We start from the raw sequence: 47,401 nt of genomic DNA on the forward strand, positions 1-47,401 counted from the left end.
ACCGTTATCCCCATGCGCGATCACGTGCGCGCGAGCCGACTGGCCCTCATGGCGGGCCTCGAAGCGGTCGTCCGCAGTACGGCGTAGCCGAACCGCGCAGGTGACGGCCCGGGGCGCCGAACCAGCCCGGCCCCACGGCGGCCGGGGGGCCGAGCCGACGACCATGCGACCGCCTCAGTCGCCGATCGGCTCGTAGTCGAACCAGTCGAAGTGCACGGAGCCGGTCGCCGCGAACATGCCGATGACGCGGCCGGTGAAGCCGCCGGCCACCTCCGTGGACAGGTACCGGCCGTCGAGCGAGGTCAACTCGACGAAGGTGCCGTCCGGTTCCTCGACGCCGAGCGAGACGGTGTCGGGGCCGGTGCGTGCGTCGTTCACGGTCTGTACGGCGGTCACCTCGATGCGCAGAACGACGGGGCCGGGAGGCACCGGCCGGGACGCCACGACCGTGTTCGACGGACCGATGCGGGCACGCACCCGCACCTCCCCGGGCGAGGCCTCGATGTCGTAGTGGTGCCGCTCGTCGAGGCGGACGGCCAGCCCGCCGGACCCTTCCGCGACATCGATCAGGGCTCGCGCCCGGCAGGACAGGTGCTGCTGCCGCCGGCCGACGAACGTCACGTCGGTGTCGTCGAGTGATCCGCCGCGGGCGCGCAGGGTCAGCCGGCCGGGCCGTTCCTTCGTGGTGCAGTCCTCGGGGGAGCGCCGGCGCGGCGAGACCCAGTACGGGGCCAGGTCGCTGAAGTCGAAGTCGTCCAGGCCCGGTACGGCCGTGTGGGGCTGGAGCGGCCATGGGGGCGCGGGCAGGTCGGTCGACAGTTCGCCGACGACGGGCCAGCCGTCGACCCACTCGACCGGCACCAGGAACGTCTCCCGCCCGAGTACGTGCCAGCCGGGAGTGCCCCCGCCCGGCCGTACGCCGAGCAGCACCATCCACCACGAACCGTCGGGTGCCTGGACCAGGTCCGCGTGGCCGGTGTTCTGGATGGGGTGTTCGGTGCCGCGGTGGGTGAGGACCGGGTTGTCCGGGCACGGCTCGAACGGGCCGCCCGGCGTGCGGCCACGCGCGATCGAGACGCCGTGGCACCGCTCGGTACCGCCCTCGGCGATGAGCAGGTACCAGTAGTCGCCGATCCGGTACAGGTGCGGTGCTTCCGGGGCTTTCGCGCCGGGGCCGCCGGACCAGAGCCGGCGGGGCGGACCGAACGTCTCCCCGGTGTGGGGGTCGATACGGAACTGACTCACGCCGGCGACGGTGCACCAGCAGTTGCCGTCCTCGTCCCAGGCGAGGTCCGGGTCGATGCCGTGGACCCCGGTCAGCCGGATCGGATCGGACCAGGGGCCCGCCGGGTCGGTGGCCGTGAAGAGCAGATTGCCGTCGCCGCTCACGTTCGTGACGATGAGCCAGAACCGGCCGTCGTGGTGGCGGAGTGTGGGCGCGTAGATCCCTCCCGAGGAGGGCGCGCCCAACGGCAGGCGCAGTTGGGCCGGCCGGTCGAGCGCGTTGCCGATCTGGGCCCAGTGCACGAGGTCCCGGCTGTGGAAGAGGGGTACGCCGGGGAAGTACTCGAAACTGGAGCACGCGAGGTAGTAGTCCTCGCCCACCCGGCAGATGCTCGGATCGGGGTGGAAGCCGGGGATCACTGGGTTGCTGATGGTCTTGCCGGTCTGGGGCCTGCTCGACACCCTGATCGAGTCCTTTCGCCGGGCGGATTCCGGGACGCGCACCACGGTCCGTGGGTCCGCGAGAGCTTGGCAAGCACCTGGAGAAGTACGAAACTTTCGTTCCCGCTCTCCAGACCCGTGCCGCCGGAGCGTGATGCGCCCTGGACGGCACGGGAGCGGGTGGCGATGCCTGCCCGCTACACGACACGGATCTCGGCGAGCTGGAGACGGAACTTGGTCGTCTCGTCGGAGGCGGCCGCGCCGAGCCTGGTGGCTCTCAGACGGAGGTAGCGGCCGGTGGCGGAGGTGAGGGTATAGGTCTGGGCGGCTCCGCCCGGGTTTGACTGGCCGGTGACGGTGCGCGCGGTGGTGTACGTACCGCTGCCGTCGGCCCTGGTCTGCAACGTGAAGTCGACGGGGAAGCCCGCAGTGCCGCCACCCGCCGCCTGGGTGTCCGTGCGGGGGTGGAGGGTGACGGAGCCGATGGCCCGGTCGGCGCCGAGGTCGACCTCGATCCAGACGGGTGTGGCGCTGACGTCGGCGGAGGGGAAGTCGATGCTGGTGAAGCCCCTGGCGCCGGTGACACTGGTGGTGGTGCCGTCCAGGACGCGGGTCTTGCCCCAGTCGCCGTTCTCCAGCGAGTAGTTGGCGGCCACCGTGGTCGTGGCGGTGGGGACGGCGAGCTCGGCGAGCTGGAGCCGGTACTTGGTGGTCTCGTCGTTGGCGGGAGCGCCGAGCTTGGTGGCCCGCACCCGGACGTAGCGGGCGGTGGTGGTCCTGAAGCCGTACGTCTGCACCAGCCCGCCCGGGTCGGGCTCGGCGGTGACGGTGCGGACGGTGGTGTAGGTGCCGGCTCCCTCGGGGCGGGTCTGGACCGTGAAGTCGACGGGGAAGCCCGCGGTGCCGCCACCGGCCGCCGGGGTGTCGGTGCGCGGGAAGAGCCGTACGGCGTCGATGTCCGTGTCGGTCCCGAGGTCGACCTCGACCCAGACCGGGTTCGCGCTCACGTCCGGGGAGGAGAACTCGTTGCTGGTGTAGCCCCTCGCCCCGGTCACGCTGGTGAGCCTGCCGTCGGACAGCCGGTCCGTGCCCCAATTGGCGTTCTCCAGACTGTTGTTGCTGGAGACGGGCCTGCCCAGGGCCAGGTTGTCGAGACGCCCGGTGCCGGTGGCGGTGAAGGTCCAGGTGCCCGGCTGCACGGTGAAGTACACGTACGAGGAGTCCTTGCTCTCGAACGCCAGGCCGTTGACGCCGCCGGTGGAGGAACCGTTCGTGTAGACGGTCCTGCCGTTGGCGCTGATGGCCGGCTGGGACCCGCCGTGGACGGGCACGCCCACGCGAGCCGTCGTCCCGCTCGGCGAGGTGAGCGTCAGCGTGGCCTTGGTTCCGTCCCGTGTGATGCCGAAGCGGATGTCGCCCTTGCCGGTCGGAGTGACGGTGTTGATCTTCGTGAGGGTGCCGGTCCGCGGGACGACCTCGTACGTCGTCCAGCCGGGCTTGGTGGGGCGGACTCCGGCGGCGTACGCGGACAGGGCGTACAGCGGGCCGCCGTTCCAGGCGTGGTTGTCGGTGCCGTCGGCCTTGGTCCACAGCTCCCACAGCGTGTGGCAGGCGGGGTCGGCGACCTGGGCGGCGAAGCGGTTGCGCATCCGCTCCTCGGCGACCGTGGCCGCGCCCATGAGATACAGCGCTTCGAGGACGTAGAACTCCATGTAGGGGCTGGCGTTGAGGTGGGTGCGCAGCACCTCGGTGATGGCGCGGTGGCGGGAGGCGGGCGCCAGACCGGCGACGACGGCGAGGCCGTTGGCCCGGTCGTCGGTGTCACGGGTGTAGCCGGGGGAGCGGTACTCGTTCCTGGCCGAGTTCCACAGCACACGGTCGAAGTTGGCCTTGACGCTGTCGCGTCGGGCCTTCCAGCCGGCCACGTCGCCGCTGTTGCCGCTGAGGTCGGCGAGCTTGGCGGCGGTGTCCAGGGCCAGGTAGTACCAGCAGTTGTCGAGAACGCGGGCGTCGATGTCGGTGCCCCAGTCCTCCCAGTCCCAGTCCCCGGCACGGTGGTTGACGAGCCCGTCGCCGTCCAGGCTCCACAGGTTCAAGTACGTCCTCACCGCCGGGTAGGCGTCGGTGACGACGCTCGCGTTGCCGGTGTACAGGTAGTACGTCCAGAACGACCAGACCGAGGCGAGCATCTGGACGGGCAGTTCGGCGGTCCAGATGGTCGTGGGGACCGGGGAGTACAGTGCGCCGCCGGCCTTCTGCCAGGAGGCCAGCTGCGAGATCGCCTTAGCGCCGAGGGCGTGGGAGCGGGTGTCGAACGTGTAGAAGCCCTCCTTGAGCTGATTGACCACGTCCCCCCACCACTGGGCGCGTTCGCGGGTGGGGCAGTCCATGTAGTTGTCCCGCATGTTGACGTACATGGTGCGGGCGGCCTTGCCCCACAGGGTGTCGAGGAAGGCGTCGCTGCTGCTGAACGAGCCGGAGAAATCCGTGTCGTAGCCGCTCTCCCGGTACTTCAGCTCCAGGATCGTCACGCCCGCCGGGATCGTGTAGCGGACGGCCGTACCGCTCATCCAGCCCAGGGACTCGAACTCCTGGACCCCGCCGGCGCAGACGTAGGTGGAGCGTACGTTGAAGCCGGTTCCGGGCTCGATCCCCGTCAGATTGGAGCCGTCGTCGTGATGGTCGGTCTGGATGCCGATCACCGCACCGGCCGGGGCGTCCACCTTCAGATACGGCGTGACCTGGAGGTTGGACGGCCGGGCGGCCGAGATGGCCGTGGAGCCCTGGCCGGTGGACGGCAACGAGGACGCGTTGGTGTAGGACTTGAGGGCGGAGTACCGGAACTGCGGAATCGGTCGTTCGACCAGGGCGTTCCAGGGCGCTCCAGGGCGCGGCGCCCACCGCGCCGTAGTCGGTGGGCGCGCTCCAGGCGCTGTCGTCGAAGCCGGACGACCGCCACCCGGACATGGGGGCGGCGTTGCGGGCGTCGTAGTGGATGTTCGACTCGGGCAGCCGGAAGTTGGCCTGGCTGCCGCTGGTGTTGTTCGAGTAGCCCGGGTGGACGGTGTGCTTCCAGCCGGTGTCGCTGACCAGCCGGGTGGTCGTCGAGCCGACCTGGACGTCGGACTGGAACAGCAGACCGCCCTTGCCGCTAGTGAGGCGACCCTGCGCCTCCCGGCCGTCTCCGCCGACTCCGTCCGCGAGGGGCGGACCCCGCTGTCCCGCCTGGACGGGGTGCGGTTCCTGGGCCACACGGACGGCGTCGCCTCGTACCGGCTGCCGTCGGGCCGCTACCGCCTGACCAGCACGCTGCGTTGACGTCGGTCCACCTGCGCCGGTGAGGCGGTCGCACGAAGCGCCGCCTCACCGGCAAGGCAGGGACGAGGGCGGGATGATGGCCGGTATGCACATCCGCATCGAAGCGATCGACCTGCCGGGCCGCACCTGCCCGGCCCCCGCCGACGGCAACGTCACCGTGTACGACAACGTCCACGTCGCCGTACAACGCCGCGACCGCCCGGCCGAACTCCTGGCGCCACAGCCCGGCCACGCCCCGTCCGCGACCTGGACCCTGGAGTGCACCGCACTCGTCTCGCCGACCGGCACCGATGTCAAAGGGCCCTATGTGCAGGACCGGCTGGGCCGACGGTTCATCTACCTGTCCTGGGGCACGGTCGACGAGTCGGGCACCTTCACCATGTTCCGCCGCGCCAAGCTCATGCTCGACGTCATCCCCGCCGACCTCCTCGCCACCGCCGCACACGACGGTCTGCTGGTCGGACGCCTCGGCTTGACCGACGCCCGGGGCGGCCCCCTGTGCGCACGCGTCGAGCCCCCACACATCACCTGGACGGCCGAGCGCGCCGACTGAGGTACCGGGCGGGAAATCCGTCGAGGGTTCTGGACGGTTCCGGCTACGGCCTGCCCGCCGAGCCGAGTGGGGGAAGGGGGCGGCGGCCAGGCCGGCCCAGATCCTAGGCTCCGGGGCGCAGGCCGAGCCAGCCGGGCGTGGGGTCGCCCTTGACCTCGCCGAAGTACAGGGCGAAGGTCTGCTTCCAGCGCTCGATCTCGGCGCGGTCGGCCATGAAGCGGGGGAAGCCGTCGACGTGCGCGTCGGGGTAGTCCCAGATCGGCTCCAGGCCCGCCGGGGGCGTGATGTCGGTGCGTACGGACCAGCCGTTGAAGGACGCCTGCTGCTGGCCGGTGGACAGCTGCCAGTTGAGGTAGAGCTTGGCCGCGGTGGGGTTCTTGGCCTGCTTCAGGATCGCGGCCCGCTGGCCCCAGGCCATGAACGGGTGCCCGTCGGTGACGACGAACCGGGTGGGAGACGACGCGGGCGCCGCCAACGAGCCGGCACCACCGATGCCGATCGCCTTCTGGCCGCTGCCGACCGCCTCTCCCGGGCTGTTGCTGCCGCGCGCGAACCGCACGTCCTGGGCGGCGAGCTTGGCCACCCACTCCCAGCCGTACTTCTTGGCGTACAGCGAGTAGAGGTAGAGGACCGCGTCGTCGTCGTGCGGGTAGGACGAGGCGATCTTCCCCTTCCACTGCGGGTCGACCAGGTCGAGCGGACTCTTCGGCGCCCGCGAACCGACCGCGTCGACGCCGTACATGAAGCCGAAGGCGATCGCCGCGACCGCGACCCAGGCACCCTGCGGGTCCTTGAACGCGTCGTGGACCCTGGAGAATCCGGCGGGCTTGTAGCGGAGCAGGCGGCCCTGCTCCTTCCAGCGCGTGAAGTCCTGCAAAGTCTGCAGCTGCACGACGTCGGGGACGACGCTGCCCGTGGCGAACTGGTTGTCGACGCGGACGTCGTGGTACTTGCTGTAGTCGACGATCAGCGTCAGGTCGATGTCCGGGAAGCGGGCCTTGAAGCCGGCCTTGGTGCCGTCCTGCTGGGTCGGGGTGTCGCCGCCGGCGTAGACGACGAGCTTCCCGCCCTCCGCGAGGGCTGCCTGGTACAGCTCGTCGAGCGTCCGGCTCTCCTCGGACCCGGTCCGGCGCCGGGACGCGGCGGGAGAGGCCGAGGCCGGAACAGCGGAGGCACCGAACGCGCCGGCGCCGAGAGCGGCACCGGCGCCGACGGTGAGAAGGCGTCGCCTGCTGGGGGAGGTGGACATGCCGAGGAGACCTCGTTTCATGGGGGGTGTGACGTACTGGGCCCGGCACGATGGGGGCGGTGGTCATTCTGATGCGTCCGAGCCCGGCTTCGCGTCGTCCGTCCGGAGCGATTCTGTCTTCGGGGGATGGAAACTCCGTTCAACCGTTCGGTTGAACGGATGTGCGCCACCGGGCTCGGCCGGGACTACTCCGGCAGGCGAGCCGTGGTCCGGCGCGGCACCAGCGGGGGGGACAGCTTGACCTGGGCCGACGGCTTGCGGCGGTCGCCGATGCGCTCGAGGAGGAGGCGGGCGGCGTTCCCGCCGATCTCGTGTCCGGCCTGGTCGACGCTGGTCAGCGAGATCGGGCCGAACGCGGCGAACGTCGTGTTGTCGTATCCGACCACCGAGATGTCGCCCGGCACGGCGAGCCCGGCTTCGGCGACCGCGTCCAGGACGCCCATGGCGACGATGTCCGCACCGGCGAAGACGGCGGTGGCCGCTGGGGGCGTGCGAGCAGTTCCTCGGCACCCTGGAATCCGCCCTGCTGGGTGTAGCTGGTGGAGACCACGTCGATCTCCTCGGCGAGGCCGAGTGACCGCATGGCCCGCCGATAACCTTCGGCACGCTGGGCGTTGGGCATCTCCGCGAGGCGCGTCGGATCGGTTTCATGGTGCTCGATGTGGGCGATCCTGCGGTGCCCGAGGCCGACGAGATGACCGACGACCAGGGCCGCTCCCGCCATGTCGTCGTCCGTGACGGTGTCGTACGCCTGGGACTGCCCGTGCCGGCCCACGACGACGGTCGGTACGAGGGAGGCGACCTGTTCGAGACGGTCGCGCGGTGACACGGGCGCGATGAGGACGATGCCGTCCATCCCCTGGTCGATCATGGCTTCGGTGACGCGTGCCTCTTCCCTCTCCCCGTTGCATCCCGGCCCCAGGAAGACCTGGTAGTCGGTGTCCTTGAGGCGCCCGGTGATCCCGGCGAGGATCTCGGGGAAGAAGGGATTGCGGATGTCGGGCAGCATCACGCCGATGGTGTACGTCTGGCCGCGCAGGCCCCGTGCGGCCGCGTACGGCCGGTATCCCAGTTCGTCGATCGCCCGGCGCACCTTCGCACGCATCTCGGGGCTGGCCCCGTAGGCGTTGCGCAGCACTTTGGAGACCGCGGTGGTCGACACCTTGGCGTGCCGCGCGACATCGACGATCGTGACGCGGCGAGGCGGCGCCGGCTCCATCCGGTCTCCTCCCGCGTGGTGGAAAACGTTCCCGCAGAGTCTACGGACGAAGGAGCCGCTCAGTGAGCGCGGGCCATCCGGTCCCGCGGTCAGGTCCGGCCGCGAGGAGCCGGTCGCCCCGGCGCCCCCGGCGTGCCTGCCCTACCGCCCTACCTCTCCCCGGCGAGACGGCGTTCGAGATAGATGCCGGTGAACACCGCCACCTTGGCGCGCAGGGCCCAGGGGTCGAAGGGCTTGCCGATGTAGTCGACGGCGCCGGCGGCGTAGCCGCGGGCGGAGTGTTCGGGGTCGGCGCCGATCGCGGTGAGGAAGATGATGGGGACGTCGCGGTTGCGGGGGCGGCGTTTGATGTGGGCGGCGGTCTCGTAGCCGTCCATGTCGGGCATCTGCACATCCATGATGATCACGGCGAAGTCGTCGTTGTCGAGGAGCGCCTTGAGCGCCTCCTGGCCGGAGGAGACGGCGACGAGTTCCTGGTCGAGGGTGGAGAGCACGGCGGTCATGGCCAGCAGGTTGTCCGGCTGGTCGTCGACGATGAGGATCTTGGGCATGGTCTGCGGGGCCGCGGGGAGGGTCGCGGCGGTCTGCTGGACCTGTTCGACGGCCTCCAGCTGGCGTTCGAGGAGGTCGCAGCGTTCCTCGGCGCCGTCGCGTTGCTTGCGGGCGTCGTCGAGGTCGGCGGACAGCCGAACCACTTCGCCCTGCAACCGGTCCCGCTCGCGCAGCAGTTCGGTGAAGTCGGGGTTGGCGGCGGCCAGGCGGTCGGCCCGCTCCCGTTCGGCGTTCCAGGCCGCTTCCAGCTGGCTGAGCCGCACTTCGAGGTCGGCGATGCGATGCTTGCGGTCCAGCAGCGCGTCGCCGAGGGCGTCACCGCGCGCGGTGGAACGGCGCGATGTCCGGTCCGCCTCGGCGAGTTGCTGTTCCAGCTCCTCCATCGCGAGCCTCGACGTCGGGCCGCTCTCGACGGCGGCGCCGTGCAACCGCCGTACGAGTTCGATGGCTTCCGGTGTGGCCGCCACGCCGCGGTGTTCGGCGACATCGGTGAACAGGTCCGTCACCACGTCCCACGGCGGGATACGGGTGCCGTTCAGGTACCGGGAGAAGGTGCCGGCGTCCCGGGTGCGCCGGGCCGCGTAACGGCGTATCGAAACCGGCAGTCCTTCGAACAGTTCGCGGAGCGCCTGGGCCAGGGCGCGGGACTCCGGGGTCAGATCGCGGGCCAGCGGCCGGAGTTCACCCACGGCGGTCATCAGCCTTCGTGCGCGGCCGGCGCCGGGTGCCCGCGTCGTCGAAGACGCTGTGCGCGAGCACCAGGTGGAGGACCTGAACGGTGCCTCCGAGGGCGGCCAGTCCGCACAGGACGCTGCGCGCCGCCCCGTCGCCGGCCAGTGTCGACAGCACACCGGCGCCCGCTCCGACCGACAAGGCGGTGACCAGCAACCACACCAACTTCTTCGGCAGCCGTAAACGATCCATCGCTCCTCTTTCGGCCCTCAGCCGGACACCGGCTGCAACGGCGCGCTCCGGATGAGGCGCCGTAAGGGGAATCACAGGATGTAGGGGGATGCGGGCGTTGCGCCGGGAAAACGGCGAAGCGGCAACGATCGACACCGTTGCGGCCTTTCGTATCCGCTTCCGCAACACGCCCGTCCGCAGGTCAACGGAGCGCGGGCGGTCGGGCGTTGCGGCAACACGCATCAGCCGCGACCCCAGCGGTCCATGCCGGCGAGGACCGGGACCGGCTCAGTGCGTCCCGTTCACCGGAAGCTCCAGACGGAGTTCGTAGCCGCCGTTCCCCAGGTGCCCGGACGTGACCGTTCCGCCGAGGAGTTCGGCTCGCTGGCGCAGGCCGATGAGGCCGTGGTGGGCACCGGGGAGGGAGAGGGCGGGGCGGCCGGGGGCGGTGTTGGTGACGGTGGCGCGGACGGTGCCGTCCTGGTGCCGGATGCGGATGGTGGCCGTGGCACCCGGGGCGTGCTTGCGGATGTTGGTGAGGGCTTCCTGCACGGTGCGGTAGACGGCGCGCTGCACCGGCGGCGGGAGGTCGGCCGGCAGCTCCGTGCGCAGGTCGGTCTCGATGCCGCTGCCGGTGACGAGCCGGTCGAGGTCGGCGAGCGAGGGCTGCGGGGTCAGCTCGGTGGGACGGCTGCCGGAGGCGCGCAGTATGCCGACCATGTGCCGCAGCTCGTCCAGGGTCTGCACACTGAGCAGCCGGATCGTGGCCGCGGCCTCCTTCGCCTCCGGGTCCCGGCTGCCGACCTGGAGGGCCCCGGCCCGCACGGCGATCAGGCTGACCTGGTGGGAGACGGCGTCGTGCATCTCCCGGGCGAGCTGGGCGCGTTCCCTCGCGAGGACGCCCTGCGCGAGCAGCAGCCGCTCGTGTTCACGTGCCTCCGACACCTCGACGAGCCGCAGCGACAACTCCCGGCGGGCCTGCACGAGCTGCCCCAGGAAGAGGGGCGCGGTCGCCTGCGCCAGGCTGTACGAGACCGGGATCAGCGCCTGGCGGTCGGACAGGTCGGCGAACTCCGGTGACGGCCACGACCACCAGGTGAGGTCGCAGACCGCGAACCCCACCGCGCAGACGGCCAGCAGGACCCGGTGGTGGGTGCGCGAGGCGAGGGTGTAGAGCGCCACCAGCGTGGCGAACACGGCGTCCGTGAACAAGGCGGTCGGCAGCGTGAGCAGGAACGTCGGCAGCGGCAGCCGGCGGCGCAGGACGAGCGCGGACGTCGCGAGCAGGGCGCAGGCCAGCTCCCGGGGGTGATGGGTGCCCACGTCATGGATCCACACGTCCAGCAGCGACACCGTGACCAGGACGGTGTCCATCACGGGCGCGGGCGGCGCGGGGGACGCCATCAGCCGTTCCGCCGCACCGGACGTCGGCCGTGCAACCCCCGTACGGGAGTTCATCCGCCGACCCGTCCCACGGGACGTCACGCGCCCTCTCCTTCTGGGCCGGGCGCGCGCTGTGGCCTGAGCAGGCCGGCGCGCTCGGCCAGCAGGGCCGCCTGGACGCGGCTGCCCACCTCCAGCTTGGTGAGCAGGGCGCTCACATGGTCCTTGACCGTCCCGGTGCTCAGATGCATCCGCTCGCCGATGTCGGTGTTGGACAGCCCCTCGGTGATGAGGACGAGTACGGCACGCTCGCGCTCGGTCAGCCGGTCGACGAGCCGGCCGGCGGCCTCCCGGGGCCCGTTGTCCAGGTAGCCGTCGACGACGGTGCGGGTCACCCGGGACGACAGGACGATGCCCCCGGCCGCCAAAGTGCGTACGAGGTACGGCAGTTGCTCGGGATCGGTGTCCTTGAGGAGGAAGCCGGCCGCCCCCGACTGCAGGGCCGCCGCCACGTACTCGTCCATGTCGAAGGTGGTGAGCATGGCCACCACGGGAGGGCGCGGCAGTCTGCGGAGTTCGGCGAGGACGGTCAGCCCGTCCACGTCCGGCATCCGGATGTCCAGCAGGACGACCTCGGGGCGCAGCTCCCGTACGGCGTGCACGGCCCGGCCGCCGGGGACCGCCGCCACGACGTCGATGCCGTCCGCGGAGTTGAGGATGTGCTCGAAGCCCGTGCGGATCAGGGCCTCGTCGTCGACCACCAGTACCCGGATCACCCGTGCTCCGCTCGCCGCCGGACCACCGCCGGACCGGTACGACGTCCAGGGCCGCCCGCAGGTTCCTTTTCGTACCGGTTTCCCGTCACCTGGCGGGGGTGGCTCCGGCTGATCGGCGGGAAATACCCGGCCACTCGCCGGATGGGCACGCGCCCGACACGCCCCCGACGCTGAAGTCCATGACACCAGAGACGTCATCGGGCTTGTCGTCGAAGCCGACCACCGTGCCCACCACCGCCCCTGCCCCCGCCTCCGCTCCCGCCCCTGCCCCCGCCTCCGCTCCCGCCGCGGGGCTCACCTCCGTACCCGCCGCGGGGCCCACTTCCGTACCTCCCGCCGCGCCCGGCGTCGAAGAGGGCGGCCGCCCGGCTGTCGTCTCCCGGGCGCCGTCGGCCGGACGGCTCGTCGGCATCGATCTCGCCCGTGGCCTCGCCGTCTTCGGCATGTACGCCGCCCATGTCGGCCCGGACCCCGAGACCGGCGGCCCGCTGGGGTTCGTCCTGGAGCTGGCACGGGGGCGTTCCTCCGCCCTGTTCGCGCTGCTCGCCGGCTTCACCCTCGTGCTGATCACCGGCCGCCCGGAACCCCGCACCGGGCGCGCCGGACGGCAGGCGGTGGCCCGGATGGTCATCCGTTCCGTCGTCCTGATCGTCCTGGGGTTCGCCCTGACCGCCCTCGACACCGACGTCGACGTGATCCTCGCCTTCTACGGCCTGACCTTCCTCGCCGTACTCCCGCTGTACCGGCTGCGGGCCGGAACGCTCGCGGCCGTCGCCGCCGTCGGCGCGCTCGTGATGCCCCAAGTCCTGTACCTGATACGGCTGTCGATCGAGGAGGGGAGCTGGGCGGACACGGTCATCGCCTGGGATCCACTGGCCCGGATCAGCGACACGGACGGCTTCATGGAACTGCTGTTCACGGGCGAGTACCCCGTGCTCACCTGGCTGTCGTTCATGCTCGCGGGCATGGCGGTGGCCCGGCTCGACCTCAGCCGGAGCACCGTCCGCACCCAACTGGCCGTCACCGGGGCGGCGTTGACCGGGCTCGGCTACGGCGGCTCCTGGCTGGCGCTCCGCCTCGTCCCGCACGCGCGCGCCACCGTCGCCGCAGCGACGGACGGCGATTCGGCCGCCTCGGCCTGGTGGTCCGACACGGTCGGCCACCTCAACGACGACACCCCGGCGGCCTGGCTCCTGGTGGGCGCGCCGCACAGCCAGACGACGTTCTCCATCCTCGGCAACACCGGCGTCGCACTGCTCCTCGTGGTGCTGTGTGTCACCGCCATGGACCGGCTGCCACGCTTGCGACGCCTCGCCACCCCCGTCCGCGCCGTCGGAATGACGGCCCTGACCGCGTACGTCCTGCACATCCTCGCCATCCGGGTGTTCGGCATGGCGGAGGAGACCGGCCCGGCCCTCGTCGACCTGCTCGTCCACAGCGTGACCGCGCTGCTGCTCGCGACCGCCTGGACCCGACGCTTCCGCCGCGGCCCCCTGGAGTACGGCCTCCACGTCACCACCCGGCCGGCCCGCTACGTCAGGTGACGTCGGACAGGTCCGCGTCGGCCCCCTGGCGGGGGCCGTCGACCGCCGCGCAACCGTCGGATCGGGCGACGGCCGGGCGAACTTCGGCCAAACCGGAGCCGATTGACCATGACGTCATGGACAGGCCGCGTCCTCCTGCGCGCAAGCTTCTCTCCGCACCATCTGCATGTCCCCGACATTCGATGGCGATCATGACGGTCATTCATCGGTCATGGCCGTGATGAAGTCATGACGGTCATTCACGACGGTAAGGAAGCGAAAGCCTGTGAGAACGCCCCGCACCGCTCGAAGAGTCGCCCTTCTCGCCTCGGCCACCGCGCTGACCACCCTCCTCGCGGCGGCCCCGGCGGGAGCGGGCACGTCCGGCCTGCCGACCGTGACCGCCACCGGTGAGTCGGCGGCGCTCTACGACGACGAGGCCGGCGGCAACTCCGACGCCGACGACCCGGCGATCTGGCGGAACCCCGCAGACCCCGGCCGCAGCCTCGTCGTCGCCACCGCCAAGGAGGGCGGCCTGCGCGTCTACGACCTGGACGCCCGCCTCGTGCAGTCGCTGCCCGCGCCAAAGCCGCCGACGGCGGACGGAGCCCCCGGCCGCTTCAACAACGTCGACCTCGTCACCGGCCTGCGCACCTCCACCGGCCGGGCCGACGTGGCGGTGGTCAGCGACCGGGGCAACGACCGGCTGCGGTTCTACCGCATCGACCCCTCCCGCCCGAACGGCCCCCTGACCGACGTCACCGACCCGGCCGCCGCCCCCGTGTTCTCCGTCGACCAGGCCGAGATCAACGACCAGCGCACCGCGTACGGCCTCGCCACCTGGACGGACAGGGCCACCGGCCGTACGTATGCCCTCGTCAGCCGGCGTGAGCGCACCCGTCTCGCTCTGCTCGAACTCCTGCCGGCGGCGAACGGCAAGGTCGGCTACCGCAAGGTCCGCACCCTCGACCTGCCCGCCTCCTTCCGCCTCCCCGACGGCACGACCTGGCACCCCTGCGGCGAACCCGATGAACTCCCGCAGGTCGAGGGCATGGTCGTCGACCCGGCCACCGGCACCCTTTACGCCGGACAGGAGGACATCGGCATCTGGCGCCTGCGCGCCGACCTCACCGGCAAGCCCGTCCTGGTGGACAAGGTGAAGGAGTACGGCGTCCCCGGAACGTACGACGAGGAGACCGAGGAGTGCGCGCCGGGCACCGACCCCGGCTACGGCGGAAGGCGGCTGTCGGCCGACGTCGAGGGCCTGACCCTCTATCAGGAGCGGGACGGGGACGGCTACTTGCTCGCCTCTGGCCAGGGCGACGACACCTTCGCCCTGTACGACCGTGAGGTGAGCGAGGGCAACGAGTACGAGGGCGGTTTCCGGATCGGCGCCGCGTCGGATTCGCTCGACAGTGTGGAGGAGTGCGATGGCGCCGCCGTCCTCAACGTCCCGCTGGGCAGCCGCTACCCGCGCGGCCTCCTCGTCGTCCAGGACGGCCAGGAGACCCCCGGCGTACCGGACGGCGAGGGCGGCACCCGCACAGCCACCGGCTTCAAGTTCGTCGACCTCGGCAAGCTGGTGGACGCCACCGGTATGTGACAGTCCGTCAGCCGTCCAAGGCCAAGGTACGGCAGGGGTCCTCGTCGAGGTCGGCCGCCAGCCACTGTTCCACCTCGGCGACATGGACCGCCGCGGCGGAGACCGCCAGCGCGGCGTCGCGGGTCCGCAGGGCGCGGAGGATCGCTTCGTGCTCCCGGTGGGCGTGTTCCACGGCCCGCCCGGTCCGGGTGCCGCGGACGATGCGGACGCGCTGCGTGCGGGTGGAGAGGACCCGCAGCAGCATGGACAGGACGGGGTTGCCGACCGCCGCCACGATGCGCAGATGGAAGGCGATGTCGTGGCCGACGAACTCCTCGACCGTGGCGGCGGACCGCGACCGCTCCAGGATGGTGCCGAGCTCCTGGAGGTCCGCGTCGGTGAGGAGGGCGGCGGCCACGCCGGTGGCCTGGGGTTCCAGCAGCCGTCGTACCTGGAGGAGTTGCAGGGCCGTGTGTCCCTGGGAGACGTCCGAGGCGAAGGAGAGCGACTCCAGCAGGAGATGGGGTTCGAGGCTGGACACGTACGTGCCGTCGCCCTGTCGGGTGACCAGGATGCGCATGGCGGTCAGCGCCCGGACCGCCTCCCGCAGCGAACTGCGGGAGAGGCCGAGCTGTGCGGCGAGGATCTCCTCCTTGGGGAGGCGGGAGCCCGGGGCCAGCTCGCCGGCCACGATCATCGCCTTGATCTTGTCCATCGCCTCGTCCGTCAGTGCCACGAGGGTGCCTTCCTGTACAGCGCCTACTCCTGCTTCTCGCCGGAGGCGAAGCGGGAGATGATCAGCGCGACGATGATGATCGCGCCGTTGAGGAACTGGTTCCACAGCGGCGGCACACCCGCGAGCGTCATCACGTTCACGACGAGCTGCAGCGTCAGCACACCGGTGAGGGCGCCGAACACCGTGCCCTTGCCGCCGTTGAGGCTCACGCCGCCGATGACGGTCGCGGCGAAGACCTGGAAGATCCAGCCGCTGCCCTGGGTGGCGGAGATGGACCCGTAGTGCCCGCTGTAGAGGATGCCGGCGAACGCGGCCAGCACACTGCCGAGGATCAGTACCCCCCACACGATCCGGTCCACCCGGATACCGGCGGTGCGAGCCGCCTCGGCGTTGCCACCGATCGCGTACAGCGCCCGGCCGTGCCGCAGCCAGGCCAGCGCGCTGCCGCCGAGCGCGAACAGCATCACGCAGATCCAGATCGCGGCCGGTACACCCAGCCAGGACGCCTTGCCGAGGTAGGTGAAGGAGGACGGCAGTTCCACGATGGACTGGCCCTCCGAGAGGGCGACCTGGAGTCCGCGCAGCATGGTCAGCATGCCGAGGGTGACGATGAACCCGTTGAGGCGCAGCTTGAGGATCAGGAACCCGTTGACGGCCCCGATCACCACGCCCACCAGCAGACAGAGCGGGACGGCCGTCCACTCGGGCAGCAGTCCGAGGCCCGTGAACCGGGCGCCGCTGGTGGGCAGGACCAGCCATACGGCGATGACGGGAGCCACGCCGATGGTGGACTCCAGGGACAGGTCCATCCGGCCGCAGACCAGGATCAGTGCGGTGGCCAGCACCAGCAGGCTCAGCTCGGTGGACTGCTGGGCCACACCGATGAGGTTGTCGGCGGTGAGGAAGGCCGGCGAGACGATGAAGCCGATCAGCCCCAGGACGAGGATGGCCGGGACCAGGGACAGCTCGCGGAAGCGACCGATGCCGAGTCCGCGGCGGGTGTCCCCGGCGGTCTTCGGCGTCACGTCCGCTGTGGGTTCGGTGACATCAGTGGTGGCGGACATGCCTACCTTCCGTGCTCTTCGGTGGTGTCGGATGTTTCGGCCCGGTCGGTGTCGGACGCGTCGGCTCGGCCGCCCACGCCCTCCATGGCGGCGACCACCTGCTCGTCCGTCCAGCCGCTCGCGAACTCGGCGACGGCCCGCCCGTGGAACATGACCACGAGCCGGTCGCACACCTTCAGGTCGTCCAGTTCGTCGGAGACGATCAGCGCGGCCTTCCCGCCGTCCGTGATCTGCCGGATCCGGCGCAGCAGGAACTCCTTGGACTTGACGTCCACCCCGTTGGTGGGGCGGATGGCCACCAGCACCTTCGGGTCGGTGGCCAGCGCCCGGGCGACGACGACCTTCTGCTGGTTGCCGCCCGAGAGCGCCGACACGGGGGTGGCCTCGCCGGGTGTCTTGATGTCGAGGTCCCGGATCATGCGCTGGGCGAAGGCCCTGGTCCTGGAGGGCAGTACGGTGCCGAACGGGCCGAGCTGGTCGGTGACGGTGAGCGTCGCGTTCTCCGCCACGCTGCGGTTGTTGACCAGCCCCTGGAGGTGGCGGTCCTCGGGGACGAAACCGACGCCGGCGGCGAGGGCGGACGGCACACTGCCGGTGCGCACGCTCCTGCCGGCGACCGAGATCCTGCCGTCCTCGGCGCGGTGGAGTCCGGCGACCGCCTCGCCCACCTGCACATTGCCGCTGGCCGTCGCGCCGGCGAGCCCGACCACCTCGCCGGCGCGCACCGACAGGGACAGGTCGCGGCAGCCGCCGGACAGCGTCAGGCCCTCGACCCTCAGCAGCTCGGCGGAGTCGGTCCGCACGGCGCTACGGCCGCCTTCCGTGGTCGGCGCGGTGCTGGTGGACTCCCCGGTCATGGCCTCCACCAGCGCCTGGTGGCCGAGTTCGGCCACGGGCGCGGTGAGGATGTGCGCCGCGTCGCGGTAGACCGTGACAGTGGTGCAGAGGTCGTAGACCTCTTGGAGGTGGTGGGAGATGAAGAGGAAGGCGACGCCCTGCCGGCGGAGGTCGCGGAGCTTGTCGAAGAGCCGGGTGATGCCGCGGGCGTCGAACTTCGCGGTCGGCTCGTCCAGGATGATGAAGCGCGCGCCGAACGACAGCGCCCGCGCGATCTCCACGAACTGCCGCTGCTCGACGGTGAGCTCCCTCGCCCGCGCGCCGGCGTCGACGTCCACGCCGTACTCACCGAGCAACTCCTCGGCGCGCCCCCGCAGTTGCTTCCAGCGGATTGGCTGCATCGGGCCGCCGCTCTGCCGGTTGAGGAAGAGGTTCTCGGCGACGGTCAGGTCCGGGATGATCGTGGACTTCTGGTAGACGCAGGCGACCTTGGAACGCCAGGCGTCGATGTCCCCGACGGGGGGTGCCGGTTCGCCCGCGTAGCGCAGGGTGCCGGTGTCGGCCGGCTGGAGTCCGGTCAAAATGGACACCAGTGTCGACTTTCCGGCGCCGTTGCGGCCGACGAGCGCGTGCGCCTCGCCCGGCGCGATGGTGATCCGGGCGTCGCGCAGCGCGACGGTGGCGCCGAACCTCTTGCTGATTCCGGTGGCCTCGGCCACCGGGGCGTGGCTCCCGGCGGCCGGGTTTCCGCCGCCGCCCGCCGGGGCGGTCGCGGTGTCCGCCATGGTGGATACCGTCCTTCGTGGAAGTCGATTGCGAGGGTGCGGGCCGAGCGCCGCGACCCGGGGCGGGAGGGACAGCCCGATCCGGCTGTCCCTCCGGCCGGCCGTCAGCCGACGTTGTTGCCCCACAGGGACTTGTCGTCCACGTTGTCCTTGGTCACCAGCGGGGCCGGCAGCTGGTCCTCCAGGCCGTTCGGGATCTCGACGATCGTGGAGCCGTGGTCGGTCTTGCCCGCCTTGAAGGTCTTGCCCTCGGCCGCGGCCTGGGCGTAGTACAGCGCGTACTTGGCGTACAGGTCGGCGGGCTGGGAGATCGTGGCGTCTATCTGGCCCTTGCGGATGGCGTCGAACTCCTGCGGGATGCCGTCGTTGGAGATGATCGAGATGTGGCCCTTCTGGCCCGCCGGCTTGAGCAGGCCCTTCTGCTCCAGCAGGGCGAGGGTGGGCTGCAGGAAGACACCGCCGGCCTGCATGTAGATGCCGTTCAGGTCCGGGTGCTGGGCGAGCGTCGACTGCAGCTTGGCGGAGGCCACGTCACCCTTCCAGTCGGTGGGCAGCTCGAAGACCTGGATCTTCGGGAACTTCTCCTTCATGCACTCGGCGAACGCCTCGGACCGGTCGCGTCCGTTGATCGAGTCCAGCGCGCCCTGAAGCTCGGCGACCTTGCCCTTGCCGCCGAGCTGCTCGCCGAGGAACTCGCAGGCCTTGGTGCCGTAGGCCCGGTTGTCGGCGCGCACGACCATGTAGACGTCGCCCTTGTCGGGCCGGGTGTCGACGCTGACCACGGGGATCTTCTTCGAGGCGAGGGTGTCCAGGGTGGAGGCGATCGCGCCGGTGTCCTGGGGGGCCATGACGACGGCCTTGGCACCCGTGTTCTGGAACACCTGCACGTTGGCGACCAGCTTGGTCACGTCGTTCTGGGAGTTGCTGAGCGGCAGCGCGTTGATGTCCTCGGACTTGACGTCCTTCTTCAGGTACTCCGCGTAGGAGTTCCAGAAGTCCGAGTCGGAGCGCGGCAGGTCGATCCCGATGGCGGGCTTGTCGTCGCCCGAGGCGGCGGATCCGGAGCTGTCGCGGTTGCACGCGGTGAGCAGGCTGAGGGCCGCGACGGCACAGGCCGCTACGGCGGTGGAGCGGGTGCGAGCGAGCTTCATGGCCGGGTTCTCTCCTTGACCAGGACGGGGGAGCCCCACGGGGCGACCGGGGGAGGGGTGCTCTCGCCCGAGGGGCGGGGAGAGTGGGAGTGCGGAGAACGAGCACCGGAGTGTGGAGGCCCCGAATCAGATGGGGCGATTCCTCCGATGTATCTCGGACGTCCAGGACGTTACGACGGCATTGCCGGGATCGACAAGGGGGTATCGGCAACGAATTGCCCGTCTGGATCTTGAGGCGCACGGGACATGTCATCAGGTGATTTCGGACACATCGGACTCATTGGTAGGGAGGTGCTCCCTGTCGGTCAAATACATCCGAGGAATGCGTTGTCAGTCCGCCGAACTGGCCTTACAGTCACCGGTGCGCCATTCCTCCGATGAATGGCCGACTGAACGACCGACTGAATGAAGGACCTCCATGGCAAGGGAGCTACCCCGGTGAAACTGCTACGAGTCGGCGCCCCGGGCGAGGAGCGGCCCGCCGTCCGCACCGACGACGGCCGGCTGCTGGATCTGTCCTCCGTGACTTCCGACATAGACGGCGCCTTCCTCGCGTCGGACGGTGTCGACCGGGCCCGCGCGGCGATCGCGGAGGACGCGCTCCCCGGACTCGACCCGGCGGGTCTGCGGATCGGCGCCCCTGTCGCCCGCCCCGGGAAGATCGTCTGCGTCGGGCTGAACTACCGCGACCACGCCGCCGAGACCGGGGCCGCGATCCCGCCCCGCCCCGTGGTGTTCATGAAGGACCCGGGCACGGTCGTCGGCCCGTACGACGAGGTGCTGATCCCGCGCGGCTCGGTGAAGACCGACTGGGAAGTGGAACTGGCGGTCGTCGTCGGACGACAGGCCCGCTATCTGGAGGGCCCCGGGGAGGCGGCGGGGGTGATCGCGGGGTACGCGGTCAGCCATGACGTCTCCGAGCGCGAGTTCCAGCTGGAGTACTCCTCGCAGTGGGACCTGGGCAAGTCCTGCGAGACGTTCAACCCGCTCGGCCCCTGGCTGGTGACCGCCGACGAGGTCGGCGACCCCCAGAACCTCGGACTGCACCTGAGCGTCAACGGCGTCAAGCGCCAGGACGGCCACACCAGCGACATGATCTTCCCGGTCCACCACCTCGTGGCCTACCTCAGCCAGTACATGGTGCTGGAGCCGGGCGACGTGATCAACACCGGTACGCCGGCGGGCGTGGCCCTCGGCCTGCCCGGCACCCCCTATCTCCGCCCCGGCGACACGGTCGAACTCTCTGTCGACGGGCTCGGTGGCCAGCGCCAGACCTTCGGCCAAGCGTGACAAGCGTGAAAGGCACTCCCTTGACTGAAACCCCCACCCGGATCGCCCGGATCACCGGGGTCGACACCTTCGACGTCCGGTTCCCCACCTCGCGGGAGCTGGACGGGTCCGACGCGATGAACCCGGACCCCGACTACTCGGCCGCCTACGTCGTGCTGAGCACCGACGCCGGTGACGGCCTCGAAGGCCACGGCTTCACCTTCACCATCGGCCGCGGCAACGATGTCCAGGTCGCCGCGATCGGCGCCCTGCGGGACCACCTCGTGGGCCGCTCGGTGGAAGAGCTGTGCGCCGACCCGGGCTCGGTCAGCCGCGACCTGATCGGGGACAGCCAGCTGCGCTGGCTGGGCCCCGAGAAGGGCGTGATGCACATGGCCATCGGCGCCGTCGTCAACGCTGTGTGGGACCTGGCCGCCAAGCGCGCCGGGCAGCCCCTGTGGCGGCTGCTCGCCCACGCCGACCCCGAATGGCTCATCTCCCAGGTCGACTTCCGCTACATCGCCGACGCCCTCACCCCCGAGGACGCCCTCACCCTCCTGCGCGAGGGCCGGACCGGTCTCGCCGAGCGCGAGGCGACCCTGCTGGAGCGCGGTTACCCCGGCTACACCACCTCCCCCGGCTGGCTCGGCTACTCGGACGAGAAGCTCACCCGGTTGGCCAAGCAGGCCGTCGCCGACGGCTTCACCCAGATCAAGCTCAAGGTCGGCGCCGACCTCGCCGACGACCTGCGCCGCATGCGCACCGCACGGGCCGCCGTCGGCGACGGCATCCGCATCGCCATCGACGCCAACCAGCGCTGGAACATCGGCGAGGCGATCGAGTGGACCAGCGCCCTCGCCGAGTTCGACCCGTACTGGATCGAGGAGCCCACCAGCCCCGACGACATCCTCGGGCACGCCGCCGTCCGCCAGGCGGTCACCCCGGTGAAGGTCGCCACCGGCGAACACGTCCAGAACCGCATCATCTTCAAGCAGCTCCTCCAGGCCGGCGCCATCGACGTCCTCCAGATCGACGCCGCCCGCGTCGGCGGAGTCAACGAGAACCTCGCGATCCTGCTGCTCGCCGCCAAGTTCGGCGTGCCGGTATGCCCGCACGCCGGCGGCGTCGGACTGTGCGAACTGGTCCAGCACCTGTCGATGTTCGACTACCTGACCCTCTCCGGCACCACCGAGAACCGGGTCATCGAGTACGTCGACCACCTCCACGAGCACTTCACCGCACCCGTGGTGATGCGGGAGGGCCACTACGTCGCCCCCTCGGCCCCGGGCTTCTCCGCCACCATGCACCCCGAGTCGCTCGCGGAATACCGTTACCCGGACGGCACGTTCTGGGCCGCCGATCTCGCTGGACGGGAGGAAGTCGCATGACCGAGCAGACAGGCGCTCCGACAGGTGACCCGACGGGTGAGCCGACAGGCCATCAGTCAGGTGAGCCGGCAGGTCTCAAGGCGATCGTCACCGGTGGCGCGTCCGGTATCGGGCTCGCCACGGCCCGGCTGCTGGCCGCCCGGGGCGCCGCGGTGGCCGTGCTCGACCTCGAACCCGCCGGCGTGCGCGAACCGTTGCTCGGCCTCAAGGCCGATGTCACCGACGACGCCTCGGTACGGGCCGCCGTGGCGGAGGCCGCCGAACGGCTCGGCGGACTGGACATCGTCGTGAACAACGCGGGCATCGGCGCGCAGGGCACCGTCGAGGACAACCCCGACCTCCAGTGGCACCGCGTCCTGGACGTCAACGTCCTCGGCATGGTCCGTACCAGCCGAGCCGCCCTGCCTTACCTGCGGCGCTCCTCCCACGCGGCGATCGTCAACACCTGCTCCATCGCCGCCACCGCCGGCCTGCCGCAGCGCGCGCTGTACTCCGCCAGCAAAGGCGCCGTCCTCTCGCTGACCCTCGCGATGGCCGCCGACCACGTCCGCGAGGGCATCCGCGTCAACTGCGTCAACCCCGGCACCGCCGACACCCCCTGGATCGGCCGGCTCCTCGACTCCGCCGACGACCCCGAGGCCGAGCGCGCCGCCCTCAACGCCCGCCAGCCCATGGGCCGCCTGGTCACCGCGGACGAGGTCGCCGCCGCCGTCGTCTATCTGGCGAGCCCCGCGGCTGCCTCCGTCACCGGCACCGCCCTCGCCGTCGACGGCGGCATGCAGGGACTCCGGGTCCGCCCGGCGGGTTCATGAGGACCAGGACCCTCGGCGGCACCGGCGTCCGCGTCACCGAACTGGCGTACGGCGCCGCGAGCATCGGCAACCTCTTCCGGTCGGTGACCGACGAGGACGCCGCCGCGGCGATCGACGCCGCCTGGGACGCCGGCATCCGCACCTTCGACACCGCCCCCCACTACGGGCTCGGCCTGTCCGAACGCCGCCTGGGCGCCGCCCTCCAGGACCGCCCCCGGGACGCGTACACCGTCTCCACCAAGGTCGGGCGCCTGCTGGTGCCCAACGACGGAAGCCGAGACGGAAGCGGAGACGTGGGCGGAGAGAGGGGCGGCGACGACCTGGCCAACGGCTTCGCCGTCCCGGCCACCCACCGCCGCGTCTGGGACTTCAGCGCCGACGGCGTCCGCCGCTCCCTCGAAGCCAGCCTGGACCGGCTCGGTCTGGACCGGGTGGACATCGTCCTGCTCCACGACCCCGACGACCACGCCGAACAGGCCCTCCGTGAGGCCTACCCGGCACTGGAACGGCTGCGCGGCGAAGGCGTCGTCGGCGCGATCGGCGTCGGCATGAACCAGACCGCGCTCCCGGCCCGCTTCCTGCGCGAGACCGACATCGACGTCGTCCTCCTCGCCGGCCGCTACACCCTCCTGGAACAGGAAGGCCTCGCCGAACTGCTCCCCGAGGCCACCACCCGGGGCCGCAGCGTACTCATCGGCGGCGTCTTCAACTCCGGTCTGCTCACCGACCCGAAGCCGGGAGCCACCTACGACTACGCGCCCGCCCCGGCCTCCGTACTCGACCGGGCCCGGCGCCTGAAGACGGTCACCGAACGCCACGGTGTGCCCCTGCGAGCCGCCGCACTTCGCTTCCCCCTCGGCCACCCGGCCGTCGCGGGCGTCCTCACCGGCGCCCGCTCACCGGACGAGGTACGCGACACCGTGGAGCAACTGCGCGGCCCCGTACCGGCCGCCCTCTGGGACGACCTGCGTGCGGAAGGTCTGCTCGCCGCGGACGTCCCCGTCCCCGTCCCCGTTCCCGCCCCGTCGCCCAAGGAGCCGTCGTGAGGGTCGCCCTGCACACCAAGGTCCGCGCCGACCGCGTCGAGGAGTACGAGGCGGCGCACCGCGAGGTCCCCGAGGAGCTGACCGCCGCCATCCGTGCGGCGGGGGTGAACGAGTGGACGATCTGGCGCAGCGGCACCGACCTCTTCCACCTGCTGGAGGTGAAGGACTACCCGGCGATGATCGCCGAGCTGGAGAAACTGCCGGTCAACATCGCCTGGCAGGCCCGCATGGCCGACCTGCTCGACGTCGTCCACGACTACTCGGCCGAGGGCTCAGAGGCAGGGCTGCCCGTGGTGTGGGCACTATGACCGACACGGACACCGGCCCGAGGACCGTCGACGCGCACCACCATGTGTGGGACCTGTCCGTCCGTGACCAGGACTGGATCACCGGGCCCGAACTCGCCCCGCTGCGCCGCGACTTCACCCTCTCCGAGCTGGAATCGGCGGCGCGCTCGACCGATGTCGCCGCCACGGTGCTGGTACAGACGATCACCGTGCCCGAGGAGACCCCCGAGTTCCTGGCCCTGGCCGCCGGCAGCGCCCTGGTGGCCGGGGTCGTCGGCTGGACCGACCTCGCCTCTCCCGCTGTCGCCGACGCACTCACCGAACTGCGGGAATGCCCCGGCGGAGAGTTCCTGGTGGGCATCCGCCACCAGGTGCAGGGCGAACCCGACCCGCGCTGGCTGACGCGCCCGGACGTACTGCGCGGCCTGGCCGCCGTCGCCGACGCGGGACTCGCCTACGACCTGCTGGTCAAGCCCCACCAGCTCCCCGCGGCAGCGGAGGCGGCGGCCCGGCTCCCCGAACTCACCTTCGTCCTGGACCACTTGGCCAAGCCGCCCGTCGCCACCGGCGAACTGGAGCCGTGGGCGGGGGAGATACGGCGGCTGGCCGCCCTGCCGAACACCGTGTGCAAGCTCTCCGGCCTGGTCACGGAGGCCGACTGGGACTCCTGGCGCGTGGCGGACCTCGTCCCGTATGCCGACACCGTGCTGGACGCCTTCGGCCCCGACCGGCTGATGTTCGGATCCGACTGGCCCGTCTGCCAACTCGCCTCCGACTATGTCGAAGTCCTCGACGTGGCCGGTGTGCTGATGTCCGCACTGAACGACACCGAATACCGGGAGGTCTTCGCGGGCACCGCCGTCCGCACCTACGGCCTGCGGATCTGAGGCAGGCGCGGCGCGGGTTCGGTGCCCGCCGCCGCCATCGCGGCCAGCTCGTCCGGGGTGCGCGGACCGGGCGTATCGTCCCTCAACCTCCCCTGGCTACGCAGGAGTTGACCGACCGCGATACCCCAGGGGAGTCGAAGTCCCGCCTGCTGGAGGAGATCCGTGCGGGCGAGCATCGCGGCCACCGGGCCCGTGCGCGCTCCGGACGGGGTGAGCAGCGCCGCGTCGTCGGCCCACCGCAGGGCGAGGTCCACGTCATGCGTGGCCATCACGACCGTGGTGCCGGACCCGCGCAGCTCGTCCAGCGTGGCAAGCAGCCGTTCCTGGCCGTCGGGGTCGAGCCCCGCGGTCGGCTCGTCGAGGATCAGCACCCGGGGCCGCATCGCGACCGCGCCGGCGATGGCCGTCCGCTTGCGCTGGCCGTAGGAGAGCAGATGGGTGGGCCGGTCGGCGAGCGCGGTGATGCCGAGGGCGCCGAGCGCCTCGTCCACCCGCACCCGCACCTGCGCGTCGGACAGACCGAGGTTCAGCGGCCCGAACGACACGTCCTGCGCGACGGACGCCGCGAACAGCTGGTCGTCCGGGTCCTGGACGACCAGCTGCACGGTCGTACGCAGCCGCGTCAGCCCCTTGCGGTCGTACGTGACGGGCCGCCCCTCGACCGCCAACCCGCCCGTACGCGGCCGCAGTCCACCGCTGAGCAGCCGCATCAGCGTCGTCTTGCCGCTGCCGTTGCGGCCCAGCAGCGCGAGCGCCCGCCCCTCGGGCACCTCGAAGTCGAGGTCACTGAGCACGGCCGGGCCGTCCTCGTAGGCGAAGGACGCGCCCCGCAGGGCGACCAGCACGGGCTCGCTCATGTCAGCGGCCTTTCCAGTACGAGGGTGAGCGCGGCCAGGGCCGCGAGGAGCACGACACTGGCCGTGGTGAAGCGGACGGAGACCCGGGCCTCGGGCACCAGGACGCGTAGGGTGCCGTCGTAACCCCGTCCGGCGAGCCCGGTCTGGAGCCGCGCCGCCCGGTCGAAGGCCCGCACGAACGCGGTGGCGCCGAGCCCGGCGAGGGAACGCCAGGTGGCGGCCCGCGTGATGTGCCCCAGCCGGGCCGCCTGCGCCTCCCGGATCCGGCGCACGGAGTCCAGCAGCAGAAAGCTCATGCGGTACGTGACCAGCGCGACGTCCACGACCGGCGCGGGCACCCCGGCGTTCACCAGCCGCGGCAGCAGGTCCGACATGGGTGTCGTGAAGGCGAACAGGAGGACGCCGAGGGAGGCGGCCGAGGTGCGCAGCAGCAGTTCCCCGGCGCGGACCGGGCCGCCCCCGGCCAGGGTCACGAACCCGTCGGGCCCGCCGACCTGGACGAGCAGAGGCAGCGCCCCGGTGACACAGAAACCCAGCGGCACGCGGTAGGCGCGCCACAGCCGGCGGCCGGGTACGCCCGCCGGGCCCAGCAGCACGGCGAGCGCGGTCAGCAGCACCAGGGCCGCGCCGGGCCAGGGCGGCAGGGAGATCGCGAGCACCGTGAGCCCCAGTCCGAGCACCGCCTTGTCCACGGGATGGCGGTGGCGCCAGCGACTGCTGTGCGCCGCCGCGTCGATCGGCAGCACGGGGGCTCAGACCCGGCCGGTGGTGGACTGCCCGGCGTCCTCGGGTGAGCCTTCGCCACCGGCGGAAGCCGCCCTGGTCACAGTGTCCGGCGCGGTCTTCCCGGCCGCGTCCAACTGCGCGCGCGCCCGCTCCTCACCCTGGCGCCGACCCCGGTGGATACCGAAGTAGTAGGCGAGGACACCCGCGCCGAGCGCGGCCTGGAGGGAGAACAGCGCCGACTCGATCTCGCCGGACGGCGGCTCGTACAGGGGCGAGAACCACGGCTTGTAGTCCGGTTCGATCTCGGTGATCGCGGTCTCCGCCTCGCCGTCGGCGCCCGTGAAGGGCTCCTCCTTGTGGTCGCCGAGGCCGAGGGCCAGCGGCAGTACGGCGAGCGCGGCCACGACGAGCAGCAGCAGGGCGTTGATCTTCGTGTTCCGGTTCATCGGGCCACCACCTCGGTCTCGGTCTCGGTCCGGTTCTGCTTGCCGCTCAGGAGCACACCGAGCCGGGTCAGTTCGCCCTTGCTCGACTGCACCAGCAGACGCATGACCAGGACCGTGAGGAGCCCCTCGCTCACTGCGAGCGGGAGCTGGGTGACGGCGAAGATGGAGCCGAACTTGCCGAGCGCGCCCAGGAAGCCGCTGCTCGGGTCGGGGAACGCGAGCGCCAGCTGCACGCTGGTGACGCAGTAGGTGGACAGGTCGGCGACGAACGCGCCGAAGAACACCGTGACCATCAGTGGCACACCGAAACGCCGGAGCAGGCGGTAGACGGCGTATCCCGCCCACGGTCCGACGATCGCCATCGAGAAGACGTTGGCGCCGAGCGTGGTCAGGCCGCCATGCGCGAGCAACAGGGCCTGGAAGAGCAGGGTGATGGTGCCCAGCACCGCCATGATCGGCGGCCGGAACAGGATGGCGCCCAGCCCTGTGCCGGTGGGGTGGGAACAACTCCCGGTCACCGACGGCAGCTTCAGCGCGGACAGAACGAAGGTGAAGGCCCCCGAGGCACCGAGCAGCAGCGTGCTCTCGGGGTGCTCCCTGACCTCACGGGTGAGTGAACGTACTCCGTGGACGACGAATGGCGCGGACGCGACGCTCCAGGCGATCGCGTGCGCCGGAGGAAGGAAACCCTCGGCTATGTGCATGGCTCCGCAGACCCTCTCCAGCACCTCGTGGATGGTTGACGCGCCCTGGCCGGTCTCCTGGCTGACGGGTGACACCGCCCGTGCTCCGCCTTCCCGGGTCCGAGGACCCAGTGGCTGTCCGTGAGGACTGGAGCCGGACTTCCCGATCACAGTGGCGAGGGCCGCACCGGCATCACACCGGATTTCCCGTTCACCAAGGCGTGGTGACAGTAGTGCCCGCGCAAGGGCGCTGACAAGCGGAGACGGGGGCGCGAAAGCGGTGGTGAACAGCACACCCCGGCGCACGCCCCCGCAGTCACACGCGGCACGCACCACCAGGGAGAACGGACGGCCTTGCCCCGGTCACGACGGCAGCTCCGCCGCGCAGCACGTCGCTCTGCCGGTGTGACGGTCCTTCCGGCGGGGCCCGACTGCCCTTTCGGCAGGGCCCGGCCGCCCTTGGCCCGGCCTCCGTCCTGCGCTTGAATGCACTCTTCACACCATCGGTAAAAGGGAGTCAGCTGTGCACCGCCCGACCTTGGCACCCTGCACCCGCCGTCTCGGCATCCTCACCACCGTCGCGTTGGCGCTCACCGTCGCCACCGCGGCACCCGCCGCGGCCCACACGGAGGTCGAGGCGGAAGGCGCCCGGGCCCTCGACCAGAACGTGGAGCTGACCTTCTCCGCGGAGTCGGAGTCCGCCTCCGCCGGCATCACCGAGCTGGAGGTGATCCTGCCCAAGGGCATCACCCCGGCCGACATCACCTACGAAAAGGGCCCCGACGGCTGGAAGTTCGCCCCTACCGACCGGGGCTACACCGTCTCCGGGGAGAAGCTTCCGGTGGGGGAGGACGCCGAGTACGTCGTCACCGTACGGCAGTTGCCCGACGTGAAGTCGCTGGTCTTCAAGACGCTGCAGTCCTACAGCGACGGCAACGTGGACCGCTGGATCGAGCTGGCAGAGGAGGAGGGCGGTGACGGTCACGGCCACGGTCACCCCGCGCCCAGCCTCGACCTGTTGGCCGCCGCTCCCGGCGCGGAACTGGTGAGCCCCACCCCCAGCCCTTCGTCGGAGCCCACGACGGCCGCCCCGTCGGCAGACCCGACCACCGAATCACCGGCTCCCTCCGCGGAGGCCGCGGCCGACAGTACGGACGGCGACGACGGCCTGCCCCTCGCCGTACCCCTCGGCATCGGCGCGGCCGTCCTCGTCCTCGGTGCCGGAGCGTGGTGGCTCAGGAGCCGCAGGGGCGGGACCGCCTGACACGCCCTGAGGAGGGTCAGGCGGCGAGTGCGGCGGGCTCGCCGAGGTGGGCGGCGGCCGTCCGCCAGGCTGCCGTCACCGCGACGTGCGCCTGCGACGTGCGTGCCGCACTGTCGCCGGTCAGGGTGAGCGGTGCTCCCACGTGGACGTGCAGGACCGGCCGGCGCAGCGGCGCGGTCGCCAGCCCGGCGAGCTGCTTGGCCGCGTTCCCCGAGGTCACCCGGCGCGCCCCGGCCTGGCCGACCGGGACGACAGGGGCGCCGGTGCGCTCGGCGAGCCGGGCCAGACCGCTGCGGAAGACATCGGGCGCGGCCTCGGCGGCATCCCTGCGGAGCGGGATGCCGCCTTCGGCGTAGATGAGGACCAGCCGGCCCTCCTCCAGGGCGGCCGCGGCGAGATCGAGCGCCTGGGCGGCGCGCCGGTCCCCGCGATACACGGGGATGTGCCCTTCGCGGACGAGCGCGCGCCCGAGCAGCGGCACGCGCCACAGTCCGGCCGCCGCCATGGCGACCGGCCGCACACCGAAGTGGCGCAGCGCAGCGGCGACGACGAGGGGGTCGGCGAGCGAGGTGTGGTTCGCGGCGATGATGCTGCCCGGTGCCAGCTCGGTGTCGGCCTCGGCGGTCACCGTGAGCCGTCCGACGAGGGGCACCAGGACATCGGCGATTCGGCTGAGCATGTGGATCCCCCGGTCTCCATGGTGTGATCTTCATCATCGGCGGGTGCGTAGCAGCCGGCTTGAGCACGCGTACTCAGTTCGCGGGCGCCCGGTACCCAGTCCTGCCCAGGGACCCACAGCTGACCGAAACGTGGCACGAGCTTTACTGCGACGTAGTTGCAGCTACACACCCACCGCACAAGGCTGAAGGGGACCGGAACGCACGCGCCATGCGCGGCACGCACCCCGCACGAGAAGAAGGCACCCGACCCATGGCCACCGTTCCCGACACCGCCCGCTCGGCCACCACCGACCAGGGCGGTTTCTCATGGCGTCGGATCCGCGCCTCGATGACGCGCAAGGAGTGGGGGAACCTGGGAGGGATGGCCGCGTTCATCCTGGCGCTGCACGTCATCGGCTGGTTCACCCTGGTCGTGATCGTCGCCCCCGAGCACTACAGCCTGGGCAGCAAGACCTTCGGCATCGGCATGGGCGTCACCGCCTACACCCTGGGCATGCGGCACGCCTTCGACGCCGACCACATCGCGGCCATCGACAACACCACCCGCAAGCTGATGGGCGAGGGACAGCGCCCGCTGTCGGTCGGCTTCTGGTTCTCCCTCGGCCACTCGTCGATCGTCTTCGCCCTCACCTTCCTGCTCACCCTCGGCGTCAAGGCACTCGCCGGGCCGGTGCGCGACGACGGCTCCCGGCTGCACGACATCACCGGCTGGATCGGCACCACGGTCTCCGGGACGTTCCTGTACGCCATCGCGATCGTCAACCTGGTGATCATGGTGGGGATCTGGAAGGTGTTCCGCGCGATGCGCTCGGGCTCCTTCGACGAGGCGGCCCTGGAGGAGCAGCTGAACAAGCGGGGCCTCATGAACCGGCTCCTCGGCCGGCTGATGAAGTCGATCAGCCGGCCGTGGCAGATGTACCCGGTCGGCCTGCTCTTCGGCCTCGGCTTCGACACGGCGACGGAGGTCGCGCTCCTGGTGCTGGCCGGCTCGGGCGCGGCCTCCGGACTGCCCTGGTACGCGATCCTGTGCCTGCCCGTCCTCTTCGCGGCCGGGATGTCACTGCTCGACACGATCGACGGCTCGTTCATGAACTTCGCATACGGCTGGGCGTTCTCCGAGCCGGTCCGCAAGGTCTACTACAACCTCACCATCACCGGTCTGTCCGTCGCCGTCGCACTGATCATCGGCACGGTCGAACTCCTCGGCCTCGTCGCCGAGCAGGCGGATCTGCACGGCCCGTTCTGGGACTGGATCTCCGGCCTGGACCTCAACACGGTCGGCTACGTCGTCGTCGGGCTGTTCTTCGTCACCTGGGCGGTCGCCCTGCTGGTGTGGCGGTTCGGACGTATCGAGGAGAAGTGGACGACCGGCTGAACGAATCGGTCTCGATCCGGGACCGCGCATGGGGCGCCGATGACGATCACGCCATCATGGGGCCATGAACCGGCCACCGCTCCGCCTCCACACACCCGAGTGGTTCACGGCCGACGACTCGACCCTGAACGTGGCGCTCGTCTACCCGATGCAGGGCCCCGCCGGGATCTTCGGCCCCACCTGCGGGGCGTGCGCGCGGCTGGCGGCCGAGGAGGTCAACAAGGCCGGGGGAGTGCTGGGCAAGGAGCTGCGGCTGATCGAGGTCGACGGCGGGGCCGAGCCGCGGCGGGTCGCGGAGGACGTGGAGGCCCTGGTCGCGTCGGGCGCCGTACAGGGCGTCACCGGCTGGCACATCTCCTCGGTCCGGCAGGCGGTGGCCCCGCGGATCGCCCACCGGGTGCCGTACGTCTACACCGCGCTCTACGAGGGCGGGGAGCGCACCGAGGGCGTCTTCATGGCCGGTGAGACGCCTTCGTGGCAGCTGCTGCCCGCGATGCGGCTGCTCGCCGAGTCGCGCGGCGTGCGCCGCTGGTTCGTCGTCGGCAACAACTACGTGTGGCCCCGGCACACCGCCCGGGCCGCCCGCGGCTACGCGCGCGAGTGCCGGGGGCGGGTCTGCGGCGAGGCGTATCTGCCGCTCGGCACCGACGGCATCGACGGCACGGACGGCTTCGAGGACGTGCTGCGGCGCATCGAGCGGGCGGACGCCGACGGCGTCCTGATGCTCCTGGTCGGCAGCGACGCGGTCCGCTTCAACCGGGCCTTCGCCGCCTCCGGACTCGACCGGCGATGCCTGCGGCTGAGCACGCTGATGGACGAGAACATGCTGATGGGCAGCGGCCCCGAGGCCACCCTCGACCTCTACAGCACAGCCGGCTTCTTCGCCTCGCTCGCCGACCAGAGCACCCTGGACTTCCACGGCCAGTACGCCGGCCGCTTCGGCCTCGAAGCACCCACGCCCGGCAGTCTCGGCGAGTCCTGCTACGAGGGCGTCCTGCTCCTCGCGGCACTCATCGAACGGGCCCGCGCCCTGGATGTGGCCGCGATAGGGGCGGCAGCCGACAGGGTCTGGTACGAGGGGCCGCGCGGCCTGCTGAGTCTGGACGGGCGGCATGTGCGCCAGCGCATCTACCTGGCGCGGGCGGACGGCTACGACTTCAACGTGATCGCCCAGCTGCGCGCTCCGCACGACCTGCGCTGACCCCGGCCCGGCCGTCGACGGCTCCGCCCTCCAGGGTCCGGGCCAGCCGGTCCAGCAGGAGGGCCAGCCGCTGCCCGTCCTCCCCGGCCGTCACCGGCTCCAACTCGGCCCAGTCGGCCCGCACTTCGCGGGCGAGCAGCCGGTGGCGCTCCACGCCGCGCGGGGTGAGATGAGCCAGGACGCGGCGCCGGTCGGCGGGATCGACGCGGCGGAACACGAGGTTCTGGTCGACGAGTTGGTCGATCAGCTTGGTCAGGCTCGGCGCCGGCAGGAAGGCGTGGTCGGCGAGAGCCGTCATGTTGTGCCCTTCCCCGTCGGAGAGCAGATCGAGGACCCGCCATGCCTCGACCGAGCAGTCGAACTCGTCGAGCACCAACTGGACTCGGCGCACGGAAAGGCGCTCGGCACGGGTCAGCAGGTGCAGCAGTTCCTCGGGCCGCCTCGCCATGGCTCTCCCTCACCTCGCGTTCGCACGTCCCCGCGACGGGGATGCCCGGAGCCTACCTTCGATCACCGCGCTGCTGACAGAGAAGCAGAAACACATCCTTTCTGCAGGAAGTAATAAATGCCCTCGCTGAGTGGCTGTCAAACGGGAGTCGCCAGCGGCCCCTTCCATTTTATTGACCATGGAAAATACTTCCCCTGGAAACTGTTCTTCAATTGCGCCGAAACACAGGGGAAACAGTTTCCTCGCAGGCTGTGGACGCACTTCAGTGGCCACCCCAAGTCTTTCGCTCCTCTTCACAACGCCCCTTGTGGGCAAGGAGGTATTGCATGTCCGGGCTCAGCATCAGCAGACGCGGTCTCCTCGCGGGCGCCTCGGCGGTCGGCGCGACCGCCGCCCTCAGCGCGTGCGGCGCCAAGACGGGCAGCGACACGACGTCCACCGGTGCCCAGGCGGACACCTCCGGCGACACCGTCAAGGTGGGTCTGCTGAACTCGCTCTCGGGCACCATGGCCATCAGCGAGGTCACCGTCCACAACGCGCTACTGCTCGCGGTCAAGGAGATCAACGCCGCCGGCGGCGTCCTCGGCAAGAAGCTGAAGCCCGTCAGCCAGGACGGTGCCTCCGACTGGCCGACCTTCGCCGAGAAGGCGGAGGCCCTGATCACCGACGACAAGGTGATCGCCACCTTCGGCTGCTGGACCTCCGCCAGCCGCAAGGCCGTCAAGCCGGTCTTCGAGCGCTACAAGTCGCTCCTCTTCTACCCCGTGCAGTACGAGGGCCTGGAGCAGTCCCCGTACATCTTCTACATCGGCGCCACCACCAACCAGCAGATCGTCCCCGCCCTCGACTACCTCAAGAAGCAGGGCCTGACCCGGTTGTACCTGGTCGGCAGCGACTACGTCTTCCCGCGCACCGCCAACAAGATAATCAAGGCGTACGCCGAGGCCCAGGGCATGAAGGTGGTCGGTGAGGACTACGCGCCGCTCGGCTCCACCGAGTTCAGCACCATCGTCAACAAGGTGAAGGACGCCGGCGCGGACGCCGTGTTCAACACCCTCAACGGCGACAGCAACGTGGCCTTCTTCAAGGAGTACAAGTCCGCGGGACTCACCGCGAAGAGCCTGCCCGTGCTGTCCGTGTCGATCGCCGAGGAAGAGGTCAAGAGCATCGGCACGCAGTACCTGGAGGGCCAGTTGACGGCCTGGAACTACTACGAGACCACTCCGGGTGCGGCGAACGAGAAGTTCGTGAAGGCGTATCAGGCCGCGTACGGCGCGGACAAGCCGACGAGTGACCCGATGGAGGCCGCCTACATCTCCGTCCACCTCTGGAAGGAGATGGTCGAGAAGGCCGGGTCCTTCGAGGCGGCGAAGGTGAAGAAGGCGGCCGACGGCATCGAGCTCGACGCGCCCGAGGGGAAGGTCACCGTCGACGGCGCGACCCAGCACGTCTACAAGACCGCGCGTATCGGAAAGGTCGGCTCGGACGGTCTGATCACCGAGGTCTGGAACTCCGGCAAGCCGATTCAGCCCGACCCGTACCTGAAGGGCTACGACTGGGCTGCCGGCCTCTCCTGAGGTCTCCTCGCCCCCGCCGCCCCTACCCGTCCCACCCCCGGGGCTCCGCCCCGGACCCCGCTCCTCAAACGCCGGAGGGGCTGATTTTTCAGCGGGGGTCTGGGGGCGCGGCCCCCAGGAACGGGATGGGACGGGTAGGGGCGGCGGGGGCGAGAAAAGAAGGCCCCGCCCACGCAGACCATCGCACCCGAACGCCCCGTCCCCCCGACCCGGAGCCGCTCAATGACGGTCATCCTCAACCAGTCCTTCACCGGCATCAGCATCGGTGCCGTACTCCTGCTGATCGCGCTCGGCCTGACCCTGACCTTCGGTCAGATGGGCGTGATCAACATGGCGCACGGCGAGTTCATCATGGCCGGCGCCTACACGACGTACGTGCTGCAGAAGTCCATCAGCAGCGCCGGCGCCTCCCTGCTCGTGGCGCTCCCCCTGGCCTTCCTGGTCGCGGGAGCGATGGGCGCACTGCTCGAATTGCTGCTCATCCGGCGCCTCTACACGAGACCTCTGGACACCCTGCTGGTGACCTGGGGCGTCTCCCTGATGCTCCAGCAGCTGGCCCGCGACGTCTTCGGCGCCCCGAACGTCCAGGCCCGCGCCCCCGACCTGCTGACCGGCAACATCTCGGTCGGCGGCGGCATGACCTTCGCGAACAGCCGGCTGTTCATCCTCGGCCTCGCCCTGCTGTGCGTCCTGGGTCTCACCCTGATCCTGCGCCTGACGCCGCTCGGCCGCCGTATCCGGGCGGTCGTCCAGAACCGCGACCTCGCGGAGGTGTCGGGCATCGCGACCGAACGGGTGGACCGTACGACGTTCTTCATCGGCTCGGGCCTCGCGGGCGTGGCCGGTGTGGCGCTGACGCTGGTCGGCCCGATCGGCCCGACGATGGGCACCAACTACATCGTCGACGCCTTCCTGGTCGTGGTCGTCGGCGGGATCGGCCAGCTCAAGGGCAGCGTCATCACGGCCTTCGCACTCGGCGTCCTGCAGTCCGTGCTGGAGTACTCGACGACGGTCAGCGTCGCCAAGGTCGTCGTGCTGGTGGCGATCGTCGCCTTCCTGCAATGGCGGCCCCAGGGCCTGTACACACTGCGCACCAGGAGCCTGGCATGACGACGACAACGCCCTCTCCCGAGAAGACTGCTCCCGCGGCAGAGCCGTCGGCATCCGTCCTGGACCGCTTCCGTGTGCCCGGCGCCTTCCTCCTCGGCGCCGTCCTGCTCATCGGCGTCGCCCCGCTCGCCCTCTCCGACTTCCGGCTCAACCTCCTCGCCAAATACCTGTGTTACGCGATCGTGGCGGTCGGCGTGAGTCTCGCCTGGGGCCGCGGCGGGCTGCTCGTCCTCGGCCAGGGCGTCTTCTTCGGCCTCGGCGGCTACGCCATGGCCATGCACCTCAAGCTCACCGACGCCGCGGCGACCGGCCAGCCGCTGCCCGACTTCATGCAGCTGTACGGCACCGGCGACACGCTGCCCTGGTGGTGGGAGCCGTTCGCCAACCCGGTCTTCGCGCTCGCCATGACCGTCCTGCTGCCCATGGCGGTCGCCGGGCTGCTCGGCTTCCTCGTCTTCCGCCGCCGGGTGAAGGGCGCGTACTTCGCGATCCTCAGCCAGGCGCTGGCCGCCGCCCTCGCCATCTGGCTCGTCGGCCAGCAGGCCACCACCGGAGGCACCAACGGCCTCACCGACATGCAGGGCTTCTTCGGCTACGACCTCGACGACCCGGTCAACCAGCGGATGGTGTACTTCATCATCGCCGCCGTGCTCCTGCTGCTGATGGCCGCGGCCCGTCAGCTGTTCGTCAGCCGCTACGGCGAACTCCTCGTCGCCGTACGGGACTCCGAGGAGCGCGTCCGTTTCCTCGGCTACAACCCGGCCGACGTCAAGCTCGTCGCGTACGTCGTCGCCGCCGGCATGGCGGGCCTCGCGGGTGCCCTCTTCGTCCCGGCGGTCGGGATCATCTCCCCGGCCCTGATCGGCGTCGTCCCGTCCATCGGCTTCGTCATCGGCGCGGCGGTGGGCGGCCGGGCCTCCCTGGTGGGTGCCGTACTCGGCGCGATCGCGGTGGCCTGGGCGCAGAGCACGCTCTCCGACGCCTTCCCGGCCGCGTGGACATACCTCCAGGGCATGCTGTTCGTGCTGGCGGTCGGCTTCCTGCCCGGCGGCCTGGCCTCCCTGGCGAGCGTGGTGCGCAAGCGCCGTACCCCGACGACCCCGACCCCGACCTCGATCCCCACCCCCACCCCGACCCCGGCACCGGCACCGGCCTCGGCCCGGACAGGAGGAACGGCATGAGCGGCGAGGGACTGACGGTCCGCGATCTGCGGGTCACGTTCGACGGCTTCAAGGCCGTCGACGGCGTGGACCTCGACATCCGCCCCGGCGACCTGCGCTTCCTCATCGGCCCGAACGGCGCCGGCAAGACGACGCTCGTCGACGCGGTCACCGGACTGGTGAAGTCCACCGGGTCGGTGCGCTTCGGCGGCGAGGAGCTCATCGGCAGGCCCGTCCACCGGATCGCCCGCATGGGCATCGGCCGTACGTTCCAGACGGCCACGGTCTTCGAGGAGCTGACCGTCCTGCAGAACCTGGACATCGCGGCGGGCGCCGGACGCGGCCCGCTGACGATGCTCCGGCGCCGCAAGGGCATACCCGAGCCGGTGAACAGGGCCCTGGAGACCACCGGGCTGACCGACCTGCGGGACCGCCCGGCGGGCGTCCTCGCGCACGGTCAGAAGCAGTGGCTGGAGATCGGCATGCTGCTCGTCCAGGACGTGAGGCTGCTGCTGCTCGACGAGCCCGTCGCCGGTATGAGCCATGACGAACGCGAGTCCACCGGCGAGCTGCTGCGACGCGTCAGCGAGGACCACACGGTCGTCGTCATCGAGCACGACATGGACTTCATGCGCTCCTTCGCCCGCAGCGTCACCGTCCTGCACGCAGGCAAGGTCCTCAGCGAGGGCTCGGTCAGCGAGGTCCAGGCCGACGCCAAGGTCCAGGAGGTGTACCTGGGCCGGGCCGCCGAACCGGAGCCAGAGCCCATCCGCGCCGCCGAACCGGCCGCCGCTGCCGTACCCGTCGGCGAGGAGGCGTGACACCCATGCTGGAGATCAACTCCGTCCAGGCCGGCTACGACCGGACGACCGTGCTGCACGGCGTGACCGTCGCCGTACCGAAGGACGGCGTCGGAGCCGTCCTCGGCCACAACGGCGCCGGCAAGAGCACCCTCCTGCGCGCGGCGATGGGCCTGCTCAAGCCGCGGAGCGGGAGCGTCCTGCTGAACGGCGAGGACATCACGAACCTCGCCCCGCACCAGCGGGTGGCCAGGGGCATGGCGTACGTCCCCCAGGGCCAGCAGTCCTTTCCGCACCTCACCACCGCCGAGAACCTGCGACTCGTCGCCGACGGCCGGCCCGACGGCAAGGAGGCCGTCGCCGAGGCCCTGGACCTGTTCCCCGCCCTTCGGGAGCTGTCCGGTCGACGGGCAGGGCTCCTCTCCGGCGGCCAGCGTCAGCAACTCGCCATCGCCCGCGCCCTGATCACCCGTCCGAAGCTCCTGCTGCTCGACGAGCCCACCGAGGGCATCCAGCCCTCCGTCGTCGCCGAGATCGAGGAGACCGTCCTCGCCCTGACCCGCCGCGGCGGTCTCTCCGTCCTCCTCGTCGAACAGCACGTGGGCTTCGCGATGCGGGCGGCTCAGCGGTACTACGTACTGGAAGCGGGCCGGGTCACCTCCTCGGGTGAGGGAGGGACGGGGGCCGAGCGGACCGTGCGGGCGGCGCTCAGCGTCTGACGGTTCACCGCCGACGTCACTGCGACGGGTGCGGTGACCGTGGTGTGGGCGGTGGGGTGAGACTGGGCACGTCACACTGCCCTGGCCGCCGACCGAGCCCACCGAGAGGACGTCCGATCGTGATCGAGCTTGTGAAGGAATTCCGCGTGGCCCTGCCGGCGTGGATCGACGACGAGCTGGCCGACGTGCCCGCCGTCGTCCCCGACCGCGAGGACCGTATGCGGCTCGTGCACCGGCTCGCGGACCGCAACTGGCGGGAGGGCGACGGCGGCCCGTTCGCGGCCGTCGTCGCCGAGCAGGACACCGGCCGGATCGTCTCCGTCGGTGTGAACGTCGTCCTCACCACCGGCGTCTCCAGCGCCCACGCCGAGGTCGTCGCCCTCGGCCTCGCCCAGCGGGCGGCCGGCGGCTGGGACCTGGGCGGCGACGGCCTGCCCACTCACGAACTGGTCGTCAACTGGCGTCCGTGCGTGCAGTGTTACGGCGCCGCGATGTGGTCCGGAGTACGCGGTCTCGTCGTCGCCGGTGAGGGCCCCGAGCTGGAGGAGATCACGACGTTCGACGAGGGCCCGCTCGGCGACGACTGGGCCGAGCAGTTCGAGGCCCGCGGCATCAAGGTCGTGAGCGACGTCCTCCGCGACGAGGCACTGGCCGTGTTCCGCGCCTACCGCGAGGCCGTCGACGCCGACGACATCGTCGTCTACATCGCCCGAGGCGGCATCGACTGATACCGAGCCGGTCCTCGCCGCGCCAGGACCGCGCGCACATCGGCCGTCGGCCGAGCCGGCCACAGCCGTACGGCCGACAGCGCGGCGCCCAGCGCGATCGCCCCCAGCGCGAGGACCGCCCAGCCGAGCCCGGCCGCCGCCCCGAGCCACCCGGCCAGCGGATACGTCAGCAGCCAGCAGCCGTGCGAGAGGGAGAACTGCGCGGCGAACACGGCCGTACGCTCCCCGGGCGGCACCGAACGGCGGATGAGCCGCCCGGTCGGAGTGAGCACCGCCGAGCACGCGGCACCGAACGCGGCCCAGACGACGAGCAGCGCGGGCAGCCGCCAACTCCCGCCCTGCGCGCCCGTGATCACCCCGAGCGCGCCGAAGACGACGGCCAGCGACAGCGCGCCCGGCAGCATCACCGCCCGGTCCGGCACCCGGTCCAGCAGACGCGGCAGAGCCAGCGCCACGACCATCGACCCGGCCCCGTACGCCCCGAGCGCCAGCGGCAGGGCGCCCGCCGACAGCCCCAGCACCTCGCGGACGTAGACGACGGAATTGACGGTCACCATCGCACCGGCCGCCGCGACCGCGAGGTCGAGCGCGAGCAGGGACCGCAGTCGGGGGACGCCGAGCAGGAGGCGGGTGCCGGCGGTCGCCTTGGCGTACGCGCCACCCCCGCACGGGGTGGTGGGGGCGGCCCGCTCGGGCAGGGCGGTGGTGACCACGAGCGCGGCCGAGGCGAGGAAACCGAGGACGGTGCCGGTGAACAGCCAGTTGTAGGTGATGACGGACAGCAGCGCGGCCGCCAGCACGGGGGAGAACAGGCTCTCCAGGTCGTACGCCAGCCGCGACATCGACAACGCCCGCGTGTAGTCGCGCTCCTCGGGCAGCACATCGGGGATGACGGCCTGGAACGTGGGTGTGAACGCGGCCGAGGCGGACTGGAGGAGGAAGACCAGGACGTACACCTGCCAGACCTCGCCCACGAACGGCAGGAACACGGCGACCCCGGCCCGGATCAGGTCTGCCGTCACCATGAGCGCCCGGCGCGGCAGCCGGCCGGCGATCGCGCCGACGGCCGGGGCGATCAGCACGTACGCCGCCATCTTGATCGCGAGCGCGGTGCCGAGCACGGAACCCGCGTCGGCACCCGCGATGTCGTACGCGAGCAGACCGAGGGCGACGGTCGCGAGCCCTGTTCCGGCCAGGGCGATGACCTGGGCGGCGAAGAGACGCCGGTAGGTGCGGTGGCGCAGGACGGCGAGCATCCGGGTGGCTCCCCTCGGCTCGACGGTGTGGCCCTGCGGGCCGGTGCCCACAAGTCTAACCATCATGTGCGCAGATGCGCACATGATGGTTAGAGGTGAGGCCGCGACGGGTTCCCGCACCCCCGGCCGGTGCCTCTAGGCTGGGCTCATGTCTGAACGCCACGCCGTGTCACCTGCGTCCGGTGCGCATCTGCGCGCCCCCGACAGCGCACGGCTCGCCGAGGCGACCGGAGTGTTCGCGATGCTCTCCGACGTCACCCGGTTGCATCTGCTGTGGCTCCTCGCCCAGGGCGAGTCGGACGTCGGCACGCTGGCCGAACGCTGCGAGGCGTCCCGCACCGCGGTCAGCCAGCACCTGGCGAAGCTGCGGCTCGCCGGGCTCGTGGACACCCGCCGAGAAGGACGCCACATCCACTACAGCCTCAGCGACGGCCATCTGCGGCGCCTGGTCGTGGAGGCGCTCAGCCACGCGGACCACCGGGTGAGCGGGCAGGCGCCGCACGACTGACGCGTGGCAGCCGTACAAGGTGAGAGGCCGAACGTGACCGCTGATTTCTCGCTCCGGCAACTGGAGTACTTCGTGGCCGTGGCCAACACGGGCTCCATGAGCGCGGCCGCCGTCCAGTGCCACGCCTCCCAGGCGGGCATCTCCACCGCGATCACCGACCTGGAGCGGCGGCTCGGCGTGCAACTGCTGGTGCGGCGGCGGGCCAAGGGCGTCTTCCTCACCGAGGCCGGCACCCGCGTCCTGGCGCACGCGCAGGCCGTACTCGCCCGGGCCGAGGATCTCCGGGCGGGCGCCAAGGCGGAGAAGGGGCAGCTGGCCGGCCGGCTCACCATCGGGTGCTACGCCACTCTCTCCCCGTTCCTCGTCCCGCCGCTCGTCGACGGTTTCACCCGGCTCCACCCCGCCGTCGACCTCCATTTCGTCGACGGCTCCCAGGAGGAGATCCGCCAGTCCCTCCTCGACGGCACCTGCGACCTCGCCCTCCTCTACGAGACCGGCGCGGAGGCGGGCCTGACCTGCACGACCGTGCGGACGCGCAAGCCGTACGTGATCCTGCCGCCCGGCCACCCCCTGGCCGGGCGCGACGCCGTCTCCCTGACCGAACTCGCCGACGAGCCCCTGATCGTCTACGCGTCCCCGCCCGCCCCGGCCAACGCCGACCGCTGGCTGCACGCCGCCGGTGTCAAAGCCGCCGTCCGCTACCGCACTTCCAGCATCGAGGCCGTACGCGGCCTGGTCGCCCGGGGCCTCGGCTATTCCATGCTGATCCAGCGCTGGCCGACCGACGCGAGCTTCGAGGGCCTGCCCCTCGCCTCGGTGCCGATCAGCGACCCACTGGAGGAGGTCCGGGTCGTCGTCGCCCACGCCGCGAACGTCGTCCCCACCCACCGGGCGCGTGCCTTCGCCGAGTACGCGCGCGAGACCTTGGCGACCCCGGAGGGGAAGGACTGACCGGCTCGGAGACTGCGGTCGCCTGCGACGAGTGGCGTCAGCCGCCCCGGGCGAGCAGCAGCCCACCGAGGCACGCCACGGCGGCCGAGGCGACCATGGTCGCGGCCATCGGCAGCGCCGTGCCCTCCCCGCCCAGTCCGGCCGGCGGCGCCACGACGGCGGCCAGTGCGAACTGCGTGGCGCCCAGCAGCGCCGAGGCGCCGCCGGCCGCGTGCGGGGCGCGGGCGGTGGCGAGTGCCGTCGCGTTGGCGGCCACCAGTGGGCTGGGGGTGGGGGACCGGCTGGTCCGGGCGGTGCACGAGTGGGCCGTGCGGGAGCGGGCGGTGGCCTTGGAACTCGCGGTGAGACCGGACAACGAGCATGCGATCGCGCTCTACCGCCGGCACGGATTCGAAGCCACCGAGCGGCTCGGCGATGTGCTGCCCGACGGGCTGCGCAGGGAACACATCATGGTGAAGACGCTCGGTCCTGGCCGGGCCGCATGACGCCCCCGCCGCCGTGGTCGCGGGGGGCCGCTGATCGCGTGCGGTGGGCGACGCGCAGTCAGTTCTCCAAGCGGAGCAACCGCTCCGCGTCACATGTGCGCGGGCAGGTGGAGCAGGCCTCGGCCGGGCGGATCGTGTAGTAGAGGCAGCAGCCGAGGCGGGTTCGGGTGGGGTGTTCGAGGCCGTCGCTCGTGCGGAGGGAGCGGAAGTCGGCGCCGCCGGGGAAGGGGGCGTGGGCGGTGGGCAGGACCTCCGAGGCCGCCCGTACGCCGGCCTGCTCCTCGCCGAGGATGCGGCCGAGGTACCAGAGGCCGGAGACCAGGTCGTCGGAGACCAGACCCCACAGGGCGCGCGAGCCCCGGCGGACGTAGGGGCCGATCGCGTCCAGTACGGGGCCCATGTGGTCGGCGACCGCACTCCTCAACTCGGCCCGCAGGCCCTCCTGGTGGGGTACGGACCGTGCACCCGGCAGTGCCGCCGCCGCGTCGTCCGGCAGACAGGCCAGGTCGGTGCCGGGGCTGATCTCGTACGTGCCGGACGCGAGGTCGACCCGTATGTCGTCGGGGGCGATGCGGGGGACGCGGCGCTCCAGGTACCAGACGCCGCTCATCAGCAGGCCGACCGACCACGCGTAGTCATGGAGGGCGCGGGAGGCGGCGACATGGCGGGGCGCGGTGTGGTCGTGGAAGTCCCGGATGCGGGCGGCCTCGGCCTCGACGAAAGCCTCGATGGACTCCTGACTTTCCGTCAATATCACTGTGCGGTTGGCCAGTTGGATTGACGATGTCGACGCGCGGCCGGGTTCCACGACGCGTACGGCCAGTGCCTCGCACACCGTGTCCAGGCGGCGGTAGGCGGCGGCGAGGAGGGCGGGGACAGGCGTGGCGGTGTCGGCCCGGGGGGTCTCCAGGGGGGCCACGGCCATCGGTAACTCCAGAGAGTGAGGGGGTTTGGCGAGAGAAGGAGGTAAGGCTTACCTTAGCTGCAAGATCGCGTGCCGACGACCAGGCGGGGTGTCGAGTGGTGAGTCGCGTTGTTGACCAGCCAAGTTACTTACCGGTTGATCCAGGGCGGTGTGGGTCACAGTGGACACACAGCCGTTGAAAACTAAAGCATGCCTAACCTAAGCTCACTTTTCGTGACTGCGACCGAACGGGCCGCGCCGTTTGGCGAACCCCCGCGTGCCCTGAGGCACTTGCCCCTCTTCCTCGGCGGCATCGGCGCCCTGGCGCTCTGCGCCGCGCTGAGCCTCGCCCTCGGAGCCCGCTCCGTGCCCCTGTCCACGGTCCTCGACGCGCTGTCGGGTCACGCGGAGGGCCGGGACGCACTGGTGGTGACGGGGCTTCGGCTGCCGCGCACGGTCATCGGCCTCGCCGTCGGTGCCGCGCTCGGCGTGGCCGGCGCCGTGGCGCAGGGGATCACCCGCAATCCGCTCGCGTCCCCAACCACCCTGGGAATCAACGCCGGAGCGGGCTTCGCGGTCGTCGTCGCCATCTTCGCGCTGAAACTCACGGACCCCGTCGAGTACGTGTGGTTCGCCTTCGCGGGTGCCGCCGGCGCCGCCGTCTTCGCCCAGGCACTGGCGCGCCGGGCCGGCGACATCGACCCGGTGCGACTCGCGCTCGGCGGCACCGTCCTCCAACTCGTGCTGCTCTCCTGGACATCCGCGGTGATGCTGGCCAGCCGGCGCACCCTCGACGAGGCGCGTTTCTGGCTGGCCGGCTCCATCGCCGGACGCCAACTCGACACCCTGTGGCCGGTGCTGCCGACCCTCGTGGTCGGCCTGCTGCTCGCCCTGGCCGTATCGCCCGCCCTCAACGCCCTCGCGCTCGGCGACGATTCGGCCCAGGCGCTCGGCGTACCCGTCACCCGCATCCGGCTCGCCGGCGGCATCGCGGTCGTCCTGCTCGCCGGATCCGCGGTGGCGGTGGCCGGCCCCGTCGCCTTCATCGGACTCGCCGCACCCCACCTCGTCCGCCCGCTCCTCGGCGGCGACCACCGCCTCCTGGTCCCCGGCTGCCTCATCCCCGGCCCCCTCCTCCTGCTCACCGCCGACGTCGCGGGCCGCCTCGTCATCCGCCCGGCGGAACTGGAAGTCGGCATCGTCACCGCCTTCCTGGGCGCACCCCTGCTGGCCCTGCTCGCCCGGAAGGTCGCCCGATGACGCTGACGTACAAGGCGGTCGCAGGACGGGACACCCGCCGTACGACCGGCCGCGGCAGCCTCCTCGCGTACGGCACGACCGGCCTCCTCGTACTGCTCGGCCTGCTCACGGTCGCCGTCTCCACGGGGGAGATGGGCATGCCCGCGTCCGTCGCGCTCCGCGCGCTGGCCGGGTTCGGAGATCCGGGCGATGTGCTGGTGGTGCAGGAGCTCCGCGCGCCGCGCGCCGTCGCCGCCATCGTGGCCGGGGCCGGTCTCGGCGCGGCCGGCTGCGTCCTGCAACGGCTCTTCCGCAACCCCCTCGCCTCCCCGGACGTGATGGGCGTGACGGGCGGCGCCTCGCTCGGCGCCGTCGCCCTGCTGGCCGCCGGAGCCTCCCAACTGCTGATCCCCATCGGTGCGTTGGCCGGCGGGCTGCTGTCCGCCCTGCTGCTCGGCGTGTTCGCCTGGCGCTCCGGGCTCGCCGTCACCCGCCTCGTCCTCACCGGTCTCGCCGTCCAGGCGGGCCTCGCCGCCGCGGTGAACCTGATGATCGTGCGCTTCCCGGCCGAACTCGCGGGCTCGGCCCTCCAGTGGACGACCGGATCGGTGTACGGCCGCACCTGGACGGAGGTCTGGGGCGGGGCCGCCGCCGTGCTGCTCGCCCTCGCCGCCGCCCTGATCACCAACCGCCGGCTGGCCGTGCTCGACCTGGGCGACGACTCGGCCGGCGCCCTCGGCCTCAACACCTCCGCCGCCCGCCTCCAACTCCTCCTCATCGCCGTCACCCTGGCCTCGCTGGCCGCCGCGCTCGCCGGCCCCGTCACCTTCGTCGCCCTCGCCGTGCCGCACATCGTGCGCTTCCTCACCGGCCCGCCCACCGCCGCGACCCTCGCCCTGGCCGCCCTCACCGGAGCCGTCCTCCTCCTCGCCTCCGACCTGGTCGTCCAGCACCTCCTCCCGATCGAGGGCCTGCCGGTCGGCGCTGTCACCGCCACCCTCGGCGCGCCCTGGCTGCTGGTGCTGATGTTCCGGCAGAGCACGCCGGTGCGGGGGAGCGGCGCGTGAGCGGGTGGGTGGGGCTGGTCGCGCAGTTCCCCGCGCCCCTGAGAAGCAGGGGCTTCGCCCCGTGCTTTTCGGCCCGCAGAGCCGTCCTCCTCAGCCCCGTGAGGCCTGGTCTTTGAGGGGCGCGGGGAACTGCGCGACCAGCCCCCACTCACCCGCGCCCGAAGACCACACCCGACCGTCAGCCGTCCCCCTCGTACCGCCACCCCACGCCCGCCCCCAGGAGCCCGCATGACCACCACCAACCAGCTCTCCACGCAGGGCCTCGACCTGCGCTACGGCGACCGGCTCGTGGTCGGCGGGCTCGACCTGACCCTCCCCGGCGGCGCCGTGACGGCCATCGTGGGCCCCAACGCCTGCGGTAAGTCAACGCTGTTGAGAGGGCTCAGCCGACTGCTCGCGCCCGCCGCCGGTACGGTCACGCTCGACGGCGCCGACATCCACGGCATGTCCGCCCGGTCGCTGGCCCTCCGGATGGGTCTGCTGCCGCAGCAGCCGGTCACCCCGGAGGCGATCACCGTCGAGGCGCTCGTACGACTGGGCCGGTACCCGCACCAGCGGCTGCTGAGCCCCTGGTCGGCGGCCGACCAGAAAGCCGTGGACGAGGCGCTGGAGCGGACCGGTACAACGGGGCTGCGGGACCAGCCCGTCGACCAGCTCTCCGGCGGACAGCGCCAACGCGCCTGGATCGCACTGGCGTTGGCGCAGGACACCGAACTGCTCCTGCTCGACGAACCGACCACCTTCCTCGACCTGCGGCACCAACTCGACGTCCTCGACCTCGTCGCCGCCCTGCACGCCGAGGCCGGCCGCACCGTGGTGATGGTGCTGCACGACCTCGGACAGGCCGCCCGTTACGCCGACCACATGGTCGTGCTCAAGGACGGGCGCCTCGCCGCCGCCGGCCCACCGGCCGAGGTGCTCGACGCGGACCTGGTCAGATCCGTTTTCGACGTGGACTGCCGGGTCATCCCCGACCCGGAGACCGGCACACCGCTGGTCGTCCCGAAAGGCAGTGCGGCACGGCACACCGCCGCGCCCGCCACCGCCTGACCGTTCAACCCCCATATCCGGTCGTCTCCCTGGGACCCAGGCACAACCGGTTCACCCGGACACCCGTACGTCGACAGAAAGACCACCCTCATGCTCAAGCGATCCCCCCTGCGCGGATTCGGCCGGCCCGTCGCCGCGCTGCTCGCCGTCGTCCTCAGCACGGGCGCCCTCGCCGCCTGCGGCAACGACGACTCGACGAAGGAGAGCGACACCGCTCAGGCCGGCGCCGACAGCGCCGCGTTCCCGCGCACCCTCAAGACCGTGATGGGCGACGTCAAGATCCCGTCGCAGCCCAAGAAGGTCGTCGTCCTCGACACCGGTGAGCTGGACGACGTCACCCTGCTCGGCATCGACCCGGTCGGCGCCGTCGCCCCGCACTTCAAGACCGAGGGAGGCTTCCCGACCTACCTGGAGGGCGACCTCAAGAACACCACGGACGTCGGCCCGCTCCTGGAGCCGAACCTGGAGAAGATCGCCTCCCTCAAGCCCGACCTGATTCTCTCCTCCAAGGTCCGCCACGAGAAGGTCTACGACAAGCTCAGCGCCATCGCCCCGACCGTGTTCACCGAGACCACCGGCGGTGTGTGGAAGGAGAACCTCGAGGTCCACGCCGAGGCGCTGGGCCTGGAGGACGAGGCCGTGGCCCAGCTGAAGGAGTACGAGACGCAGGCCGAGGCGCTCGGCACGGCCATCGAGAAGAAGGACGGCGCCATGCCGACCGTCTCCGTGGTCCGCTTCGTCGCCGGCCCGACCCGTCTCTACGCCTCCAACTCCTACAGCGGTGTCGTCCTCGACGACATCGGCTTCCAGCGCCCGAAGTCGCAGATCTCCGACGACCCGGCCGTGACCATGAAGGACGTCAGCCCGGAGGAGATCGACCAGGCCGACGCCGACCTGATCTTCGTCACCACCGCCGACACCCCGGACAAGACCCAGCAGAAGCAGGTCACCGCCAACCCCGTGTGGAAGGACCTGCCCGCCGTCAAGGACGGCAAGGTCTTCGAGGTCCCGGACGAGACCTGGATGTCCGGCATCGGCGTCCAGGCGGCCGAGGAGATGCTCGCCGACGTCGCGAAGGCCACCGGCGTCGAGCTGCCCAAGCAGTAACTCCCGCTGTTCTCGGGGCGGGCCCCAGCCGGGGGCCGGGGGGCCCGCCCCCCCCCCCCCCCCCCCCGGGGGGGG

At 71.3% G+C, this 47,401-nt stretch carries 47 protein-coding genes, 1 pseudogene and 1 riboswitch; of the genes and pseudogenes, 26 read left to right on the forward strand and 22 right to left on the reverse strand.

What is annotated here, in order from left to right:
• Positions 1-174: 174 nt before the first annotated feature.
• The gene (locus tag I8N67_RS30790) at positions 175-1,686 is read right to left on the reverse strand and encodes a glycoside hydrolase family 43 protein (RefSeq protein ID WP_200307520.1); all 1,512 of its coding nucleotides are present in this window, start codon (positions 1,684-1,686) and stop codon (positions 175-177) included.
• 176 nt (positions 1,687-1,862) lie between these two features.
• A complete protein-coding gene (locus I8N67_RS30795; RefSeq protein WP_234046567.1) occupies positions 1,863-4,466 on the reverse strand; it encodes an alpha-L-rhamnosidase-related protein in 2,604 nt (867 codons plus the stop codon).
• Between the two features lie 265 nt (positions 4,467-4,731).
• Here I8N67_RS30795 and I8N67_RS30800 point away from each other — a divergent pair, with 265 nt between their 5' ends.
• Together I8N67_RS30800 and I8N67_RS30805 are read left to right on the forward strand one after the other, a co-directional pair.
• On the forward strand, positions 4,732-4,983 hold the full coding sequence (locus I8N67_RS30800; protein ID WP_200307561.1) for a hypothetical protein: 252 nt from the start codon (positions 4,732-4,734) through the stop codon (positions 4,981-4,983).
• 85 nt (positions 4,984-5,068) lie between these two features.
• Complete coding sequence (locus tag I8N67_RS30805; RefSeq protein ID WP_234046568.1) at positions 5,069-5,536, forward strand: DUF5990 family protein; 468 nt, start codon at positions 5,069-5,071, stop codon at positions 5,534-5,536.
• A gap of 103 nt (positions 5,537-5,639) precedes the next feature.
• On the opposite strand, the gene I8N67_RS30810 is transcribed toward I8N67_RS30805, so the two are convergent.
• From I8N67_RS30810 to I8N67_RS30835, 7 genes and pseudogenes are all read right to left on the reverse strand, one after another.
• Positions 5,640-6,785 carry an ABC transporter substrate-binding protein gene (locus I8N67_RS30810; RefSeq protein WP_200307522.1) on the reverse strand — a complete coding sequence of 382 codons (1,146 nt, stop codon included), beginning with the start codon at positions 6,783-6,785 and terminating at the stop codon, positions 5,640-5,642.
• A gap of 185 nt (positions 6,786-6,970) precedes the next feature.
• Positions 6,971-7,303 (reverse strand): substrate-binding domain-containing protein, encoded by a 333-nt coding sequence (locus tag I8N67_RS43140; protein ID WP_372443834.1) that lies wholly within the window; start codon positions 7,301-7,303, stop codon positions 6,971-6,973.
• Between the two features lie 17 nt (positions 7,304-7,320).
• Positions 7,321-8,004 (reverse strand): annotated as a pseudogene (locus I8N67_RS30815) (LacI family DNA-binding transcriptional regulator); the annotation flags it as partial.
• 149 nt (positions 8,005-8,153) lie between these two features.
• On the reverse strand, positions 8,154-9,245 hold the full coding sequence (locus I8N67_RS30820; RefSeq protein ID WP_200307556.1) for a response regulator: 1,092 nt from the start codon (positions 9,243-9,245) through the stop codon (positions 8,154-8,156).
• Complete coding sequence (locus I8N67_RS30825; protein WP_200307523.1) at positions 9,238-9,480, reverse strand: hypothetical protein; 243 nt, start codon at positions 9,478-9,480, stop codon at positions 9,238-9,240. Before I8N67_RS30825 ends, I8N67_RS30820 begins: the two co-directional genes overlap by 8 nt.
• Before the next feature lie 267 nt (positions 9,481-9,747).
• Positions 9,748-10,863, reverse strand: coding sequence for a sensor histidine kinase (locus I8N67_RS30830; protein WP_200307557.1), 1,116 nt, complete (start codon positions 10,861-10,863; stop codon positions 9,748-9,750).
• Between the two features lie 77 nt (positions 10,864-10,940).
• Positions 10,941-11,618 carry a response regulator gene (locus I8N67_RS30835; RefSeq protein ID WP_200307524.1) on the reverse strand — a complete coding sequence of 226 codons (678 nt, stop codon included), beginning with the start codon at positions 11,616-11,618 and terminating at the stop codon, positions 10,941-10,943.
• 179 nt (positions 11,619-11,797) lie between these two features.
• Between I8N67_RS30835 and I8N67_RS30840 the strand changes: the two genes are divergently transcribed.
• Both I8N67_RS30840 and I8N67_RS30845 read left to right on the forward strand, forming a co-directional pair.
• Complete coding sequence (locus I8N67_RS30840) at positions 11,798-13,162, forward strand: DUF418 domain-containing protein (protein WP_234046570.1); 1,365 nt, start codon at positions 11,798-11,800, stop codon at positions 13,160-13,162.
• A gap of 265 nt (positions 13,163-13,427) precedes the next feature.
• The gene (locus tag I8N67_RS30845; protein ID WP_200307525.1) at positions 13,428-14,744 is read left to right on the forward strand and encodes a phytase; all 1,317 of its coding nucleotides are present in this window, start codon (positions 13,428-13,430) and stop codon (positions 14,742-14,744) included.
• A gap of 7 nt (positions 14,745-14,751) precedes the next feature.
• Here I8N67_RS30845 and I8N67_RS30850 read toward each other — a convergent pair whose 3' ends face one another.
• The 4 genes from I8N67_RS30850 to I8N67_RS30865 all read right to left on the reverse strand — a co-directional run bounded on the left by I8N67_RS30850 (position 14,752) and on the right by I8N67_RS30865 (position 19,296).
• A complete protein-coding gene (locus tag I8N67_RS30850; RefSeq protein WP_200307526.1) occupies positions 14,752-15,459 on the reverse strand; it encodes a FadR/GntR family transcriptional regulator in 708 nt (235 codons plus the stop codon).
• 23 nt (positions 15,460-15,482) lie between these two features.
• A complete protein-coding gene (locus I8N67_RS30855; protein ID WP_200307527.1) occupies positions 15,483-16,523 on the reverse strand; it encodes an ABC transporter permease in 1,041 nt (346 codons plus the stop codon).
• Between the two features lie 2 nt (positions 16,524-16,525).
• Complete coding sequence (locus I8N67_RS30860; RefSeq protein ID WP_200307528.1) at positions 16,526-18,145, reverse strand: sugar ABC transporter ATP-binding protein; 1,620 nt, start codon at positions 18,143-18,145, stop codon at positions 16,526-16,528.
• Positions 18,146-18,249: 104 nt separating this feature from the next.
• On the reverse strand, positions 18,250-19,296 hold the full coding sequence (locus I8N67_RS30865) for a sugar ABC transporter substrate-binding protein (protein ID WP_200307529.1): 1,047 nt from the start codon (positions 19,294-19,296) through the stop codon (positions 18,250-18,252).
• 438 nt (positions 19,297-19,734) lie between these two features.
• Here I8N67_RS30865 and I8N67_RS30870 point away from each other — a divergent pair, with 438 nt between their 5' ends.
• The 6 genes from I8N67_RS30870 to I8N67_RS30895 are packed head-to-tail and all read left to right on the forward strand — an operon-like array spanning position 19,735 to position 24,985.
• Positions 19,735-20,586: a fumarylacetoacetate hydrolase family protein gene (locus tag I8N67_RS30870; protein ID WP_200307530.1), complete on the forward strand. Its 852-nt coding sequence runs from the start codon at positions 19,735-19,737 to the stop codon at positions 20,584-20,586.
• Between the two features lie 20 nt (positions 20,587-20,606).
• Positions 20,607-21,953 (forward strand): L-fuconate dehydratase, encoded by a 1,347-nt coding sequence (locus I8N67_RS30875; protein ID WP_200307531.1) that lies wholly within the window; start codon positions 20,607-20,609, stop codon positions 21,951-21,953.
• The gene (locus I8N67_RS30880) at positions 21,950-22,765 is read left to right on the forward strand and encodes an SDR family NAD(P)-dependent oxidoreductase (protein WP_200307532.1); all 816 of its coding nucleotides are present in this window, start codon (positions 21,950-21,952) and stop codon (positions 22,763-22,765) included. The genes I8N67_RS30875 and I8N67_RS30880 overlap by 4 nt, the downstream gene beginning before the upstream one ends.
• On the forward strand, positions 22,762-23,811 hold the full coding sequence (locus I8N67_RS30885; RefSeq protein WP_200307533.1) for an aldo/keto reductase: 1,050 nt from the start codon (positions 22,762-22,764) through the stop codon (positions 23,809-23,811). Before I8N67_RS30880 ends, I8N67_RS30885 begins: the two co-directional genes overlap by 4 nt.
• A complete protein-coding gene (locus tag I8N67_RS30890) occupies positions 23,808-24,119 on the forward strand; it encodes an L-rhamnose mutarotase (RefSeq protein WP_200307534.1) in 312 nt (103 codons plus the stop codon). The genes I8N67_RS30885 and I8N67_RS30890 overlap by 4 nt, the downstream gene beginning before the upstream one ends.
• Positions 24,116-24,985: an amidohydrolase family protein gene (locus I8N67_RS30895; RefSeq protein WP_200307535.1), complete on the forward strand. Its 870-nt coding sequence runs from the start codon at positions 24,116-24,118 to the stop codon at positions 24,983-24,985. Before I8N67_RS30890 ends, I8N67_RS30895 begins: the two co-directional genes overlap by 4 nt.
• Here the strand turns inward: I8N67_RS30895 and I8N67_RS30900 are convergent.
• From I8N67_RS30900 to I8N67_RS30915, 4 genes are read right to left on the reverse strand one after another with little or no spacing between them, the layout of a single operon-like run.
• Positions 24,967-25,842 carry an energy-coupling factor ABC transporter ATP-binding protein gene (locus I8N67_RS30900; protein WP_200307536.1) on the reverse strand — a complete coding sequence of 292 codons (876 nt, stop codon included), beginning with the start codon at positions 25,840-25,842 and terminating at the stop codon, positions 24,967-24,969. The genes I8N67_RS30895 and I8N67_RS30900 overlap by 19 nt on opposite strands.
• The gene (gene cbiQ, locus I8N67_RS30905) at positions 25,839-26,588 is read right to left on the reverse strand and encodes a cobalt ECF transporter T component CbiQ (protein WP_200307537.1); all 750 of its coding nucleotides are present in this window, start codon (positions 26,586-26,588) and stop codon (positions 25,839-25,841) included. The genes I8N67_RS30900 and cbiQ overlap by 4 nt, the downstream gene beginning before the upstream one ends.
• Before the next feature lie 6 nt (positions 26,589-26,594).
• Positions 26,595-27,014, reverse strand: coding sequence for an energy-coupling factor ABC transporter substrate-binding protein (locus tag I8N67_RS30910; RefSeq protein ID WP_234046572.1), 420 nt, complete (start codon positions 27,012-27,014; stop codon positions 26,595-26,597).
• Positions 27,011-27,718: an energy-coupling factor ABC transporter permease gene (locus tag I8N67_RS30915; protein ID WP_200307559.1), complete on the reverse strand. Its 708-nt coding sequence runs from the start codon at positions 27,716-27,718 to the stop codon at positions 27,011-27,013. Before I8N67_RS30915 ends, I8N67_RS30910 begins: the two co-directional genes overlap by 4 nt.
• A 30-nt stretch (positions 27,719-27,748) precedes the next feature.
• Positions 27,749-27,931, reverse strand: a riboswitch (cobalamin riboswitch).
• Between the two features lie 289 nt (positions 27,932-28,220).
• Here I8N67_RS30915 and I8N67_RS30920 point away from each other — a divergent pair.
• Complete coding sequence (locus I8N67_RS30920) at positions 28,221-28,961, forward strand: DUF1775 domain-containing protein (RefSeq protein WP_200307538.1); 741 nt, start codon at positions 28,221-28,223, stop codon at positions 28,959-28,961.
• A 16-nt stretch (positions 28,962-28,977) separates the two neighbouring features.
• Here I8N67_RS30920 and I8N67_RS30925 read toward each other — a convergent pair whose 3' ends face one another.
• Positions 28,978-29,640, reverse strand: a complete 663-nt coding sequence (locus I8N67_RS30925) for a lysophospholipid acyltransferase family protein (RefSeq protein WP_200307539.1) — start codon at positions 29,638-29,640, stop codon at positions 28,978-28,980.
• A 251-nt stretch (positions 29,641-29,891) separates the two neighbouring features.
• On the opposite strand from I8N67_RS30925, the gene nicT reads away from it, so the two are divergent.
• On the forward strand, positions 29,892-31,016 hold the full coding sequence (gene nicT, locus I8N67_RS30930; RefSeq protein ID WP_200307540.1) for a Nickel transporter NicT: 1,125 nt from the start codon (positions 29,892-29,894) through the stop codon (positions 31,014-31,016).
• A gap of 64 nt (positions 31,017-31,080) precedes the next feature.
• Positions 31,081-32,217: a substrate-binding domain-containing protein gene (locus tag I8N67_RS30935; protein ID WP_200307541.1), complete on the forward strand. Its 1,137-nt coding sequence runs from the start codon at positions 31,081-31,083 to the stop codon at positions 32,215-32,217.
• Here I8N67_RS30935 and I8N67_RS30940 read toward each other — a convergent pair.
• Positions 32,174-32,665: a MarR family winged helix-turn-helix transcriptional regulator gene (locus I8N67_RS30940; protein ID WP_200307542.1), complete on the reverse strand. Its 492-nt coding sequence runs from the start codon at positions 32,663-32,665 to the stop codon at positions 32,174-32,176. The genes I8N67_RS30935 and I8N67_RS30940 overlap by 44 nt on opposite strands.
• Before the next feature lie 326 nt (positions 32,666-32,991).
• Here I8N67_RS30940 and urtA point away from each other — a divergent pair, with 326 nt between their 5' ends.
• The 6 genes from urtA to I8N67_RS30970 all read left to right on the forward strand — a co-directional run bounded on the left by urtA (position 32,992) and on the right by I8N67_RS30970 (position 38,759).
• The gene (gene urtA / locus I8N67_RS30945) at positions 32,992-34,242 is read left to right on the forward strand and encodes an urea ABC transporter substrate-binding protein (RefSeq protein WP_200307543.1); all 1,251 of its coding nucleotides are present in this window, start codon (positions 32,992-32,994) and stop codon (positions 34,240-34,242) included.
• A gap of 222 nt (positions 34,243-34,464) precedes the next feature.
• On the forward strand, positions 34,465-35,352 hold the full coding sequence (gene urtB / locus I8N67_RS30950; RefSeq protein WP_200307544.1) for an urea ABC transporter permease subunit UrtB: 888 nt from the start codon (positions 34,465-34,467) through the stop codon (positions 35,350-35,352).
• Positions 35,349-36,533 (forward strand): urea ABC transporter permease subunit UrtC, encoded by a 1,185-nt coding sequence (urtC, locus tag I8N67_RS30955; protein WP_234046573.1) that lies wholly within the window; start codon positions 35,349-35,351, stop codon positions 36,531-36,533. Before urtB ends, urtC begins: the two co-directional genes overlap by 4 nt.
• Positions 36,530-37,333, forward strand: coding sequence for an urea ABC transporter ATP-binding protein UrtD (gene urtD / locus I8N67_RS30960; protein ID WP_200307545.1), 804 nt, complete (start codon positions 36,530-36,532; stop codon positions 37,331-37,333). Before urtC ends, urtD begins: the two co-directional genes overlap by 4 nt.
• 5 nt (positions 37,334-37,338) lie before the next feature.
• Positions 37,339-38,031: an urea ABC transporter ATP-binding subunit UrtE gene (gene urtE, locus I8N67_RS30965; protein ID WP_200307546.1), complete on the forward strand. Its 693-nt coding sequence runs from the start codon at positions 37,339-37,341 to the stop codon at positions 38,029-38,031.
• 119 nt (positions 38,032-38,150) lie between these two features.
• Complete coding sequence (locus I8N67_RS30970; protein WP_200307547.1) at positions 38,151-38,759, forward strand: tRNA-specific adenosine deaminase; 609 nt, start codon at positions 38,151-38,153, stop codon at positions 38,757-38,759.
• Here the strand turns inward: I8N67_RS30970 and I8N67_RS30975 are convergent.
• Positions 38,732-40,015, reverse strand: coding sequence for an MFS transporter (locus I8N67_RS30975; RefSeq protein ID WP_200307560.1), 1,284 nt, complete (start codon positions 40,013-40,015; stop codon positions 38,732-38,734). The two genes, I8N67_RS30970 and I8N67_RS30975, sit on opposite strands and share 28 nt — an antisense overlap.
• 148 nt (positions 40,016-40,163) lie before the next feature.
• On the opposite strand from I8N67_RS30975, the gene I8N67_RS30980 reads away from it, so the two are divergent.
• Positions 40,164-40,523: an ArsR/SmtB family transcription factor gene (locus I8N67_RS30980; RefSeq protein WP_200307548.1), complete on the forward strand. Its 360-nt coding sequence runs from the start codon at positions 40,164-40,166 to the stop codon at positions 40,521-40,523.
• Positions 40,524-40,556: 33 nt separating this feature from the next.
• Positions 40,557-41,474, forward strand: coding sequence for a LysR family transcriptional regulator (locus I8N67_RS30985; RefSeq protein ID WP_200307549.1), 918 nt, complete (start codon positions 40,557-40,559; stop codon positions 41,472-41,474).
• A gap of 37 nt (positions 41,475-41,511) precedes the next feature.
• Here the strand turns inward: I8N67_RS30985 and I8N67_RS30990 are convergent, their stop codons facing one another.
• The gene (locus I8N67_RS30990; protein WP_200307562.1) at positions 41,512-41,730 is read right to left on the reverse strand and encodes a hypothetical protein; all 219 of its coding nucleotides are present in this window, start codon (positions 41,728-41,730) and stop codon (positions 41,512-41,514) included.
• Between I8N67_RS30990 and I8N67_RS30995 the strand changes: the two genes are divergently transcribed.
• Entirely contained in the window at positions 41,720-41,959 is a 240-nt protein-coding gene (locus tag I8N67_RS30995) for a GNAT family N-acetyltransferase (protein ID WP_234046574.1), read from the forward strand. The genes I8N67_RS30990 and I8N67_RS30995 overlap by 11 nt on opposite strands.
• Before the next feature lie 58 nt (positions 41,960-42,017).
• Here the strand turns inward: I8N67_RS30995 and I8N67_RS31000 are convergent, their stop codons facing one another.
• Entirely contained in the window at positions 42,018-42,884 is an 867-nt protein-coding gene (locus I8N67_RS31000; RefSeq protein WP_200307551.1) for a (2Fe-2S)-binding protein, read from the reverse strand.
• Between the two features lie 270 nt (positions 42,885-43,154).
• On the opposite strand from I8N67_RS31000, the gene I8N67_RS31005 reads away from it, so the two are divergent.
• The 4 genes from I8N67_RS31005 to I8N67_RS31020 all read left to right on the forward strand — a co-directional run bounded on the left by I8N67_RS31005 (position 43,155) and on the right by I8N67_RS31020 (position 47,326).
• Entirely contained in the window at positions 43,155-44,123 is a 969-nt protein-coding gene (locus I8N67_RS31005; protein ID WP_234046575.1) for a FecCD family ABC transporter permease, read from the forward strand.
• Complete coding sequence (locus I8N67_RS31010; RefSeq protein WP_200307553.1) at positions 44,120-45,169, forward strand: FecCD family ABC transporter permease; 1,050 nt, start codon at positions 44,120-44,122, stop codon at positions 45,167-45,169. Before I8N67_RS31005 ends, I8N67_RS31010 begins: the two co-directional genes overlap by 4 nt.
• 228 nt (positions 45,170-45,397) lie before the next feature.
• Positions 45,398-46,219, forward strand: a complete 822-nt coding sequence (locus I8N67_RS31015) for an ABC transporter ATP-binding protein (protein WP_200307554.1) — start codon at positions 45,398-45,400, stop codon at positions 46,217-46,219.
• A 90-nt stretch (positions 46,220-46,309) separates the two neighbouring features.
• Positions 46,310-47,326, forward strand: coding sequence for an ABC transporter substrate-binding protein (locus I8N67_RS31020; protein ID WP_200307555.1), 1,017 nt, complete (start codon positions 46,310-46,312; stop codon positions 47,324-47,326).
• Positions 47,327-47,401 lie beyond the last annotated feature (75 nt).

Source organism: Streptomyces adelaidensis (assembly GCF_016598475.1).
GTDB classification, from domain to species: Bacteria; Actinomycetota; Actinomycetes; order Streptomycetales; family Streptomycetaceae; genus Streptomyces; species Streptomyces adelaidensis.

Coding starts and splice junctions, on each gene's coding strand:
- I8N67_RS30935 (WP_200307541.1), top strand. CDS start 31,081: ATGAACCGGCCACCGCTCCGCCTCCACACACCCGAGTGGTTCACGGCC.
- I8N67_RS30900 (WP_200307536.1), bottom strand. CDS start 25,842: ATGAGCGAGCCCGTGCTGGTCGCCCTGCGGGGCGCGTCCTTCGCCTAC.
- urtB (WP_200307544.1), top strand. CDS start 34,465: ATGACGGTCATCCTCAACCAGTCCTTCACCGGCATCAGCATCGGTGCC.
- I8N67_RS31020 (WP_200307555.1), top strand. CDS start 46,310: ATGCTCAAGCGATCCCCCCTGCGCGGATTCGGCCGGCCCGTCGCCGCG.
- I8N67_RS30910 (WP_234046572.1), bottom strand. CDS start 27,014: ATGAACCGGAACACGAAGATCAACGCCCTGCTGCTGCTCGTCGTGGCC.
- I8N67_RS30980 (WP_200307548.1), top strand. CDS start 40,164: ATGTCTGAACGCCACGCCGTGTCACCTGCGTCCGGTGCGCATCTGCGC.
- I8N67_RS30825 (WP_200307523.1), bottom strand. CDS start 9,480: ATGGATCGTTTACGGCTGCCGAAGAAGTTGGTGTGGTTGCTGGTCACC.
- I8N67_RS30915 (WP_200307559.1), bottom strand. CDS start 27,718: ATGCACATAGCCGAGGGTTTCCTTCCTCCGGCGCACGCGATCGCCTGG.
- I8N67_RS30885 (WP_200307533.1), top strand. CDS start 22,762: ATGAGGACCAGGACCCTCGGCGGCACCGGCGTCCGCGTCACCGAACTG.
- I8N67_RS30810 (WP_200307522.1), bottom strand. CDS start 6,785: ATGTCCACCTCCCCCAGCAGGCGACGCCTTCTCACCGTCGGCGCCGGT.
- I8N67_RS30940 (WP_200307542.1), bottom strand. CDS start 32,665: ATGGCGAGGCGGCCCGAGGAACTGCTGCACCTGCTGACCCGTGCCGAG.
- I8N67_RS30830 (WP_200307557.1), bottom strand. CDS start 10,863: ATGGCGTCCCCCGCGCCGCCCGCGCCCGTGATGGACACCGTCCTGGTC.
- I8N67_RS30865 (WP_200307529.1), bottom strand. CDS start 19,296: ATGAAGCTCGCTCGCACCCGCTCCACCGCCGTAGCGGCCTGTGCCGTC.
- urtC (WP_234046573.1), top strand. CDS start 35,349: ATGACGACGACAACGCCCTCTCCCGAGAAGACTGCTCCCGCGGCAGAG.
- I8N67_RS30880 (WP_200307532.1), top strand. CDS start 21,950: ATGACCGAGCAGACAGGCGCTCCGACAGGTGACCCGACGGGTGAGCCG.
- nicT (WP_200307540.1), top strand. CDS start 29,892: ATGGCCACCGTTCCCGACACCGCCCGCTCGGCCACCACCGACCAGGGC.
- I8N67_RS31010 (WP_200307553.1), top strand. CDS start 44,120: ATGACGCTGACGTACAAGGCGGTCGCAGGACGGGACACCCGCCGTACG.
- I8N67_RS30925 (WP_200307539.1), bottom strand. CDS start 29,640: ATGCTCAGCCGAATCGCCGATGTCCTGGTGCCCCTCGTCGGACGGCTC.
- I8N67_RS30840 (WP_234046570.1), top strand. CDS start 11,798: ATGACACCAGAGACGTCATCGGGCTTGTCGTCGAAGCCGACCACCGTG.
- I8N67_RS30975 (WP_200307560.1), bottom strand. CDS start 40,015: ATGCTCGCCGTCCTGCGCCACCGCACCTACCGGCGTCTCTTCGCCGCC.
- I8N67_RS31015 (WP_200307554.1), top strand. CDS start 45,398: ATGACCACCACCAACCAGCTCTCCACGCAGGGCCTCGACCTGCGCTAC.
- I8N67_RS31000 (WP_200307551.1), bottom strand. CDS start 42,884: ATGGCCGTGGCCCCCCTGGAGACCCCCCGGGCCGACACCGCCACGCCT.
- urtE (WP_200307546.1), top strand. CDS start 37,339: ATGCTGGAGATCAACTCCGTCCAGGCCGGCTACGACCGGACGACCGTG.
- urtD (WP_200307545.1), top strand. CDS start 36,530: ATGAGCGGCGAGGGACTGACGGTCCGCGATCTGCGGGTCACGTTCGAC.
- urtA (WP_200307543.1), top strand. CDS start 32,992: ATGTCCGGGCTCAGCATCAGCAGACGCGGTCTCCTCGCGGGCGCCTCG.
- I8N67_RS30805 (WP_234046568.1), top strand. CDS start 5,069: ATGCACATCCGCATCGAAGCGATCGACCTGCCGGGCCGCACCTGCCCG.
- I8N67_RS30895 (WP_200307535.1), top strand. CDS start 24,116: ATGACCGACACGGACACCGGCCCGAGGACCGTCGACGCGCACCACCAT.
- I8N67_RS30860 (WP_200307528.1), bottom strand. CDS start 18,145: ATGGCGGACACCGCGACCGCCCCGGCGGGCGGCGGCGGAAACCCGGCC.
- I8N67_RS30855 (WP_200307527.1), bottom strand. CDS start 16,523: ATGTCCGCCACCACTGATGTCACCGAACCCACAGCGGACGTGACGCCG.